The sequence below is a fragment of the Spirillospora sp. NPDC048911 genome, from assembly GCF_043198015.1.
Classification (GTDB): domain Bacteria; phylum Actinomycetota; class Actinomycetes; order Streptosporangiales; family Streptosporangiaceae; genus Spirillospora.
Map to the genome: position 1 here is coordinate 1 of NZ_JBICUD010000009.1, position 56,209 is coordinate 56,209.

48 protein-coding genes and 7 tRNA genes (1 of these 55 cut by a window edge) are annotated in these 56,209 nt (G+C 71.2%); 25 read left to right on the forward strand and 30 right to left on the reverse strand.

All coding sequences use genetic code 11. From position 1 onward, the window contains the following. Window positions 1-165 precede the first annotated feature (165 nt). From ACGFNU_RS34840 to ACGFNU_RS34870, 7 genes are all read right to left on the reverse strand, one after another. Window positions 166-1,143, reverse strand: coding sequence for an FAD-dependent monooxygenase (locus ACGFNU_RS34840; RefSeq protein ID WP_392600706.1), 978 nt, complete (start codon window positions 1,141-1,143; stop codon window positions 166-168). After that, window positions 1,140-1,958: an FAD-dependent monooxygenase gene (locus ACGFNU_RS34845; protein ID WP_392600708.1), complete on the reverse strand. Its 819-nt coding sequence runs from the start codon at window positions 1,956-1,958 to the stop codon at window positions 1,140-1,142. Before ACGFNU_RS34845 ends, ACGFNU_RS34840 begins: the two co-directional genes overlap by 4 nt. Further along, complete coding sequence (locus ACGFNU_RS34850) at window positions 1,955-2,872, reverse strand: amidohydrolase family protein (protein WP_392600710.1); 918 nt, start codon at window positions 2,870-2,872, stop codon at window positions 1,955-1,957. The genes ACGFNU_RS34845 and ACGFNU_RS34850 overlap by 4 nt, the downstream gene beginning before the upstream one ends. Continuing rightward, window positions 2,869-4,521, reverse strand: a complete 1,653-nt coding sequence (locus ACGFNU_RS34855) for an AMP-binding protein (protein WP_392600712.1) — start codon at window positions 4,519-4,521, stop codon at window positions 2,869-2,871. The genes ACGFNU_RS34850 and ACGFNU_RS34855 overlap by 4 nt, the downstream gene beginning before the upstream one ends. After that, window positions 4,518-5,429: a VOC family protein gene (locus ACGFNU_RS34860; RefSeq protein ID WP_392600714.1), complete on the reverse strand. Its 912-nt coding sequence runs from the start codon at window positions 5,427-5,429 to the stop codon at window positions 4,518-4,520. The genes ACGFNU_RS34855 and ACGFNU_RS34860 overlap by 4 nt, the downstream gene beginning before the upstream one ends. Before the next feature lies 1 nt (window position 5,430). Then, the gene (locus tag ACGFNU_RS34865) at window positions 5,431-6,276 is read right to left on the reverse strand and encodes a fumarylacetoacetate hydrolase family protein (RefSeq protein WP_392600716.1); all 846 of its coding nucleotides are present in this window, start codon (window positions 6,274-6,276) and stop codon (window positions 5,431-5,433) included. 200 nt (window positions 6,277-6,476) lie between these two features. Beyond that, window positions 6,477-7,169 carry a hypothetical protein gene (locus tag ACGFNU_RS34870; RefSeq protein WP_392600718.1) on the reverse strand — a complete coding sequence of 231 codons (693 nt, stop codon included), beginning with the start codon at window positions 7,167-7,169 and terminating at the stop codon, window positions 6,477-6,479. Window positions 7,170-8,206: 1,037 nt separating this feature from the next. On the opposite strand from ACGFNU_RS34870, the gene ACGFNU_RS34875 reads away from it, so the two are divergent. Together ACGFNU_RS34875 and ACGFNU_RS34880 are read left to right on the forward strand one after the other, a co-directional pair. Further along, a complete protein-coding gene (locus tag ACGFNU_RS34875) occupies window positions 8,207-8,491 on the forward strand; it encodes a hypothetical protein (protein ID WP_392600720.1) in 285 nt (94 codons plus the stop codon). Window positions 8,492-8,497: 6 nt separating this feature from the next. Beyond that, window positions 8,498-9,220, forward strand: a complete 723-nt coding sequence (locus tag ACGFNU_RS34880) for a hypothetical protein (RefSeq protein ID WP_392600722.1) — start codon at window positions 8,498-8,500, stop codon at window positions 9,218-9,220. 40 nt (window positions 9,221-9,260) lie between these two features. Here the strand turns inward: ACGFNU_RS34880 and ACGFNU_RS34885 are convergent, their stop codons facing one another. The 3 genes from ACGFNU_RS34885 to ACGFNU_RS34895 form a co-directional block, all read right to left on the reverse strand. Then, on the reverse strand, window positions 9,261-10,520 hold the full coding sequence (locus ACGFNU_RS34885) for a PucR family transcriptional regulator (protein ID WP_392600724.1): 1,260 nt from the start codon (window positions 10,518-10,520) through the stop codon (window positions 9,261-9,263). A gap of 14 nt (window positions 10,521-10,534) precedes the next feature. Further along, a complete protein-coding gene (locus ACGFNU_RS34890) occupies window positions 10,535-12,040 on the reverse strand; it encodes a bifunctional 3-(3-hydroxy-phenyl)propionate/3-hydroxycinnamic acid hydroxylase (protein ID WP_392600726.1) in 1,506 nt (501 codons plus the stop codon). Between the two features lie 201 nt (window positions 12,041-12,241). Beyond that, complete coding sequence (locus ACGFNU_RS34895; protein ID WP_392600728.1) at window positions 12,242-12,850, reverse strand: TetR/AcrR family transcriptional regulator; 609 nt, start codon at window positions 12,848-12,850, stop codon at window positions 12,242-12,244. An 83-nt stretch (window positions 12,851-12,933) separates the two neighbouring features. Here ACGFNU_RS34895 and ACGFNU_RS34900 point away from each other — a divergent pair, with 83 nt between their 5' ends. The 5 genes from ACGFNU_RS34900 (at window position 12,934) to ACGFNU_RS34920 (ending at window position 20,907) form a co-directional block, all read left to right on the forward strand. Further along, window positions 12,934-14,847 (forward strand): acyclic terpene utilization AtuA family protein, encoded by a 1,914-nt coding sequence (locus ACGFNU_RS34900; RefSeq protein WP_392600730.1) that lies wholly within the window; start codon window positions 12,934-12,936, stop codon window positions 14,845-14,847. Window positions 14,848-14,903: 56 nt separating this feature from the next. Further along, window positions 14,904-16,436 carry an acyl-CoA carboxylase subunit beta gene (locus tag ACGFNU_RS34905; RefSeq protein WP_392601200.1) on the forward strand — a complete coding sequence of 511 codons (1,533 nt, stop codon included), beginning with the start codon at window positions 14,904-14,906 and terminating at the stop codon, window positions 16,434-16,436. A gap of 11 nt (window positions 16,437-16,447) precedes the next feature. After that, complete coding sequence (locus ACGFNU_RS34910) at window positions 16,448-18,475, forward strand: acetyl/propionyl/methylcrotonyl-CoA carboxylase subunit alpha (protein WP_392600732.1); 2,028 nt, start codon at window positions 16,448-16,450, stop codon at window positions 18,473-18,475. Continuing rightward, window positions 18,472-19,626: an acyl-CoA dehydrogenase family protein gene (locus ACGFNU_RS34915; protein ID WP_392600734.1), complete on the forward strand. Its 1,155-nt coding sequence runs from the start codon at window positions 18,472-18,474 to the stop codon at window positions 19,624-19,626. Before ACGFNU_RS34910 ends, ACGFNU_RS34915 begins: the two co-directional genes overlap by 4 nt. A 99-nt stretch (window positions 19,627-19,725) precedes the next feature. Beyond that, complete coding sequence (locus ACGFNU_RS34920; RefSeq protein ID WP_392600736.1) at window positions 19,726-20,907, forward strand: RDD family protein; 1,182 nt, start codon at window positions 19,726-19,728, stop codon at window positions 20,905-20,907. Here ACGFNU_RS34920 and ACGFNU_RS34925 read toward each other — a convergent pair. The 6 genes from ACGFNU_RS34925 to ACGFNU_RS34950 form a co-directional block, all read right to left on the reverse strand. Further along, window positions 20,904-21,506 carry an AAA family ATPase gene (locus ACGFNU_RS34925; protein ID WP_392600738.1) on the reverse strand — a complete coding sequence of 201 codons (603 nt, stop codon included), beginning with the start codon at window positions 21,504-21,506 and terminating at the stop codon, window positions 20,904-20,906. The two genes, ACGFNU_RS34920 and ACGFNU_RS34925, sit on opposite strands and share 4 nt — an antisense overlap. Then, window positions 21,503-22,567: an enolase C-terminal domain-like protein gene (locus ACGFNU_RS34930; RefSeq protein ID WP_392600740.1), complete on the reverse strand. Its 1,065-nt coding sequence runs from the start codon at window positions 22,565-22,567 to the stop codon at window positions 21,503-21,505. Before ACGFNU_RS34930 ends, ACGFNU_RS34925 begins: the two co-directional genes overlap by 4 nt. A gap of 152 nt (window positions 22,568-22,719) precedes the next feature. Then, the gene (locus ACGFNU_RS34935; protein ID WP_392600741.1) at window positions 22,720-23,022 is read right to left on the reverse strand and encodes a hypothetical protein; all 303 of its coding nucleotides are present in this window, start codon (window positions 23,020-23,022) and stop codon (window positions 22,720-22,722) included. Window positions 23,023-23,115: 93 nt separating this feature from the next. Beyond that, complete coding sequence (locus ACGFNU_RS34940; protein ID WP_392600743.1) at window positions 23,116-23,550, reverse strand: hypothetical protein; 435 nt, start codon at window positions 23,548-23,550, stop codon at window positions 23,116-23,118. Window positions 23,551-23,851: 301 nt separating this feature from the next. Next, on the reverse strand, window positions 23,852-25,345 hold the full coding sequence (locus ACGFNU_RS34945; protein WP_392600744.1) for an LCP family protein: 1,494 nt from the start codon (window positions 25,343-25,345) through the stop codon (window positions 23,852-23,854). Window positions 25,346-25,649: 304 nt separating this feature from the next. Continuing rightward, entirely contained in the window at window positions 25,650-27,086 is a 1,437-nt protein-coding gene (locus tag ACGFNU_RS34950; RefSeq protein WP_392600746.1) for a GuaB1 family IMP dehydrogenase-related protein, read from the reverse strand. 737 nt (window positions 27,087-27,823) lie between these two features. Here ACGFNU_RS34950 and ACGFNU_RS34955 point away from each other — a divergent pair. After that, on the forward strand, window positions 27,824-28,735 hold the full coding sequence (locus ACGFNU_RS34955) for an Lrp/AsnC family transcriptional regulator (RefSeq protein WP_392600748.1): 912 nt from the start codon (window positions 27,824-27,826) through the stop codon (window positions 28,733-28,735). Between the two features lie 151 nt (window positions 28,736-28,886). Here ACGFNU_RS34955 and ACGFNU_RS34960 read toward each other — a convergent pair whose 3' ends face one another. From ACGFNU_RS34960 to ACGFNU_RS34985, 6 genes are all read right to left on the reverse strand, one after another. Further along, entirely contained in the window at window positions 28,887-30,491 is a 1,605-nt protein-coding gene (locus tag ACGFNU_RS34960; RefSeq protein WP_392600750.1) for a Na+/H+ antiporter, read from the reverse strand. A gap of 87 nt (window positions 30,492-30,578) precedes the next feature. Continuing rightward, window positions 30,579-31,445, reverse strand: a complete 867-nt coding sequence (locus ACGFNU_RS34965) for a LysR family transcriptional regulator (RefSeq protein WP_392600752.1) — start codon at window positions 31,443-31,445, stop codon at window positions 30,579-30,581. A gap of 94 nt (window positions 31,446-31,539) precedes the next feature. Next, a complete protein-coding gene (locus tag ACGFNU_RS34970) occupies window positions 31,540-33,084 on the reverse strand; it encodes an MFS transporter (RefSeq protein ID WP_392600754.1) in 1,545 nt (514 codons plus the stop codon). Further along, the gene (locus tag ACGFNU_RS34975; protein ID WP_392600756.1) at window positions 33,084-33,347 is read right to left on the reverse strand and encodes a UBP-type zinc finger domain-containing protein; all 264 of its coding nucleotides are present in this window, start codon (window positions 33,345-33,347) and stop codon (window positions 33,084-33,086) included. The genes ACGFNU_RS34970 and ACGFNU_RS34975 overlap by 1 nt, the downstream gene beginning before the upstream one ends. Before the next feature lie 25 nt (window positions 33,348-33,372). Further along, window positions 33,373-34,407 carry a GDP-mannose 4,6-dehydratase gene (locus ACGFNU_RS34980; RefSeq protein ID WP_392601201.1) on the reverse strand — a complete coding sequence of 345 codons (1,035 nt, stop codon included), beginning with the start codon at window positions 34,405-34,407 and terminating at the stop codon, window positions 33,373-33,375. Window positions 34,408-34,730: 323 nt separating this feature from the next. Next, window positions 34,731-35,291: a CGNR zinc finger domain-containing protein gene (locus ACGFNU_RS34985; protein WP_392600758.1), complete on the reverse strand. Its 561-nt coding sequence runs from the start codon at window positions 35,289-35,291 to the stop codon at window positions 34,731-34,733. A 309-nt stretch (window positions 35,292-35,600) separates the two neighbouring features. On the opposite strand from ACGFNU_RS34985, the gene ACGFNU_RS34990 reads away from it, so the two are divergent. Then, on the forward strand, window positions 35,601-37,175 hold the full coding sequence (locus ACGFNU_RS34990; RefSeq protein WP_392600760.1) for a Na+/H+ antiporter: 1,575 nt from the start codon (window positions 35,601-35,603) through the stop codon (window positions 37,173-37,175). Window positions 37,176-37,178: 3 nt separating this feature from the next. On the opposite strand, the gene ACGFNU_RS34995 is transcribed toward ACGFNU_RS34990, so the two are convergent. After that, a complete protein-coding gene (locus ACGFNU_RS34995) occupies window positions 37,179-37,718 on the reverse strand; it encodes a hypothetical protein (protein ID WP_392600762.1) in 540 nt (179 codons plus the stop codon). 233 nt (window positions 37,719-37,951) lie between these two features. On the opposite strand from ACGFNU_RS34995, the gene ACGFNU_RS35000 reads away from it, so the two are divergent. The 6 genes from ACGFNU_RS35000 to ACGFNU_RS35025 all read left to right on the forward strand — a co-directional run bounded on the left by ACGFNU_RS35000 (window position 37,952) and on the right by ACGFNU_RS35025 (window position 38,921). After that, on the forward strand, window positions 37,952-38,449 hold the full coding sequence (locus ACGFNU_RS35000; protein ID WP_392600764.1) for a PaaI family thioesterase: 498 nt from the start codon (window positions 37,952-37,954) through the stop codon (window positions 38,447-38,449). A 67-nt stretch (window positions 38,450-38,516) separates the two neighbouring features. After that, window positions 38,517-38,588, forward strand: a tRNA-Trp gene (locus tag ACGFNU_RS35005). An 11-nt stretch (window positions 38,589-38,599) separates the two neighbouring features. Beyond that, window positions 38,600-38,670 (forward strand) — tRNA-Ala (locus ACGFNU_RS35010). A 10-nt stretch (window positions 38,671-38,680) separates the two neighbouring features. Then, window positions 38,681-38,752: transfer RNA gene (locus tag ACGFNU_RS35015), tRNA-Gly, on the forward strand. Between the two features lie 6 nt (window positions 38,753-38,758). Next, window positions 38,759-38,831, forward strand: a tRNA-Lys gene (locus tag ACGFNU_RS35020). 5 nt (window positions 38,832-38,836) lie between these two features. Next, a tRNA-Ser gene (locus ACGFNU_RS35025) sits at window positions 38,837-38,921 on the forward strand. An 85-nt stretch (window positions 38,922-39,006) separates the two neighbouring features. On the opposite strand, the gene ACGFNU_RS35030 is transcribed toward ACGFNU_RS35025, so the two are convergent. Continuing rightward, a complete protein-coding gene (locus ACGFNU_RS35030) occupies window positions 39,007-40,359 on the reverse strand; it encodes a pyridoxal phosphate-dependent aminotransferase (RefSeq protein ID WP_392600766.1) in 1,353 nt (450 codons plus the stop codon). Between the two features lie 136 nt (window positions 40,360-40,495). Between ACGFNU_RS35030 and ACGFNU_RS35035 the strand changes: the two genes are divergently transcribed. Further along, window positions 40,496-41,485 (forward strand): LysR family transcriptional regulator, encoded by a 990-nt coding sequence (locus tag ACGFNU_RS35035; RefSeq protein WP_392600768.1) that lies wholly within the window; start codon window positions 40,496-40,498, stop codon window positions 41,483-41,485. 106 nt (window positions 41,486-41,591) lie between these two features. Here the strand turns inward: ACGFNU_RS35035 and ACGFNU_RS35040 are convergent, their stop codons facing one another. After that, window positions 41,592-42,071, reverse strand: a complete 480-nt coding sequence (locus ACGFNU_RS35040) for an SCP2 sterol-binding domain-containing protein (RefSeq protein ID WP_392600769.1) — start codon at window positions 42,069-42,071, stop codon at window positions 41,592-41,594. 409 nt (window positions 42,072-42,480) lie between these two features. Between ACGFNU_RS35040 and ACGFNU_RS35045 the strand changes: the two genes are divergently transcribed. From ACGFNU_RS35045 to ACGFNU_RS35065, 5 genes are all read left to right on the forward strand, one after another. Next, window positions 42,481-43,209 carry a VC0807 family protein gene (locus ACGFNU_RS35045; protein WP_392600771.1) on the forward strand — a complete coding sequence of 243 codons (729 nt, stop codon included), beginning with the start codon at window positions 42,481-42,483 and terminating at the stop codon, window positions 43,207-43,209. Window positions 43,210-43,410: 201 nt separating this feature from the next. Next, window positions 43,411-44,529 (forward strand): Ig-like domain-containing protein, encoded by a 1,119-nt coding sequence (locus tag ACGFNU_RS35050; RefSeq protein WP_392600773.1) that lies wholly within the window; start codon window positions 43,411-43,413, stop codon window positions 44,527-44,529. A 190-nt stretch (window positions 44,530-44,719) separates the two neighbouring features. After that, window positions 44,720-45,961: an Ig-like domain-containing protein gene (locus tag ACGFNU_RS35055; RefSeq protein ID WP_392600775.1), complete on the forward strand. Its 1,242-nt coding sequence runs from the start codon at window positions 44,720-44,722 to the stop codon at window positions 45,959-45,961. A 185-nt stretch (window positions 45,962-46,146) separates the two neighbouring features. Beyond that, a tRNA-Glu gene (locus ACGFNU_RS35060) sits at window positions 46,147-46,218 on the forward strand. A 5-nt stretch (window positions 46,219-46,223) separates the two neighbouring features. Further along, window positions 46,224-46,299: transfer RNA gene (locus tag ACGFNU_RS35065), tRNA-Glu, on the forward strand. Between the two features lie 34 nt (window positions 46,300-46,333). On the opposite strand, the gene ACGFNU_RS35070 is transcribed toward ACGFNU_RS35065, so the two are convergent. Further along, window positions 46,334-46,630, reverse strand: coding sequence for a hypothetical protein (locus ACGFNU_RS35070; protein ID WP_392600777.1), 297 nt, complete (start codon window positions 46,628-46,630; stop codon window positions 46,334-46,336). Between the two features lie 495 nt (window positions 46,631-47,125). Between ACGFNU_RS35070 and ACGFNU_RS35075 the strand changes: the two genes are divergently transcribed. From ACGFNU_RS35075 to ACGFNU_RS35085, 3 genes are all read left to right on the forward strand, one after another. Continuing rightward, window positions 47,126-47,563: a hypothetical protein gene (locus ACGFNU_RS35075; RefSeq protein WP_392600779.1), complete on the forward strand. Its 438-nt coding sequence runs from the start codon at window positions 47,126-47,128 to the stop codon at window positions 47,561-47,563. A gap of 310 nt (window positions 47,564-47,873) precedes the next feature. Then, window positions 47,874-48,479: a hypothetical protein gene (locus tag ACGFNU_RS35080; protein WP_392600780.1), complete on the forward strand. Its 606-nt coding sequence runs from the start codon at window positions 47,874-47,876 to the stop codon at window positions 48,477-48,479. A 9-nt stretch (window positions 48,480-48,488) separates the two neighbouring features. Next, complete coding sequence (locus ACGFNU_RS35085; RefSeq protein WP_392600782.1) at window positions 48,489-48,773, forward strand: hypothetical protein; 285 nt, start codon at window positions 48,489-48,491, stop codon at window positions 48,771-48,773. Between the two features lie 365 nt (window positions 48,774-49,138). Here the strand turns inward: ACGFNU_RS35085 and ACGFNU_RS35090 are convergent, their stop codons facing one another. From ACGFNU_RS35090 to ACGFNU_RS35105, 4 genes are all read right to left on the reverse strand, one after another. After that, on the reverse strand, window positions 49,139-50,353 hold the full coding sequence (locus tag ACGFNU_RS35090) for a HEAT repeat domain-containing protein (protein WP_392600784.1): 1,215 nt from the start codon (window positions 50,351-50,353) through the stop codon (window positions 49,139-49,141). A 360-nt stretch (window positions 50,354-50,713) separates the two neighbouring features. Beyond that, window positions 50,714-51,124: a PaaI family thioesterase gene (locus tag ACGFNU_RS35095; protein WP_392600786.1), complete on the reverse strand. Its 411-nt coding sequence runs from the start codon at window positions 51,122-51,124 to the stop codon at window positions 50,714-50,716. After that, complete coding sequence (locus tag ACGFNU_RS35100) at window positions 51,114-51,707, reverse strand: TetR/AcrR family transcriptional regulator (RefSeq protein WP_392600788.1); 594 nt, start codon at window positions 51,705-51,707, stop codon at window positions 51,114-51,116. The genes ACGFNU_RS35095 and ACGFNU_RS35100 overlap by 11 nt, the downstream gene beginning before the upstream one ends. 124 nt (window positions 51,708-51,831) lie before the next feature. Further along, window positions 51,832-55,626, reverse strand: coding sequence for a hypothetical protein (locus ACGFNU_RS35105; protein ID WP_392600789.1), 3,795 nt, complete (start codon window positions 55,624-55,626; stop codon window positions 51,832-51,834). A 298-nt stretch (window positions 55,627-55,924) separates the two neighbouring features. On the opposite strand from ACGFNU_RS35105, the gene ACGFNU_RS35110 reads away from it, so the two are divergent. Next, window positions 55,925-56,209, forward strand: the 5' portion of a protein-coding gene (locus ACGFNU_RS35110) for a hypothetical protein (RefSeq protein WP_392600790.1). It continues 150 nt past the right edge of the window; 285 of the gene's 435 nt are visible here — the first part of the coding sequence; the start codon lies at window positions 55,925-55,927; the stop codon falls past the right edge of the window.

The window sequence follows — 56,209 nt, forward strand, 5'->3', positions numbered from 1 at the left end:
AGTTAAGCCCCTCAGCGCCGATGGTACTGCACGGGAGACTGTGTGGGAGAGTAGGACACCGCCGGACACCTTTTGGTAGAAAGGCCCCGCCATTACGGCGGGGCCTTTCTCATTTCCGGAGACGGCGACCCGACGGCGTTCCTTTAATGATCGGCGACATGGCGCTCAATCCTGGTCGTCGGCCGGGCCCTTCGACGAGCCGGTGCCGAGGATCTGGTCGAGGGCGGCCGTCAGGTCCTGCTCCGGGGTAGGGGAGGCGGTGTGGGCGCGCCAGGCTATGAAGCGGTCGGGGCGGACGAGTACGGCTCCGCCACGGTCGTGGCCGCGGTTGCGGGTCCAGGCGGAGCGGGGATCCAGGAAGTCGCCGTCCAGGTGGCCCAGGCGTACGGCGTCCACGGGGACGGACGTGGGGAGCGTAGCGGCCGCCTTGCACCACGCTTGACCGTCCTCGCCGGTGATGAGGAGAAAGCATCCGGGCCGGACCAGGTCATGGACGGAGAGACGCCGGCCGTCCGGTGCGTCCAGCCAGGCGTGCGGCAGGGGGTGGCCTGGGCGCGCGGCCGGCTGGTAGATGCGGATGGGGTCCGGGTTGGCCGGGACGGCGGTGCCGTCGGGCACCACAGCCGTCGAGGTGTACGTGTAGCCGTACTCGATGTTGTGCTCGTCGAACTCCATGGACTGGCTCGCGATGAGGCGACGCACCTGGCGTGCGTGTGCTTCGTCCTCCGGCAGGCCGCTCCACAGGCGTCGTATCCGGCGCCAGTTGGCGTCGGCGCCGGCGTCGGGTGTGATTCCCACGGCCTCGCCGGCCACCAGGTGGTTCAGGGCGTTCTCGACGGAACGTTCGACGTTGCGAGCGGTGACCGGGCGGCGCTCCGGCTCGTAGGTGTCGAGCAGACCCTCGGCGGCGTGACCGTGCAGGACGGCGGCGAGCTTCCACGCCAGGTTGGCCGCGTCCTGGATCGCCGAGTTGAGGCCGAGGCCGCCCGTCGGCGGATGGCGGTGCGCGGCGTCGCCCAGCAGGAAGACGCGGCCGTGCCGGAACCGTTCGGCCACGACGCCCTCGATCGACCAGCGGGTGATGACGTGGACGTCCAGGGGGTGGTCGGCCAGGCCGAGGGCGGTGCGGAGGTCGGCGATCACCTGGGCGTCGTCGAGACCGCGCGGGTCGTCGGACGCGTAGTCGAGGTGGACGACCCATTCCTCGGACTCGGGTCCCCAGCGGTCCGGCCCATCGGGACGATCGTGGCGCCGCCGCCGGTATGCGGCAGGAGGAGCCAGCGGATGAGGACCCCCGGGTCACGCGCCCAGGCCGACAGGTCCGCGGACAGATGGACGGACGCGATCCGCATCAGGTCGCGCGGCCCTTCGAGGGAGATCCCGAGGGACGGACCGACGGTGCGGCCGCCGTCACAGGCGAGCAGGTAGCGGGCTCGGACCTGGTAGGTCGTGCCGGAGCCGTGGTCGGTGACGGACGCGACGACGCCCGTGCCGTTCTGCCGGAAGTCCGTCAGTTCGTGGTGGAAGCGCACACGGCCGGGGGCGAGTTCCTCGGCGCGGGCGCGCAGGAGCGGTTCCAGGCGGAGCTGGGGCAGGTTGGCGGGCCGGTACGGGCTCGCCGCGGCCCATTCGTGGGAGAGACCGCCCGCGCCCCACGACTCGATCAGCCCGAAGCGCCTGCCGTGGTCCTCGTCCGGCCCGGCGAGGCCCGCGTACCAGCCGGAGTACCGCATGTTCTCCGGCGGCGTGCTCCGCTCGTAGACGGCGCCGGCCAGGCCCAGGTCGGCGAAGACCTCCATCGTGTGCTGGTGGAGCACGTGCGCCTTGGGCAGGTGGGACGTCCCCGGCCTGGCGTTGATCAGGAGCGTGTCGATGCCCAGGCGCGACAACGACATCGACGCGGTCAGCCCGGCTCCGCCGCCACCGACGATGAGGACGTCGACGTCAAGGTCGATCATGACGAGACCCCTTCGAGACGGCGGAAGAGAACCCGCGCGTTGCGGCCGATGGCCTCGTCCGCCGCGATCGGCTCGTTGAAGTAGGAGACGGCGAGCTCCGGCGCGAACGGCCAGTCGCTCCCGTACACGACATGGCCGGGCGGCGGGAACGACGACAGCGACGGCAGCGCGGCCGGGCTGGACGACAGGGCCGTGTCGAAGTAGAAGCCGGCCAGGCCGGCCAGGATGAGGTCGAGATCGCGGCCCGTCTCGGCGAACAGGGCGATCGCCAGGCGGTGCGCCGCGTACGGAACGAAGCCGCCCGCGTGGGCCAGGATGAAGCGGATGCCCGGGAACCGGCGGGGCACGTCATGGCGCACGAGGTTGTACGCGGCGCGCGTGGTGTCCAGCAGGAAGTCGGCGGCGAACGGCGGGATGCCGGGTGCCGCGGGCCCGGGCAGCTCGGCGGGGTGCACGAACACCACCGCGCCGCGCCGGTCGAGCTCGGCCATGAGCGGGTCGAACGCCGGGTCGCCCAGATAGACGCCACGGCTGTTGGCCAGCAGCACCACTCCGTCGGCCGACAGGTCGTCCAGCGCGTACGCCGCGGCGGCGACGGCGCCGTCCACGTCGGGCAGGGTGAGCGTCGCGAACAGCCCGAAGCGCTCGGGATGGTCCTTGACCAGTTCGGCGCCGTACTCGTTGAACTCCCGTGCCGCCGTGGCGGCCTCGCGGTCGTCGCCCAGATGGACGCCCGGTGTGCTGAGCGAGAGGATCGCGGTGGCGATGCCCTGCCGATCCATGAGCTCCAGTGCCAGGGCCGGGCTCCATTCGGGCAGCTCGCGGCCACCGGGCGCGGTGATCCCGTGGTCGCGCAGCCAGGCGGCGTACGCGGCGGGCACCATGTGCTGATGAACGTCGATCCGGCCGATCATGAGTTCTCCTCCGTCATCCGCCGGACGGCGTCCGCCACCAGCGCGGGCTTGAAGATCTTTCCGATCGAGGTCGTCGGCAGCTCGTCCACCACGTGGACGGCCTTGGGCGCGGCGGCGGGCTCGGGCGCATGCGCACGGGCCCACGACAGCAACTCGTCCTCGGCGATCGGTGCCGAGGTCGTCACGAACGCGACGGGCAGCTCACCGGCGTGGTCGTCGGGCCGCCCGACGACGGCCGCGCCGGTGACGAGCGGGTGGGCCAGCAGCGACTCCTCGACCGGCCTGGGGTCGATGTTGTGGCCGCCGCGGATGATGAGGTCCTTGGCGCGTCCGGTCAGGTAGACATAGCCGTCGGCGTCCACCCGGCCGAGGTCGCCGGTCAGCAGCCAGCCGTCGACGACCTTCCCGCGCGGATCGGGTCCGTCCGGTCCGAGATAACCGGGGAAGACCGCGGGGCCGCTGATGGCGAGCTCGCCCGTCTCGCCCGGGGCGCAGTCACCGGCCGGACGTTCGCCGGCGTCCCTCCGTACCGCCTTGATCCGCTGGTAGGGGAGCCGGAGGCCGGCCGAGCCCGCCCGCGGCGCGAACGCCGGCGTGGCGGCGCTCGCGCACGTCGCCTCGGTCAGCCCGTATCCCTCCAGCATCGGTACCTTGGCGTCCGACTCGAAACCCGAACGCACCCGTTCGGGCAGGGGCGCCGCGCCGACCGCCCCGGCCCGCAGGCTGGAGATGTCCACGCCCTCCGGCACCGGCGGCAGCGCCGCGTACACCGTCGGCACCGCCGAGAACGAGGTGACGCGGAAGCGCTCGACGATCCGCCAGAAGCCGGCCATGAGCGCGCGGTCGCGGTAGCCGAGCGGCCCGAGGCTGACCACCGGCCTGCCGTGCATGAACGGCCCGAGCCCGGTCACGTGCACCGCGTTCACGTGGAACAGCGGCAGGCCCGCGAGCGCCACGGCGTCGCCGAGGAACGCGCCGGTGCAGCCGAGCGCCCACGCCATGTAGACCTCCATGGCGTGGGTGTGCGGGGCCACCTTGGGCGTTCCGGTCGTGCCGCCGGTGTGGAAGTAGGCGGCGAGGTCGCCGGGCCGCGGCCGGCGCGCGGTCAGCAGCCGGTCACCGGGCCGCCCGGCCGCGAGGTCGCCGAGATCGAGGACGGCGCGGACGGCGGGAAGGCGTTCGGCGACGCGCCGCGCCTTGTCCGCCAGTTGCGGGACGGTGACGATGATCCGCGCCTTGGTGAGCGAGAGGATGCCGGTGATGTGGTCTTCGGCGAGCAGCGGATTGACCGGGTTGGCGATCCCGGCCGCCTGGGCGCCGAGCAGCGCCGCGTACGTCCACCCCGTGTTGGGCAGCAGCAGGCCGACGACCTCGCCCGGCCGCAGACCGGCCGCCAGGAAGGCGTTGGCGGCCTGGTGAACGTGGCGCAGCAGATCGCCGAAGGTCCAGGTGTCCGGCTCGGACCAGCCGCGGCCGTTCTCGCCGAGCAGGTGCAGGGCAGGCGAGCCGGAACGGGCGCCGGCCGTACGGAGGAGCAGCTCGTACGTGCTCGCGGGAAGATCGCGGTCGGCGAGCGGAACCCGCTCGACCAGCGGCAGATCCTCGGCGCTGAGCACGAGGGGCCGATCGCCCTCGGTGTGGTGGGTCATCCGCCGTGCGCTCCCGCCATGAGCGCCGCCAGGTCCTCGGGCTCGATGAACGAGGGCGGCACGGGCGGGCCCCAGTCGTAGAGCGCCCGCATGTCCGTGAAGACCTCGGGCTTCCAGATCGCGTCGTCGACGACGCAGTCCAGGTCGCTGTAGTACTCGGAGAAGTTGCCCGCGGGATCCTTCAGGTACCAGAAGAAGTTGGAGCCGATGTGGTGCCTGCCGAGCCCCCAGACGTGCCGTTCGGGATGGCCCTCCAGCATGCGGTGCGCGCCGCGGCCGATCTCGTCGACGTCCTCCACCTCCCAGGACGTGTGGTGCAGGAACGGGACGGGCGCGGGCTGCACCAGCACGTTGTGGTGGTCGGTGGAGCAGCGCAGGAACGCCGCGACGCCCGGCACCTCGTCGCTGACCTTCAACCCGATGCCCTCGGTGAAGAACCGCCGGCTCGCCTCGTGGTCGGTCGAGCCCATGACGACGTGCCCCAGCTTGCGGGGACGCACAGGCGTCTCCCGGAGCACGCCGGGCGCCCGGCCGTTCGCACGGGACACGCGTCCCGGCCCGTTGTAGACCGGCGGGGGCTCCTCGGCGCGGACGATCCGGCCGGCGATCTCCACCCGTACCCGCACCGCCGTGCCCAGGTCGGTGACGGTGCCGCCGGCGTCGAGGGCGAGGTCGAGCCGGGCGAGAGCGGCACGGATCCGGCCCAGGTCGTCGGGGTCGTCCACCCCGATGCCGAGCTCGACCAGCCGTCGCGTGGGGGAGTGGACGAGGCGCAGCTGCTCGCCGCCGTCCACCGTCGCGAAGGTGTCCGCTCCGGCCGGGGCGAGCCCGAACTCGGCGTAGTACGCGGCGGTCTCGGCGACGTTGGGCACCCCGATGGTGATGCCGGTCAACCGGTGCATGGCCATGTCAGCCCTCCACAAAGGTCGTGCGGAGGGCACCGACGCCCTCGACGAAGCTCTCCAGGCGGTCGCCGGGAGCCAGGAACCGCGGGGGAGTGCGCGTGCCGCCGATCCCCGCGGGCGTCCCGGTGAAGATGACATCGCCGGGCAGCAGCGGCGTGATCGCCGACAGCGCCTCGACCAGCTCCGGGACGCTGAAGATCATTTCCTTGGTGCGGGCGGCCTGCATGCGCTCGCCGTTCAGGTCACAGCCGATCTCCAGGTCGTCCGGGTCGGCGAACTCGTCGGGCGTCACCAGGAAGGGCCCCATCGGCCCGAACCCGGGATAGGACTTGCCGAGCGAGAACTGCTGGGGCTGCGGCGGCGCGAGCTGGGTGAGCCGTTCCGACAGGTCCTGGCCCACGGTGAGGCCCGCGACGTGATCCCAGGCGGCCGCGGCCGTCACCCGGCGGGCCGGGCGGCCGATGACCACGACGAGCTCGGCCTCCCAATCGGTGAGACCGTCCTTCGGCAGAGCGACCGTGGCGTCCTGGCCGGTCAGGCATGTCACGAACTTGGTGAACACCGGCGGCCGCGCGGGCCGTCCGGAGACATCGATCCGCGACTCCTCCGCGTGGTCGCGGTAGTTGACCCCGATGGCGAACACCTGCCGCGGAGCGGGCGCAGGAGCTCCGAAGTCGGCGTCCTCGTACGGGACGGCGACCCCCTCGGGGACCCACCCGCGCAGCTCGTCCCAGCACTCGTACAGGGCCTGCGGATCAGACGGGAACCGCCCTCCACCGGCCTCGGCCAGGTCGATCGCTCCACCGTCGACGAGCACCACCGCCCGGCCGGCGAGGTTGGCAACACGCATGATTTCCGCCTCTCAGCTACAGGAACCTCTGAAGCCGATTCAACGACGTAGCGGAGCCCCCGGCTTGTGCTGCCAGCCCAAACCCCACCACCCGCTTGACCCGAAGGCCCGGCGCGGCAGGTTCGGCAGGCCCGCACGGCAGGCACCGCACGGCCCGCACGGCGTCGCGCTCAGGGCGGACGGCGGAGGTTTGGCGCCCTTCAGTCGTCTGTGGCGCCTTGCAGGTCGTTGTCCTCCGGGGGTTCGTCCCCTGGGGTCGTCTGGGCGAGCGCGATGCGTTGCCACGCTTCTTTCCATTCGCCCAGTTCGTCAGGGTGAGCGCCGCATGCGGTGATGAAGGACATGGCGAGTTCCAGCGCGGGCAGGGTGGTACGGGTTTTCAGGCCGGAGAACGTGGTGTGGGCGTATCTGCTGCCGACGGCCGCCGCCATCTTGCGGTACGAGCGATTGCCCTTGAGGACGCGGTATTCGAACATCGCCGCGATGAACTGCGCTGGTGTGGTCGCGTTACGCGGATCGGGGCGCGGCGTGCGGTTGGCGTCGTGGTCGGCGGTGCGTCGCAGAGAGCCGTGCCCTGCGGCGCCGTCAGGATCGCGCGGGCTCTCATCGCCGGCTTTGACGGCTGGCCCGTCAGGCGCGGGCGGCCGGGCTGGGGCGTGGGCCGCGCGGTCCAAGGGCTGTTCGCGGAGTGGGAACTTGGCGAACAGTTCCCCGGCGACCTCGACCGAGACCGCGTCGGCGCCGCAGTCGATGAGCAGGGCCTCGAGGACGTCCCAGCGAAACCCGAACTCCACTTCGCCGCGCAGGAACTCCTTGGCCTTGGCTTCGCTCAGATTGCGGCGGCGAGCCAGTTCGACGACCTCGTCCTGGTCGTGACCGTCCTTCAGCAGCACAGCCAGGATGATCAGCTTGAGCTTGTCCCGGTCACGACCCGGACCGGGGTAGGCGAGTTCCAGACGCCGCCGCAGGCCGGCCTTGGTGGGGCCCGAGCGGCTCTTCCGCCTCCAGAACCACCGCTTGACGCGCTTGAACCCGTCGCGCATGGCAGGCCCGATTCACCTGGTCAGGGAATCGGCGGACCGGGGCGGGCATGGTCGCCCGGGGCGATGCGAGACAGGTGGTGCCGGTGCCGGCGCGATGACTCGCGCGGTTGCGGACCGCTGCCGGGCAGCGGACTGGACCTGGATCAGGTACGCGAAGTAGACGTCACTGTGCATCTGCGATCTGCTTTCTCTTTTGGAAGTGATGTCTCGGGACTCGACCGGGCGGATATGGGGGAACGATGCGCCACTGTCCGGATTGGCGGTCCTTGGGTGGCTTACACGAATCATGACCTATGTGATCCCGAAGGTTAGGGCCTTTCGGTCGGATGCCATGGCCTTTTGGGCAAAACCGAACACCGTGCGGTATCCGGCCGCCCCTCACCAGCCCTTGGCGCCCGCCGCGCCGGCGCCGTTCAGTTCCGTGTACAGCGTTCAGTTCCGTTCAGCCCTGCCGGGCCGGAATTTCGAGTAATAATCAGATGGGGAGGAGCTGTGTCATGTGACACATTTCGCAACTTTTCCCTCGGAAGGGTGGCTCTTCGACCGGGCGGCCCGACTGGCGGCGGCGGCCCCTCGCCGCAACGACCCTGTTTGGCGGCAGGGCGGCGAGGGTCCGCCGTCCCCTCCGCCCGGCCGGTGCCGGCTCGCCTTCGTCCCAGCCGACCCTGTTGCAACAAACCGGGACATTCCGGTCACCGGCGTGGCCTGGTGCCAGTCGATTGGCCGGTGTGACGTGTTCGGCGTCGTACAGATGACCATTCTCTTTGTCCGAATTTGGTGTATCCGGCTCTCGGTAGCCTCTGGTCCTTCAATGATTCTGGCGTGGGCGCTCTTCCGGCCGCCCCTTTGCCCCTCCAGCCAGAAAGCCATTGCCCGACATGCCGATCATGGCTGCTCACTCCACGCCCGCGATCAACGGGCGTCCGAAGTGGTGCCAGAAGCCGGGCGGGCCGATGTCAGGGCGGCGAACCGCGGCCGGATCCCAGCACCCGCCGACCGGCCCCCGGTCCGCGGACGAGGCGATGCTCGCGATGGTCCTCACCGTCACGTGGCGGCTGATCACCGGCCGCCGCCTGACTGACCAGGCCACGCTCCTGCATGACCTGCCCCGCGACCAGCTCATCGACTTCTGGGCCGACGATCACAACGCACCCCATCGTCCAGACAGGTAACCCGTCATGGTCTTGATCAGTACCAGCGACACCATCTGGTCCACGTCCGGTGTCCTGCACCACGCGATGCTCGCTGCCGACATCGTCGGATTCGGCCGCCACGACCCGGCGATCCACTCCTACCTGCACACCGCGCTCTACCGGATCATCACCGAGTCCCTTGCCGAGATCGGCGTCTCCCTGGACGCCTGCCACCGGGAAGACCGCGGCGACGCCGTCCTGGTGATCGCCCCCGCCGACATCAGCGTCGAGCCCCTGCTCGGGCGATGGCCGCACCACCTGCGCGCAGCGCTCCGCCACCACAACCAGATCTCCGCGGCCACCGCGCAACTGCGGCTGCGCATCGCGGTCAACGCCGGCTACGTCCGGTATGACGGCCACGGCGTGGGCGGCCGCGCCGTGCTGCACCTCTTCCGGCTCCTGGACACCGCCGCGTTCAAGACCGCCCTCGACGACCACCGCGCCGACCTCGGATTGATCACCTCGAACTACCTCCACCAGGAGATCATCCGAGACGGCCCCGGCCTGATCGATCCGGCGGCCTTCACCGCGATCACCGTCGACTCCAAGGAGACCCACGGCCTGGCATGGCTCTGCCTGCCCGCCCCAGCCTTCGGCGCCGGCCCGACGCCACTCACCCCGTCCATCGTGTGCGCACAATCTCCCGTCCCGCCGCCCCGTCTCCCGGCCGGCAGGGAAGCGCGCGGCCGCAGACCACACCGGCAGTAAGCGCGGTGCGGGGTGCGAGTGGGGGATGGGAGGCAGGGGGTTAGGGGAGGGTGCGGGCTATTTCTAGGGCCAGGCGCACTTCTAGTAGGTCGCCTGAGAGGGGTTTGCCCAGTAGTTCCTCGGCGCGCTTGACGCGGTATGTGACGGTGTTGCGGGCTATGTGGAGGAGGGCGGCGGCTTCCTGCGGGCTGCGGGCGCAGGCCAGGTAGACGCGCAGGGTCTCGCGCAACTCGCGGGCTCGCTCGTCTGTTCCGTACAGGCCGCCGAGCGTCTCCTCGGCGAACCACCGCGCCTGCTCTTGGTCGGCTGTGAGCAGGGCGGTCACTCGCACGTCGCTGAAGCAGGTCAGGCGGGCCCCTGCGGCGAGTCGTTCGGCTTCCAGCGCGCCGAGGTGGCTGCGGCGGAATCCCGCTACGCCGTGCGCGATCGGGCCGGCGACCAGGCGGAGCCCGTCCGGCACGTCCAGCCGTTCGCGGAGCGATCGTTCGGTCTCGGCGGGGCGGGCCGGCCAGCTGGTCCATGCCCACAATTCGGCCGTCCCGGCGGGGATGATGAGCACGCCGTCGCCGCCCACCGCCCGCGCGGCCTCGACGGCGAGCCGGCGCAGGTCCTCGGCGAGGGTCTCCAGGGCGTCGGCGTTCACCAGGAACGCCTGGTGATGGCGGGTGAGGTCGTACCCGAGCGTCCGGCTCGCCGCCTCGGCCGTCACGCTCCGGGCGGCCACGACGTCCTCGACCACCCGGCGCCGCGCCGCCTCGGTGCTCGACCGCCACCGGTCGCGTTCGGCGATGTACTCCTCGGCCATGCGGCTGGCGTGCACGTCGGCGTAGGCGAACAGCAGGTCGCTGACCCGGTGGTGCTCGGCGAGGCGCACCGGCTCGGGTTCGCCGTCGACGGCGTCGATCAGCGCCCGGTGCAGGAGCGCGTGCCCGAGCCGCACCCCGCGCAGTACCCGGTCGAGCGGCACGCCGCGGCGGACGAGGTCGGCGTTGCCCTGCACGGTCTCCTCGGGCACCATGGCGCCGTCCGGCGTGACGTCGTGGCAGAGCCCGACCAGGGCCGCCAGCACGGCGGCCTCCACCGAGCGGCGGAACGTCTCGAACGGCGACGGCCCGCCGCCGTACTCGGGGATCTGCCGGACGACCTCCTCGGCCATCACGCGGGCGGTCTGCCCCGCCCAGCCGATCGGGCCGTCGCCGAGGCTGTCGCGGGCGATCGCGACGGTCACGGGGGAGGCGACCGGCGGACCCTGCGGTTCGGTGGCGCGCAGCCGCAGCAGCCATCCGGACGTGTCGTTCACCCCGTCACCTCCGGTCACGCGCCGCCGAGCGCGGCGCGCAGGTCGCGGACGAGCCCGCCGAGACCGGCCGGGCCCGCCGCGCCGAACACATGGAAGTCCGGCCGGACCACCATCGCCTCGCGGCCCGCCTGCGCCAGGAACGCCCGGTAGGTGCCGTCGACGTCCGAGGAGTCGTCGAGCCGCATCGTCCTCGCTCCGAGTCTGGCACAAAAGGCCAGCTCATCGGGCTTCAGGAGGCCCCGTGGATCGGCCATGGACAGGAGCGAGAAGCCGGGCCCCACGACCTCGTCGAAGAGCCCGACGCGGCCGTTCCGGGCGACCCGGCCCTGGGGGGACAGCCGCCCGGCGAGTTCGTCGTGGTGCCCTGGTCGGATGAGCCCGGCCGTCAGCGGCAGCCCCGGCAGGTCGGTGATCACCGTGCCGCCGCCGGCGTTCATCTCCTCGTCCCGTACGGCCGCGGCGGCCGCGTCCGGCATGCAAATGATCTTCCCGAGCTCGATGGACGTCTCGATGACCGCTCGGACGTGGGCACCGCGTTCGGCTCCGTAGGTGTCGAGCAGCGCGGAATCGGCGCGCCCGGTGATCACCAGGTCGAGCTTCCAGGCCAGGTTGGCGGCGTCGCGGACGCCCGCGCACAACCCCTGCCCGGCGAACGGCGGCATCCGGTGCGCGGCGTCCCCGGCGATCAGGACGCGGCCGTCTCGCCAGCGATCGGCCCAGGCGGCCTGGAAGGTGTAGACGGCGTGCCGTTCCAGCGTGGCGTCCGCCGGGGTGAGGCCGAACGGGGCGAGCAGCGCCCACGCGGCCTCCGGCCGGTCGAGGTCCTCCTTGCGCTCGCCGGGCAGGCACATGAACTCGAATCTGCGGCGGCCGGGCCCGCCCGAGACGACGGTCGTGGGCCGCGCCGGGTCGCAGATCTGCAGGTTGACCGGCTTCCAGCGGCGTTCGGTGCGCGGGACGAGGTCCACGACCAGCCAGTCGTAGAAGAAGCCCAGGTCGGTGACCGAGGTGTCCATGAACGAGCGGACCGTGCTGCCCGCGCCGTCGCAGCCGACGACGTGGCCGGCGTCGATCGTCTCGCCGGTGCCGAGCGTCAGCGTCACCCGTTCCGGCGTCTGCCGCACGTCGGTCACGCGCGCGCCGCGCCGCACGGTCACGCCCAGCTCGCCGGCCCGCTCGGCGAGCAGATCCTCCAGGGCGGGCTGGCTGAACATGCTGGTCCGCGGCCAGCCGGACGGGCCCGGCGTGTCCCATTCGAAGCGGAGCAGGACCTGGCCGGAGGCGTTCTGCCATTCGTACTCGTCCGCCGGTTCGCTGATGTCGCCGAGCCGGTCGCCCAGGCCCGCCGCGGCCAGCAGCCGCGCCACCTCGTCGTCGAACGTGACGGCCCGCGGCAGTCCGTACGCCGCCGCGTGACGTTCGACGATCACGACCCGGTGCCCGCGCATGGCCAGCGAGACCGCCGTCATCAGCCCCACGGGCCCGCAGCCGACGACGGCGACATCCCAGATTTCACCCATGGGCGCATTGAAATCGGGAGGACGGCGACCCGCTTGGGCCGCCAGCCCAAACGACTGATCGGCTTTGCGTCCCTCGCCTGAACGGCGACTGGAATCGGCACTACACCCCTGACTGAGTCATTGCTCGCCCACGCCCGACTCAGCGGCCCGGTGTCCGGCTCAGCTGGTCCGGCGGCCGCTCTCAGTGGCCTGGTGTCCGGCTCAGCGGCTCAGGGCCATGTCGAGGGTGATCGCCCATTGCTGGAGGAGGCGGGTGCGGCGGGCGGAGTCGTCGGTGAGGAGATCGGCGAGCCCGAGGCCGCGGACGAGGTCGAGGGTGGCCTGGACGGTCTCCCGTACGCCCGGCGTGCTCTCGTCCACGCCCAGTGCCTCCACGGTCAGGCGGTGGGCTTCGCGGCCGAAGCGGGCCTCCATCGGGACGACCTGGGCGCGGAGCTGCTCGTCGGAGCTGGCCGCGACCCACAGCTGGAGCGCGGCGCGGAAGAGCGGGCTGGTGTACATCTCGCCGAGCAGCGTGAGCACCTCCGGGGTGGAGGGCCGTTCGCCGGCGAGCACGTTCAGGCGCTCGCGCATCTGGTCGACGCGCACGTCCGAGCCGTATTCGACGGCGGCGGTGACCAGCTCCTCGCGGGTTCGGAAGTGGTGCTGGGCCGCGCCTCGCGAGACCCCGGCGCGTTCGGCCACCACGGCCACGGTCGTGCCGGTCCAGCCGACCGAGGCCAGGCAGTCGACGGCCGCCTCCAGCAGCCGCCGCCGGGTGGCTCGGCTGCGGTCCTGCCGGGGCTCGCGGGGGATCGCCTGCGTGGTCATCCCGTTCAGTCAACCAAACGTTCGGCCTGGAAAACAATCAAGCGCGATTGATTTTTTTGAGGGAGCCTGGCAGTGTTCGGGTCATGAGTCGACCGTTGCGGATCGGTAACGCCTCGGGCTTCTACGGCGATCGCTTCACCGCGATGCGGGAGATGCTGGAGGGCGGCCGCCTTGACGTCCTGACCGGCGACTATCTCGCCGAGCTGACCATGCTGATCCTCGGGCGGGGCAAGCTGAAGGACCCCGGCGGCGGCTACGCCACCACGTTCCTCCGTCAGATGGAGGACGCGCTGGGGCTCGCCGCCGAGCGCGGCACGAAGATCGTCACGAACGCGGGCGGGCTGAATCCCGGTGCCCTGGCCGCAAAGCTGCGCGAGCTCGCGGACCGCCTCGGTGTCGACGTGAAGATCGCCCACGTCGAGGGTGATGATCTTTTGCCTCGCGCCAAGGAGCTCGGGCTCACCGACTCCCGCTACGGGCAGCCGCTGACCGCGAACGCCTACCTCGGCGCCTGGGGCATCGTCGAATGCCTCAAGGCGGGGGCGGACATCGTCGTCACCGGCCGCGTCACCGACGCCTCGCTGGTCGTCGGCCCGGCGGCCGCCCATCACGGCTGGTCGCGCGACGACTGGGACGCTCTCGCCGGTGCCACGGCGGCCGGGCATGTGCTCGAATGCGGCGCGCAGGCGACGGGCGGCAACTACGCGTTCTTCCAAGAAATCTACAATGTAAAGGCGCCGGGCTTTCCGCTCGCCGAGATCCACGCCGACGGCTCCAGCGTCATCACCAAGCACGAGGGGACCGGCGGCGGCGTCACGACCGAGACGGTCACGGCCCAGCTGCTCTACGAGATCGGCGGCCCCGCCTACCTGGGGCCTGACGTGACGACCCGCTTCGACACGATCGAGCTGAGCCGGGAGGGCCCCGACCGTGTCCGCCTGAGTGGCGCCAAGGGCTCGCCTCCGCCCGCCACCACCAAGGTCTGCCTCAACCACCTCGGCGGCAACCGCAATGAGATGACCTTCGTGCTCACCGGTCTCGACATCGAGGCGAAGGCCGAGTTCGCCAAGGCGCAGCTCGAGGCCGCCTTCGGCGACAGCCGTCCGGCCAGGGTCGAATGGACGCTGATCGGGACCGCCAAGCCCGACCCCGCCACCCAGGGTGAGGCCACCGCACTGCTGCGCTGCGCCGTCGTCGACCCCGATCCCGACAAGGTCGGCCGCACGTTCAGCGGCGCCGTCGTCGAGCTCGCCCTGGCGGGCTACCCCGGCTTCACGATGACGTCCCCACCGGGCAAGGGCAGCCCGTACGGCGTCTACACACCCGCGTTCGTGCCGAACGAGGAAATCGACCACGTGGCCGTCCTGCCCGGCGGTAGTCGCGCCGCCATTTCGCCCGCGGCGGTCACCGCTGCCGCTCCCGCTCCGATCACCTCCGCATCCGATCCAGTGGCCCCCGATTCCATTGTTGAGAGTCCAGACGAGCCGGGGGAAGTAGAGCCGCGTTCTGTGGATAACCTCCCTCATCCCCCGGCCTCTTCGGCGCTCAGCTCTACGCCTGCCTCCGCTGGCACGCCCGCGTCCGCTGTTACGCCCACGCCTGCTGGCACGCCCGCGTCCGCTGGCGCGCTCGCGTCCGGAGTCGCGTCGGCTTCGGCGGGCAGTTCGACCGTGCGGGTGGCACTTGGGCGGGTCGCGGGGGCTCGCAGCGGGGATAAGGGCGGGGACGCCAACATCGGCGTGTGGGCCCGTACGGACGCGCAATGGCGCTGGCTGGAGGGCTTCCTCACCACCGGACGGCTGACCGAGCTGCTGCCTGAGACGCGCGAGCACAACGTCACCCGGCACCTCCTGCCCAACCTCCGGGCGGTCAACTTCGTCGTCGAAGGGCTGCTCCAGGAGGGCGTATCCGCATCGACCCGATTCGACCCGCAGGGCAAGGCGCTCGGGGAGTGGCTGCGATCCCGTCTCGTCGACATCCCGGAGGCAATCCTTTGACCCTCAAGAGCACGCTCGACCCGCGGAGCCCGGAGTACCGCGAGCGCCGCGACGCCATGCTCGCCAAGCTCGCTGACCTGGAGGCCGAGCACGCCAAGGCGCTGGCCGGCGGTGGCGAGAAGTACGTCAGCCGGCATCGCAAGCGCGGCAAGCTGCTGGCCCGCGAGCGCATCGAGCTGCTGCTCGACCCCGACTCGCCGTTCCTGGAGCTCAGCCCGCTGGCGGCGTGGGGGAGCGACTTCCCGGTCGGCGCGAGCGTGGTCACCGGCATCGGCGTCGTCGAGGGCGTCGAGTGCGTGATCGTGGCGAACGACCCGACGGTGCGCGGCGGCTCGTCCAATCCGTGGACGGTCAAGAAGAGCTTCCGGGCGTCCGACATCGCCCTGGAGAACCGGCTTCCGGTGATCAACCTGGTGGAGTCGGGCGGCGCCGACCTGCCCACCCAGAAGGAGATCTTCATTCCGGGCGGGCGGATGTTCCGGGACCTGACGAGGCTCTCGGCGGCCGGGATCCCGACGATCGCGCTGGTGTTCGGCAACTCCACCGCGGGCGGCGCCTACATCCCGGGCATGTGCGACCACGTCGTCATGGTCAAGGAGCGCGCCAAGGTCTTCCTCGGCGGGCCGCCGCTGGTGAAGATGGCCACCGGCGAGGAGGCCGGCGACGAGGAACTGGGCGGCGCCGAGATGCACGCGCGCGCCTCCGGCCTGGCCGACTACATGGCCGTGGACGAGGCGGACGCGCTGCGGCTCGGCCGGCAGATCGTCAAACGGCTCGGCCACCGCAGGCTCGGCCCGGCGCCCGGCCCGGTGAAGGAGCCGCGGTACGACGCGGAGGAGCTCGCGGGGATCGTTCCCGAGGACCTCAAGACCCCGTTCGACCCGCGCGAGGTCATCGCCCGGATCGTGGACGGCTCGGAGTTCGACGAGTTCAAGCCGCTGTACGGAACGAGCCTGGTGACGGGGTGGGCGCGGCTGCACGGCTACCCGGTCGGGATCCTCGCCAACGCGCAGGGCGTGCTGTTCAGCGCGGAGGCGCAGAAGGCCGCGCAGTTCATCCAGCTCGCCAACCAGAGCGACACCCCGCTGCTCTTCCTGCACAACACGACCGGCTACATGGTCGGCAAGGAGTACGAGCAGGCCGGGATCATCAAGCACGGCGCGCTCATGATCAACGCGGTGGCCAACAGCAAAGTGCCGCACCTCTCGCTCGTCATGGGTGCCTCCTACGGCGCGGGCAACTACGGCATGTGCGGCCGCGCGTACGACCCGCGCTTCCTGTTCACCTGGCCGAGCGCGAAGTCCGCCGTCATGGGGCCGCAGCAGCTCGCCGGGGTGCTGTCGATCGTCGCCCGCGCCGCCGCCGAGGCGCGCGGCCAGGTGTACGACGAGGAGGGCGACAGGGCGATGCGCGAGATGGTCGAGTCGCAGATCGAGGCGGAGTCGCTGCCGTACTTCCTGTCCGGCCGGTTGTACGACGACGGTGTGATCGACCCGCGTGACACCCGTACCGTCCTCGGCCTGTGCCTGTCGGTGGTCCACAACGCGCCCGTCTCCGGAGCCGACGGCTTCGGCGTCTTCCGGATGTGAGCGAGCAACCCATGACCGAACAACCCAAGACCGAACAACCCACGACCGGACGGCCCATCGACCGACTGCTGGTGGCCAACCGCGGCGAGATCGCCCGGCGCGTCTTCCGGACCTGCCGCGACCTCGGGATCGGCACGGTCGCGGTGTTCTCCGACGCCGACGAGCGCGCCCCGCACGCCGCCGAGGCGGGCGCCGCCGTGCGGCTCGCGGGCGACGCCCCCGCAGACACCTACCTGCGCGGTGACCTCCTCATCGACGCCGCGAAGGCGGCCGGTGCCGACGCGATCCACCCCGGCTACGGCTTCCTCTCCGAGAACGCGGGGTTCGCGCGTTCGATGATCGAGGCCGGGCTGACCTGGGTCGGCCCGCCGCCCGCCGCCATCGAGGCGATGGGCTCGAAGATCGAGGCCAAGAAGCTGATGGCCGCCGCCGGCGTTCCGGTGCTGCCCGAGCTCGACCCGGACGCCGTGACCGAGACCGAGCTGCCGATCCTGGTGAAAGCCTCGGCGGGCGGCGGCGGACGAGGGATGCGCGTCGTCCGGACGCTCGCGGAGCTGCCGGACGCCGTGGCGGCCGCCCGGCGCGAGGCGCAGTCCGCGTTCGGCGACCCGGCCGTCTTCTGCGAGCCGCTGCTGGAGAACGCGCGGCACATCGAGGTGCAGATCCTCGCCGACCGGCACGGCACGGTGTGGGCGCTCGGCGAGCGCGAGTGCTCCGTCCAGCGCCGCCATCAGAAGATCATCGAGGAGGCGCCGTCTCCGGCGGTGAGCCCTGGCCTGCGCGCCGAGCTGTGCGCGGCCGCCGTGAACGCCGCCCAGGCGATCGGATACGAGGGCGCGGGCACCGTCGAGTTCATGCTCGCCCGCGACGGACGGTTCTTCTTCCTGGAGGTCAACACCCGCCTCCAGGTGGAGCACCCCGTCACCGAGTGCGTCTACGGGCTCGACCTCGTCCGCCTGCAGATCGAGGTCGCCGAGGGCGCGCCGCTGCCCGCCGCCGAGCCGCCGGCACCGCGCGGCCACGCGATCGAGGTACGCCTGTACGCGGAGGACCCGGCGGCCGATTGGAGGCCGGGCAGCGGGACGCTCCACACGTTCGAGGTTCCGGACGTCGACACCGCGTTCACCGTCCCCGCGTCCTACGGCCTGCGGCTCGACAGCGGCGTGGAGAGCGGCAGCGAGGTCGGGGTCCACTACGACCCGATGCTCGCCAAGGTGATCGCGTGGGGCCCGACGCGCACGGCGGCGGCCCGGCGGCTGCGCGCGGCGCTCACCGGCGCGCGCGTGCACGGCGTGACCACCAACCGCGACCTGCTCGCCCGGATCATGGCCGAGCCCGCGTTCCTCAAGGGCGAGACCCATACCGGCTATCTCGACGAGATCGGCCTGGACGTGCTCGCCGCGCCGCTGGCCGGCGAACGTGCCGTCCGGCTGTCCGCGCTGGCCGCCGCGCTCGCCGACGCCGCCGCCAACCGCGCGGCCGCCCGCGTGCAGGGAGGGCTCCCGTCCGGCTGGCGCAACGTGCCGTCCCAGCCGCAGCGCAAGTCGTACGAGGGGCCGGACGGCGCGATCGAGGTGTCCTACCGACTCACCCGCGACGGCCTCGTCGCCGAAGGGCACGACGGCGTGCGCCTGATCTCCGCGACGCCCGCCGAGGTCGCGCTGGACATCGACTGCGTCCGCCACGCGTTCGCGATCAGGGCGACCGGGGACGGGCCGGTGTTCGTCGACTCGGTCCTCGGGCCGGTGACGCTGCGCGGGCTGCCCCGGTTCGCCGATCCGAGCGACCTGGTCGCGCCCGGATCGCTGCTGGCGCCGATGCCCGGGACCGTCATCCGGGTCGAGATCGAGCGGGGCGCCGCCGTGGCCGACGGGCAGACGCTGCTCGTCCTGGAGGCCATGAAGATGGAGCACCGCATCGCCGCGCCGGCCGGTGGCACCGTCGCCGAGCTGAACGTCAGCGCGGGACAGCAGGTCGAGGCCGGAGCGGTCCTCGCCGTCATCGCCGAACCCACGACCGCCGAAGGGAACACCGCGTGAGCTTCATCGAGACCGAGGAACGGCGGGCGTTGCGCGCCGCCGTGGCCGAGCTCGGCGCCAAGTACGGCCCGTCCTACTACGTGGCGAAGGCCAAGAGCGGCGGCAAGACCGACGAGCTGTGGGCCGAGGCGGGCCGGCTCGGCTACCTGGGCGTGAACGTGCCGGAGGAGTACGGCGGCGGGGGCGGTGGCATCGGCGACCTCGCGGCCGTGTGCGAGGAACTCGCCGCCGCCGGCTGCCCACTGCTCCTCATGGTCGTGTCCCCGGCGATCTGCGCGACGATCATCGCCCGGTCCGGCACCGAGGAGCAGAAGAAGCACTGGCTGCCGCGGTTCGCCGACGGCTCGGTCAAGATGGCGTTCGCCATCACCGAGCCCGACGCCGGCTCCAACTCGCACCGCATCACCACCACCGCGCGCCGCGACGGTGACGGCTGGATCCTGAACGGGCAGAAGACGTTCATCTCCGGCGTGGACGAGGCGGACGCGGTGCTGTTCGTCGGCCGCAGCCAGGACCAGAAGGGCTCACTGCGCCCGTCGCTGTTCATCGTGCCGACCGACGCCCCCGGCTTCACGTACACGCCCATCGAGATGGAGATCGTGTCGCCGGAGAAGCAGTTCATCTGCCACCTCGACGACGTGCGGCTGCCGTACGACGCGCTGGTCGGCGACGAGGACGGCGGGCTGCTGCAGCTGTTCGCCGGGCTCAACCCCGAGCGCATCATGGCCACCGCCATGGCCGCCGGCATCGGCCGCTACGCGCTGGACAAGTCGACCTCGTACGCCAAGGAGCGGCAGGTCTTCAATACCCCGATCGGCGCCCACCAGGGCATCGCGCACCCGCTCGCGCAGGCCAAGATCGAGCTGGAGCTGGCGCGGCTGATGGGCCAGAAGGCGGCCTGGCTGTACGACGAGGGCGACGACATGGGCGCGGGGGAGGCCGCCAACATGGCCAAGTACGCCGCCGGTGAGGCCGCCGTCCGGGTGGTCGACCAGGCGATCCAGACGCACGGCGGCAACGGCCTCACCACCGAGTACGGCGTGGGCATGCTCTCCGGGCCCGTCCGCCTCATGCGGATCGCCCCGGTCAGCCGCGAGATGATCCTCAACTTCGTCGCGCAGCACTCGCTGGGGTTGCCCAAGTCGTACTAGGGATCCGGGTGGCCGGACGTGGCGACGGGCTGGCAGGGGTTGCCGGGAAAGCCTAAGATCCTGGGGGTTTCTGCCGTTCTGATCGCGTAAGGGGCACCCTTGCACGGCCCTCCGCCACCCCCGTTTCCCGCGCCGTACAACGCGCCGCCACCCGTCCCGGCGGGCGCTCCCACTCCCACCGCCGCGCCGCGCGGCAGGCGCCTCCTCGCCTGGTCCATCGACACCGGCCTGCTCGTGGTCGTGGCGGTGCTGCTCGGAGGCATGACGTGGGGACGGCTGCACACGTACGTCGTCCAGGACCTGCCGTCCAAGACGTTGTCGGCGACCGGAGCGCTCCTGATGTCGGGCGGGAACGTCGAGAAGGCCGCGACCGAGTTCGGCGCGGGCGTGTGGGACACGTTCGTCAGCAACGTCGAGCAGGCCCTCCTGCTCCTCGTCCTGGCCGAGCTGCTCCATCAAGTCGTCGGCCTCGCGCTGGCCGGGCGGACGATCGGCAAGGCCACGATGGACCTCCGCGTCCGGCACGCCGCCAATGAGGACGCCAAGCCCGGCATGGCACGTTCCTTCAAGCGGGCGCTGGTCACCACCGCGTCGGGCACCGGACTCTATGCGCTCGCCTGGGTGCTGCTCCTGGAAGGGCTGTTCTTCTTCGCTCTCCTGCTGTGGCTGGTCGCGGTGGCGTTCTTCCTGGCCAACAGCGTCCCGGCGCTTCTGGGCTCGCGGCGCCGTACGTTCGCCGACCTGGCCGCCGGCACGGTCGTCCAGCCCGCTCGCAGCTACGAGAGGGCCGTGGCGGCGGCACGCCAGGGCGCCGCGATCGCCTGGGACGGCGCCCAGAACGCCGGCCAGATCGCCCGCGAGAACGCGACCCGGGTCGTCCAAGCCGAACGGGTGCAGCAGGCGCTGGAATCCGAACGCGCCCGCAAGCTCCAGGAGCTCGGACGGCGCGCCGGCCGCCAGTCGGCCGACAAGATGCGCGAAGCCGCGGCGAGCGAACGCGCGCAGCAGGTGCAGGACGCGGGCAAACGCCTCGGAGGCCGCATCAAGAACGCCTACGAGGACCGGCGGGCGGGCAAGTCCCCCGAGCCGGAGCAAGCCGCGGCCCCGCTTCCCGGCGAGCAGCCCGCACTGCCCCCGCCGCAACCGTCCTACGGCCAGCCCGACTGGGCGATACCGGACCTGTCCGACCAACAGTCCTACGCGCAGCAGCCCTACACTCAGCAGCCCTACACTCAGCAGCCGTACACACCGCCGCCTGAGCCGCCCTCGCAGGCGTCCTAGAGGTCTGCGAGCTGGGCTTCCAGTGAAGTGGCTGCGGTCAGGCGGTTGTCGATCGCGCTGTGGGGGACCGGCGGCGCCTGGCCTGGCCGCATTCGTTCGATGAACGAGCCGAAGGCCGCGAGCTTGCCCGTGTCGCGCGGGAGGCCGCGTTCGGTGAGCCGGTGCCTGAGCGTCGCGGGATCGGTGCGGATCCAGACCAGCCGGACCGGGTCGCCGCCCAGCGCCGCGGCCCATTCCCGCCACCGCCCGGCGGAGTGGATCTGACCCGTGAACGGGCCGCTGAGCATCACCGGGCAGCCGTGGGAGCGGATCTCGCGCGCCGTGGCGGTCAGGCCCTCGTACTCGTGCCGCTTGACGTGCTCGTCGTACCACGGCCCCTCGCGTTCGCCCGGAGCGCGCCCGTACGCCGCCAGCGTCGCGGCGACGAACGGGCCGTAGAGGGTGTCCTTGTCGAGCAGCGCGGGGACGGGGCGCAGCCGGGCCAGCAGCAGCCGGCAGACCGTCGACTTGCCCGAGCCCGGCGGCCCGGCGACCACCCACGCCGTGCCGGGCTCCACCGGCCCGGACGGCGGCGGACCGGACGGCGGCGGACCGCTCACGCGTGGATGCGGACCTTGCGGCTCGCCAGCCGGACGATCCGTTCCTCGTCGATCTCGTGGCCGAGCCCCGGCTGCGTCAGCGGCACCCCCACCACGCCGCCGGACGAGCGGACCGGCGGGGTGACGAAGGCGGGCCCGCCCGCCGGATCGGAGACGTCGCTCGGCAGGTCGCAGCCGGGCAGCGCGGCGAGCGCCACCGCCGCGGCCTGGCCGATGCCGAACGGGCCGGAGCCGGTGCACCAGACCGCCCAGCCCGCTGCGTACGCCCGGTCGTGGGCGGCCCGCGCCGCCGTCAGCCCGCCCAGCCGGCCGATCCGCAGATTCAATGCGCGGCCCGCCTCCAGCGAGATCGCGGCGTCGAGGGTCTCGATGTCACCGATGTCGGGCGCGACCGCGGTGCGGATCAGGCGTTGCAGCCGGGCGTGCGGCACCAGATCGGCGGCGGGGAAGGGACGTTCGATCGCCAGCACGTCGTAGGCGTCCAGGCCCTCCAGCACCGCCATGTGCTCGGCGGACTCGCGGTAGGCGTGCCCGGCGTCGACGATCAGGGCCAGCGCCGGGTAGGCCTCGCGGATCAGCCGTACCGGCTCGATGTCCCAGCCGGGCCGGATGCTCACGGTGACGCGGGTGTGCCCGGCGCCGACGGCGCGGTTGACGCGGGAGACCACGGTCTCCAGCACGGGTTCGGGGCTGATCCGGGCGCCCGTCACGATCGAGGTGCGGGTGCCGCCCAGCGCGTGGGCCAGCGGCAGGCCCCGGGCCCGGCACCACAGGTCCCAGCAGGCGACGTCTATCGCGGCCGCGGCCGGGCGGTCGCCCAGCTCGGCGGCCGCCGAGACGTCCTCGGGCCGTTCCCACTCCAGGCCGATCAGCGCCGGCCCCATGCGCTCGGCGATGTCGGACCAGATCGAACCGGACGTCCCGGAGTCACCGCCGGCCAGCGCCGCCTCGCCCCAGCCCACCGCGCCGTCGTCGGCGGTGAGCCGCACGAGAATGCTCTCCGGCCGCTGCCCGCGCGGCATCGCCGCCCGGAAGGCATCGCAGCCCTGGATCTGAGGCACCCGAGCCCCGCCCTTCACGTCAGAGAAGTCGTCCCTCCCATGATCCCCCCTCCGGGGACCTGCGAAGACATCTCGGGTGTGAGAGCGGATCGGGCGGGCTCCCCTCGACGTTCCGCAAGCGGCGCTCAAGCGTGATGGACTCGCGCCGCTTGTCAGGCGGCGCCGGGGGCCTGGCGCAGGCTCCGGTCGACCAGGACGGCGGCCTGTTCGAGCTCGCGTGCGGGCGCGATGCGGTCGGCCCACGTCCACCAGAACCAGGCTTCGCCGTCGGTGTCCCGCTCGCAGACGATCGTGCCCGACCGGCCCGGCTCGGTGCGGTGGAGGACCTCCAGCCGCGGCCGGCCCCCGGCGGTGACCATCATCGTGAGGTGGCCGCGGCGGGTCAGCGCCTGGCTCAGGTCTTCCAGAGCCGCGAGCCCGGTGTCGGTGTCGGTGTCCTCGATCGTCTGCGTCATTTCCCGCCCCTGCGTCCTCGGTGTCAAGAGATGGGATGCGGGAAAACCGGCTCAGGTTTGCCGCGCGGCGGTGACGCTGATCTGACCACTGGGTCAGGCGCGCCGCCGGAACGTGCGCGACGGCCGCCGTTCGTAGCCGCCGTCGGCCAGCCCGGCCAGCCGTTCGAACGGGTTGTAGGAGGAGTGGTCGCCGCACACCGCCATGGACACGCCCGCGCAGGCCAGATAGGCGACGATCATGAACGGGCCGAGGCAGAACGCGTACTGGGTGGCGTGCCGTCCCTCGTGCCGGAGCAGCCGGGGACGGTCGAGGAGCTCGGCCGCCTCGCTCCGGACGAGGATCACGTTCCCGCACGTGAAGGCGGCCGCGTCGGGCAGCGGCAGCCGGTAGCCGCCCGCGACCAGCAGGCCGTCCGGCCCGCGCCGCACGCCCGGCCGCCGCGTTCCGGCCGCGATGAGGAGCAGCCCGAGCGGCGTCGACAGGTTCACGATGTTGACGACCTGGCGGACGCGGTGTGCCGGTCTCACACCGGATTCCTTCTCACACGGGATTTCTTCCCGCCTCGCACGGGATTCCCTCCCGCGCGGCCAGCGCCGCCCCTGTCCGATCCAGGCCACCCACGCCTAGGCCCCAGGCCACCCACGTCTAGGCGGGCCACCCCACGCCTAGCCACCCACGCCTAAGCCACCCACGCCTAAGCCACCCACGCCTAAGCCACCCATGTCTGGGCAGGCCGCGTCTGGGCAGGCCGCGTCTGGGCAGGCCGCGTCTGGGCAGGCCGCGTCTAGGCCAGCTGTGCTGTGTGCGCTGCGGGCGTGCCTGGGGCGTCTAGGAGGGGCAGGTTGCTTCTAGGGAGACCGGCTTGGACTGGGGGGCCTTGGTGGTGCGCGGGGAGGCCTGGCCGGACTTGCCCGAGGGCGTGTCCGGTGAGTCGGTCGCCGTGGCCGAGGGGGTGGCGCTCGGGCCGGCCTGGCCGCCTTCGACGGCCTTGGCCGCCAGCTTGCGGATGAGGGCGAAGTCCGGGTTGCCGGTGCTGATGAGCGGCGGGACGAACTGCAGGCTGTCGATCTTCGCCCCGCCCTTCACCTTGCCGGACAGCGAGATGAAGGCGGGCAGGAGCTCCTGCGGGATGTCCGTGGAGATCGCCCGCTTGGTGGCGGCGGCCAGCTTGTCGAACTTCAGCAGGACGGTCTGCGGGTCGGCCTGCTGGGCGATCGCCCGCATCAGGCACTTCTGGCGGCCCATCCGGGTGTAGTCGTCGCTGTTGGTGCGCGAGCGGCCGTACCAGAGGGCCTCCGCGCCCGACAGGGTGCGGTAGCCGGCCTTCAGGACGCGGTTCTCTCGGCTGTAGACGATGTCCTCGGGGATGCGGAACTTGATGCCGCCGACGGCGTCGACGATGTCGGCGAAGCCGCGCATGTCGACCAGCACGTAGTAGTCGACGCGCTGGTGGAGGATCCCGCTGATCGTCGCCTTGAGCAGCTCGGGACCGCGGTGGTTCTTGGTCACGCCGGGCACGATGTCGGGGTGCTCCTCGGCGTACTGGTACACCTCGTTGAGCAGGCCGGGGGTGCCGGGGCCGTCGCCGGTGAAGCCGTAGGGGAAGCGGTCGCGGGCGGGGCCCGGCGGGAGCTGGAAGCTCTCCAGGTTGCGGGGGAGGCCGAGCAGGACGGTGTCGCCGGTCTTGGTGTCGACGCTCGCGAGGGTCATGCTGTCGGTGCGCACGCCCACGCGGTTGGCGGCCGCGTCGCCGCCCAGGAGCAGCACGTTGACGCGGGACTGCCCGTTCCATGGGTCGTCGGTGTTGACGGGGCGGCCGTTGCTGTCGCCGGTGCGGAAGATGCTCGTCAGCGCGTCCTTGTAGACGTAGGTGCTGTGCGCGGCCCACGTCACGGGCACGGCGACGGCGAAGCAGAGCACCGTGACCGTCATGGTGGCCGTCGTCCGCGCGCCGATCGACAGCCCGTCGGGCCGGACCACCTGGTACGAGCGGATCACGATGGTCACCCAGACCAGGCCGAGCGCCAGGATGCCGATGGTGAACGTGTTGAGCCAGGTGGGCTGTACCGCCAGCCGGACCAGGTCGGGCTGGAAGACGATCGCCGTCACCGCGCCGGCGATGGCCAGCAGGGCGAAGACGCTGAGCAGGATCGTGCCCGCCACACGGCGGCCGGCCCATAGGTGGGCCACCCCCCAGACGAGTGCGGAGGCCAGCGTGAGCCCCAGGGCGCGCGGCAGCCCGCGGGCGGCGACGGGGTCGCCGGCCTCGGCGGGGGCGTCATCGTCCCGCTGGGCACGCCTGCCGGCCAATCGACTCGCCATGTACGCTCCGATCCCCCACCAGCGGTGAAATTAGGCTCCGTCCTACATTATGGACGCGTAAAACCGGACCGGGTTTACGTGGTAGTCGACCTAATGCTCGCTGTGCTGCTGTTATGCGCGACTTTTGACTAGAATATGCAATTCGGCGCCGGTTGGGGAGGCGGATTCGGAGCTCCGCATCGGTTTCGCACGGTGCGGACGGTGCGGACGGGGTAACCGGGCCTGCCGGTCCCCGAGGGCCCGCTGTAAACGCCGTGGGGTGTTACGGACACCGCTGGTGGCCGGATTCGGCTGTTACCGGGCGTCACCAGCTGCTGGAGAGCGGCATGCCCTCGGCGTAGCCCGAGGAGCTCTGGATGCCGACCGTGGCGCGGTCGTGGAACTCCTCCAGCGAACGGGCGCCCGCGTAGGTGCACGAGCTGCGCAGCCCGGCGACGATCGAGTCGATCAGGTCCTCGACGCCGGGACGCTGCGGGTCGAGGAACATCCGCGAGGTCGAGATCCCCTCCTCGAACAGCGCCTTGCGGGCACGGTCGAACGGGGAGTCGTCGGCGGTGCGCAGCCGCACGGCCCGCGCCGAGGCCATGCCGAAGCTCTCCTTGTAGAGGCGCCCGTCGGCGGCCCGCTGCAGGTCGCCCGGCGACTCGTACGTCCCGGCGAACCAGGAGCCCACCATCACGTTGGCCGCCCCGGCGGCCAGTGCCAGCGCCACGTCGCGCGGGTGCCGCACGCCGCCGTCGGCCCAGATCTGCTTGCCGAGCCGGCGTGCCTCGGCGGCGCACTCCAGGACGGCGGAGAACTGCGGCCGGCCCACGCCGGTCATCATCCGCGTCGTGCACATGGCGCCCGGGCCCACGCCGACCTTGACGATGTCGGCGCCGGCCTCGATGAGGTCGCGGGTGCCCTCGGCGGTCACGACGTTGCCGGCCACGATCGGGACCTGCGGGTCGAGGCCGCGGACGGCCGCCAGCGCGCCGATCATCTTCTCCTGGTGGCCGTGCGCCGTGTCGACCACGATGAGGTCGGCGCCGGCCTCCAGCAGGGCCTTGGTCTTGCGGGCCACGTCGCCGTTCACGCCCACGGCGGCGGCGACGCGCAGCCGCCCGGCGCCGTCGACGGCGGGCTTGTAGAGGGTGGCGCGCAGGGCGCCGGTGCGGGTCAGGACGCCGGTCAGGCGGCCCGTGCCGTCGACGACGGGCGCGAGGCGGTGGCCGCGCTCGTGGAGCCGGTTGAACGCCTCCTGCGGGTCGACGGTGTCCGGGAGCGTGACCAGGTCGCGGGACATGATGTCGCGAAGCTGGGCGAACCGGTCGACGCCGTGGCAGTCGGCGTCGGTCACCACGCCGACGGGCCGGTCGTCCTCGACCACGATCACGGCGTTGTGGGCGCGCTTGGGCAGCAGCGCGAGCGCCTCGCCCGCGGTGGCGCCCGGCGTGAGGGTGATGGGGGTGTCGTAGACCAGGTGCCGGTCCTTCACCCAGCCGATCACGTCGGACACGACCTCGACCGGGATGTCCTGCGGGATGACGGCGAGGCCGCCGCGCCGGGCGATCGTCTCGGCCATGCGGCGGCCGGAGACCGCGGTCATGTTGGCGACGACGAGCGGGATCGTCGTGCCGCTGCCGTCCACCGTGGCGAGGTCGACCTCGAGCCGGGACCCGACCGGCGAGCGGCGGGGGACCATGAAGACGTCGTTGTAGGTGAGGTCGTGAGCGGAATGCTCACCGTTCAACAGGCGCACGGCTCTTCTACACACCAATCGCGGATGAAAGTGGCTGGGCCACCGTACATTGTGAGCCATACCCGGCCGTGCTCGGACCAAGCGCCCGCCCCGCCGGCCGCCCGGCGCCCGGAAACAGGACAAGTCGGGCTTGACCCTCTCCCTGAACGGATCGTACTCACGGGTGACTCCTGTCTGACCATCGCGTGCCCACCCTCTGACCTGCTTCTCCGCCATTCACCGGACGCCCGTGACGAGTGGGATTCGGTGGACTCTGTGGAATGAGGTGCAACGTGAGGTTTCGCTCTCTGTAAAGTTACCTCTTGACGATGGTGCGGCGTGGATGCACTTTTTTTACATGTGCCTCACACGGACGGCCGTCCCCCCGTAGAGGCGTCACACAGCAGAACACCGGGAGAGGCGCATGCACTTCACGCTCTGGGCCCCGGTGTGCCGTGCCCGATCCCGTGCCCATCGCGGCCGTCCCGCCCGTTCCCCGCGTGATCATCGTGACGCGGGGCGGCGCGCGTGCGGCCCCGGGTGCGCCCGGCCTCGCGGAGGGAGCCGGGCGTCGATGCGTTGCCGCACCGGTTTAGCGGCGTCACTTTCGTCGCTGGAGAGGCCGATCACCGACGCTTCGACGGTGACCGGACGTGACGAACACGAGCAAGATCAATATTTGACGTCATACCGTCCTGAAATGGAATGATCTTGCAGTTGCTGGCGAAACGATTCATTGCATGTCGAGGAGGAGAGCCGTGCTGGATGCGGTCGACGCCGTGCTCGTCCGCGAGCTCCAGCGGGATGGCAGGGCGACCTTCCAGGCGCTCGCCGACCGCGTCGGGCTTTCCCGCACGGCAGTGCGGGCACGCGTGCAGAACCTTCTCGAGACCGAGGTCGTCCGCGTTGTCGGCATCGTGCACGCCGCCGTCGTGGGGGCGGAGGCGATCGGGCACGTCTCGGTCACCGTCGACGGATCCGCCCGGGAGGTGGCGGCGGCCATAGCCGAACGGCCCGCCGTCAGCTTCACCGCGCTGACCGCCGGGCCGTACGACCTGGTGGCGCAGGTGCGCACGCGGGACGACGCGGCGCTGGCCGCCGAGGTCGACCACATCCGCGCGGTGCCCGGCGTCCGCTCGGCGGAGGTGTTCCGCTCGGTCTCCACCGTGCGCGACTCGCACGCCGTGGTGCGCGAGCTCGGCGACATCACGCTCGACGACATCGACTGGCGGCTGCTCCAGGAGCTGCAGCGCGACGGCCGTGCGCCCTACACCCGGCTCGCCCACATCATCGGGCTCTCCCAGGCCGCGACGCGGGCCCGGGTGGTCCGGCTGATGCGCTCGGGAGTGATCCAGGTGACCGGCCTGGCCGATCCCCTGGCGCTGGGCGCGGCCGAGCTGGGCGGCTTCGGGCTCACGGTGACGGGCGGGCTCCGCCGGGTCGCCGAGGCGGTGGCCGAGAAGGACGGCGTGCGCTACCTGGCGACGGGCTTCGGCCGCTACGACATCGTCGGCCAGGCCGAGGCCGCCTCGCGCGGTGAGCTCGTCGCCGTCATGGACGCGATCCGCGCCGTGCCCGGCGCGACCGTCCGGGAGTCCTGGCACCACCTCGACGTGGTCAAGGAGTCCTACGCCGTGGAGCTTCCCGACAAGCCGCTCAACGGTTCGTGAGGCCGAGGGCGCCCGCGTTCGCACGCTGAACGCGGTCGCCCTCGGCGACCGCCGGCCCGGCCGCACCGCGTGACGAGCTCTGCACGCGTGCGCGGAATGCTTGTGCGTGGGCAGTTTGTGCGGGCGGCTCGTGTGTGCGCGGGCGGGCGGGTCAGTCGCGGTGGAGGGCCGCCTCTTCGAGGTCGAGGTCGTGCAGTACGCGGTCGAGCACCTCGTCGTCGATGCGGCGCTCGTCGCGCATCTGGATGAACACCTGCCGTTCGGCGGCCAGCATCTCGCGGCGGAGCCGCCGGTAGGTGATCGTCGGCACCTCCTCGCCCTCGGGCCCCGTGCCGCCGCCGAGCCGTTCCCAGGCGCGGAGCTGCCGGTACTCGGCGAGCTGCCGCAGCCGTTCCGCGACCGTCTCGTCGATGGGGGCGGCCTCGGTGGCGACGAGCTCCTCCAGCCGGTCCAGTGCCGCCTTCGCCGCGGCGTGCTGGGCGCCGGCCTCGGCGACCCTGTCGGTGTACTCCTCGCGCGTGCTCGCGATGCCCAGCAGCCGGATCAGCATGGGGAACGTCATGCCCTGGACGAGCAGCGTCGCCAGAACGGTCGTGAACGTCAGGAAGAGGATCAGGTCACGCCCCGGGAAGGGCTCGTGGGACGAGGTGAGGAGGGGGATCGCGAACGCGGCCGCCAGCGAGACCACGCCGCGCATGCCCGCCCAGGACACCACGACCGGGCCCTGCCATCCGTTCCACGACTCCCTTTCGCGGACCCGCGCCGAGAGCATGCGGGGCAGATAGCCCGCGGGGAACACCCACACGAACCGGGCGAGGACGGTCACGGCGAAGATCGCGAACGCCCACCACGCGAGGCTCGCCCAGCCGTACCCGGACACGCCGTCCAGCACCGCGGGCAGCTGGAGCCCGATGATCAGGAAGACCACCGACTCCAGGATGAAGATGACGATCTTCCAGAACGAGTGGCCGATGATCCGCGTCACGGCGGCCGACTCGGTGAAGCGGTAGCCGAGGTACAGGCCGCTGACGACGACCGCGATCACACCGGAGGCGTGCAGCGCCTCGGCGATCAGATAGGCGGCGAACGGCGTCAGCACCGACACCCCGTTCTCCACCAGCGGGTCGTTCAGGCGCGTCCGCAGCCAGTGCAGCGGCGGCCCGAGCACCAGCCCGATCGCGGCGCCGGCCACCGCCGCGAACAGGAACCGGCCGACACCGTCCACCAGCGTGAAGCCCGCGCCCGCCGCCGCGGCCACCGCCACCCGGAACGCGGTGAGCGCGGTCGCGTCGTTGAACAGGCTCTCGCCCACGAGGATCGTCACCGTGCGGCGGGGCAGCCCCAGCCGCTGCGCGACGCTCACCGCCGCGACCGCGTCCGGCGGCGCGACGATCGCGCCGAGCACGAACGCCGCGGCCAGCGGCAGCCCCGGCACGAGCCAGTACGCCGCGTAGCCCACGACGAACGTGGTGAACAGGACCAGGCCCACCGACAGCAGGCCGATGGGCCGGACGTTCTCGCGCAGGTTGTAGTACGAGCTCTTCCAGGCCGCCGAGAACAGCAGCGGCGGCAGGAACACGTACAGCACGAACTCGGGGTCGAGCTCGAAGCCGGGCACGCCGGGCACGAACGAGACGAGCAGGCCCGTGATCACCAGGACGAGCGGCGCCGAGAATCCCAGCCGCCGGGACAGCCCCGCGACGGCGACCGCCGCCACCGGCACGGCCAGCAGCCATAGTGCATGAGTCGCCTCCACGCCCAGATCATGACACGCGCGGCGCCGGCGGAGGAGGCGAGGCCCTGGTCGAAGCCCACGGGCGCCGGCTTCGGGACGTGCTCCCGGTCAGCCGCGCGAGGCCTCCTTGGCGAAGGCGAGGAAGTCGCGCGCCACCGGGGAGAGCTGCCGGTGCGCGTGCACGAGGCCGATCAGCCTGGTGAGCGGCGGCATGAACGAGCGCACCACCAGGCCCTCGGTGTCGTCGATCTGATTGCGGTACCAGAGCAGCGAGCCCTTGCCAGACCGCACGCACCCGAGCCAGGCGCCGCGTTCGTCGGACTCCACAGCCGCCACCGGCGTGGCGCCGATACGTTCCAGCATCGAGTCGAGCTCGGCGCGGCGCGCGCTGCCGCGGCTCGGCAGCACCAGCCGCATGCCGTCCAGCGCGCTGAGCGGCACCGGGTCGCGGACCTTCAGCGCGGGCGGGGAGATCAGCACCACCTCGCGCTGCTCGAACGGGTGGGCCGCCAGGTCGCCGGGGACGGGCAGGTCGGTGAGGGCCAGGTCGGCCCGGCCGGACCGGATGGCCCCGGCGACCTGCTCGCGGCCCTCGCAGCGGATGACCCGGACCCGGACCGCCGGCTGGTCGCGGGCGAACCGGGGGATCAGCCGCCCGGTCAGCTCCGGCTCCAGCGACGACGTGGAGGCGATGCGCAGCTCGGATCCGCGCCCGTTGGCGCGTGACACCGAGAGCCCCTCGATCGCGTCGATGGCGTCCAGGGCGACGCGCGCCTGCCGGACCACCTGTTCGCCGACCGCGGTGAGCACCACGCCCCGCCCGGAACGGGCGAACAGCTCAACGCCGAGCTCGCGTTCGAGCTCGCGGACGGCGCGGGACAACGCGGGCTGGGCGACGTAGAGCGCCTGAGCCGCCGACGTCATCGTGCCGTGGTCGGCGGTCGCCACGACATAGCGCAGCTGCCGCAGATTCATTCCCCGACCGTATGACAACGAACCGATCCGGTCCTGGACATAGCCGGAATCGGACCCGAGATTTGCGCGGCCCCGGGATCGCCGGCGGGGACGGTCAGCTCGCGGTGGCTTGGGGGAGTGTGTCCTCGCGTTCGGGCTCCAGCATCGGGGCCCCCACGCAGCAGTGGTGCTTGCACTGCGGCTCGGCCGCGGCGGGCGCGGCCTTGAGCGTGTCGTCGCGCACGGTGAAGAAGGTCAGCACGGCTCCGGCCGCCATGAGGGTGGCGGACACCATCATCGCGTTGCGGAAACCGTCGGAGAACGCGGCCGCGTCGTTGTAGGCGTCCCCCGTCAGCCCGGCCAGCGGCGGGATCGCGGCGACCGACAGCAGCCCGGCCGCCCGCGCCACCGCGTTGTTGGTCCCGCTCGCCACCCCCGCGTGCCGGACGTCCGCGCTCGCGAGGACGGTCGCGGTCAGCGGCGCGACCATCCCCGCCAGCCCGAGGCCGAACACCACCACGGCGGGCAGGACGTCGCGCAGGTACGACGCGTCCTTGCCCACGCGCGAGGCCATCAGCATGCCGGCCGCGGCGACGATGAGCCCGGCCGTCATCGGCAGGCGCGGCCCGACGCGCTGGGCCAGGCCGCCCGCGCGCGACGACAGCAGCAGCATCAGCGCCGTGATCGGCAGCAGGGCCGTGCCGGCGGCCATCGGGCTGAAGCCCGAGACCACCTGCAGATTGAGGACGAAGAGGAAGAACATCACGCCCATCCCGCCGTACACCACGAACGTGACGAGGTTGACCGCGGTGAACTGGCGCGAGGCGAAGATCGTCAACGGCAGCATGGGCTGGGGCACCGGCCGGTCCGCGCGTCGTCCGAGCAGGTACCGGCCGCGCCCGCGCGCCCGTTCGACGAACACGAACGCCGCCGCGGCGCCCAGCCCCAGCGCGGCGGCACCGCCGATGACGGCGGCCCCCGCGTTCCCCTCGGGGGCCTCGGTCAGCGCGTACGTCGTCCCGGCCAGGGCCAGCGCGGCCAGCACCGCGCCCAGGATGTCGAAGCCGCCGTGCGCGTCGGGATCGACGCTCTCCGGCACGTGCCGCACCGTCACGAGCACCACGACCGCGGCGAACGGCAGGTTGAGCAGGAACACCCAGCGCCAGCCCGCGGCCTCCACCAGCCAGCCGCCCAGGAACGGCCCGACCGCGCCCGCGACACCGCCGAAGCCGGACCACGCGCCGACCGCCCGCGGCCGGTCGTCGGAGCTGAACGACGCCTGGATGATCGCCAGCGCGCCCGGCGTGAGCAGCGCGCCGCCGACGCCCTGCAGCGCCCGCGCGGCCACCAGCATGGTGATGTCCTGCGCCGCGCCGCACAGCAGCGAGGCCAGCGCGAACCACACCACGCCGATCACGAACACCTTCCGGCGCCCGTAACGGTCGCCCAGCGAGCCGCCGAGCAGGATGAACCCGGCCAGCGTCAGGGTGTAGGCGTTCACCGTCCACTGCAGCCCGGCCATGCTCGCGTCGAGCTCCCGGGCCAGCCGCGGCAGCGCCACGTTGACGATCGTGGCGTCCAGCATCGCCACGCTGGATCCCAGCACCGTGGCCAGCAGGATCCAGCGTCCCGGCGCGCTCGCCAGCCGGACGTCGGGCATCAGACGATCTGCTCGTCCACGAAGCACCAGCGCCAGTCCTCGCCCGGCTCGAACGAGCGGACGATCGGGTGCGCCTCCTTGTTGAAGTGCGCCGTGGCGTGCCGTCCCGGCGACGAGTCACAGCACCCGACATGCCCGCAGGCGAGACAGAGCCGCAGGTGAACCCACCGGTGCCCCTCCGCGAGGCACTCCTCACAGCCCTGAGGCGTCACCGGGGCCGGATCGACGTCCGGCACGGTCTGCACATGCTCGCAAATAGCCATACGTGCATGGTCGCACGCCTGCGGCTCACCAGTGATCTGGGCTGAACGGCTCGTCCTCGGGGCGGGCCGACTCCGACAGCAGCCGGAGGTCGGACTCGACCATCATCGAGACGAGCTCCTCGAAGGTGACCTGCGGCTCCCAGCCGAGGTGCATGCGCGCCTTCTTGGGATCGGCGCAGAGCAGGTCGACCTCGGCGGGGCGGGTGTAACGCTCGTCGAGGACGACGTGGTCTTCCCAGTTGAGGCCGACGCTGGTGAACGCGAACTCCACCAGGTCGCGCACCGACTGCGTCTTGCCCGTCCCGATGACGTAGTCCTCGGGGGCGTCCTGCGCCAGCATCATCCGCATCGCGCGGGCGTAGTCGCCGGCGAAACCCCAGTCGCGCCGGGCCTCCATGTTGCCGAGCCGCAGCTCCGACGCCAGGCCCAGCTTGATGCGGGCGGCGCCCAGCGTGACCTTGCGCGTCACGAACTCCGCGCCCCGGCGCGGCGACTCGTGGTTGAACAGGATCCCGCTCACCGCGAACATCCCGTACGACTCGCGGTAGTTCTGGGTGATGTAGTGCCCGTAGGTCTTGGCGACGCCGTACGGGCTGCGGGGATGGAACGGGGTCTTCTCGTTCTGCGGCGTCTCCCGGACCATGCCGAACATCTCCGAGGACGACGCCTGGTAGAAGCGGATCTGCTCGTCGCCCGGCGTGCGGGACGGGCTGATGCCCGAGACCACGCGGATCGCCTCCAGCGTGCGCAGCACGCCCATGCCGGTGACCTCGGCCGTGAGCTCCGCCTGCTGCCAGGACATCGGGACGTAGGAGATCGCGCCCAGGTTGTAGACCTCGTCCGGGCGGACCCGTTCGACCGCCGAGATGAGGCTGCCCTGGTCGAGCAGGTCGCCGGTGGTGATCTGGACGTCGCCGATGTGCTTGCGCAGCCGCGACACGTGCGGATTGGCCTGACCCCGTACCAGGCCCCAGACCTCATACCCCTGCTGGAGCAGATGCTCGGCGAGGTACGAGCCGTCCTGCCCGGTGATGCCGGTGATGAGTGCTCGCCTGGTCAGCGGATCCTCCATGGCTGGTGAGGTCGGACGGCTGAGGACGTCGGACGCCGCAGCCCCCTGCGAGGTGGAAACCCGCAAAGGGTGTGAAAGACGAGGTTAGCGACCTCATGGGGATGCTGACGAGCGAGGGCACCGTTTAAACCGAATTTGCTTCAAGTTCCGTGGGTGCCGGTTGCGGCCGCGAGCGAGAGAGGTTCGCTGGAGACCCGGCCGGGGCCTGCCCGGAGCCCCAGGTCAGGGGAGGCAGCGCGACTCGGGGCGGCGGCGGTCAGGGGCGGCGGCTGGAGGCGCCGGCGGTCGGGGGAGGCGGTGCCCGGGGGCGGTCAGGGGGAGGAGGCCTCGCGCTGGCGGGCCCGGTAGGCGGCGACGTGCATCCGGTTGCCGCACGTGCGGCTGTCGCAGTAACGACGGCACCGGTTGCGGGAGAGGTCGACCAGTACCCGGGCGCAGTCGGGCGCCTCGCACGTCCGCAGCCGGTCGAGCTCCCCCGCCGCGACCACGTAGGCCAGGGCCATGCCGCAGTCGGCCGCCAGGTGCTCGCCCATCGGGGCGCCGGGGGCGAAGAAGTGCACGTGCCAGTCGTGCCCGTCGTGATCGGTCAGGTGCGGGGTCGTCCGGACGCCGCCGACGATGTCGTTGATCAGCGTCACCGCCGCGGGCACCTCGGTGGCGCCGAAGACCGCGTGGAAGCGCGTCCGCAGGCTGCGCACCTGGGACAGATCCCGGCCGGTGAGCTCGCGGATGTCGCTGAAGGCGTTGCGGTCCACGAACGCGCGCAGGCCGTCGAGATCGCCGAGCCGCTCCTCGCCGGCCGCTTCGGGCGCGGTGTTGATCAGGTCGACGACGGTGGCGAGCGCGTGCTCGGCGTCGTGAGTGAAGATCACTATGACTCCAGTCTCAGGGGACCGGGACGGTCGCGGGACAGGGGGGCCTCGCCGAGGGGAGCGGCTCGAGGCTCGGCCCGTTCTCCACCATATGACGCAGATCTAGATCGTCCACGCAACCCGGCTCCACGGTGGCCGCCATGTGGGCGACATTCAGCTGTCCGTATCCCGCCGTACCGGTCCGACCGCATGATCACGACGCCGGGCGGCCCGGTGGGCGCCGCCCGCCGGGAGCGCGGGGTGGAAAGAGTTGACGATCTCACGTGCCGCCGGAGGGTCGGGCCGCGGCGGGCGGGGCAGGATCCCGCCGTGGAGGAGGAACGGATCTTCGTTGTCTTTCTGGTCGTCGCGGTGGTGGTGCTGCTGGCCAGGGCCCTGTCCGCGCGGCTCGGGGTACCCGACGCGATCTTGCTGGTGGTGCTGGGGATCGGGGCCGGGTTCGTGCCCGGCCTGCCCACGGTGGCGGTGTCCCCCGAGGTGGTGCTGATGGGGTTCCTGCCGCCCCTCGTCTACCATGCCGCCTTCTTCACCGCGCCGAGGGAGGCGCGGGCCGACGCCCTGCCGATCTGCACCCTCGCGTTCGGCCTGACCACCGTCACCACGGTGGCCGTCGCCGGGACCGCGTACGCACTGCTGCCCGGCGTGGGCTGGGCCGCGGCCCTGGCCTTCGGGGCGGCGGTGGCCCCGACCGACGCCGTCGCCGCCACCTCGGTGCTCCAGCGGCTCGGCGCGCCGCCCCGGCTGGTGACGATCCTCGAAGGCGAGAGCCTCATCAACGACGGCGTGGCCCTCACCATCTTCGGCCTCGCCGTGGAATCCCTCAGCACCCCCTTCACGCTCGGGCACGGGGCGGCGCGGCTCGCCCAGGTCGTCATCGGCGGCGTCGCGTACGGGCTGCTCGTCGGCTACGTGATCCGCAGGGTCAGGCGCCGGATCCAGGACCCGAGCAGCCAGATCATCGGGCTCCTGGTCACCCCGTACCTGGCCTACATCCCGGCCGAGACCCTCGGCGTGTCCGGCGTCCTCGCCACCGTGACGGCCGGGTTCTACCTCGGCACCCACGGCGAGGGCATCCTGCAGCCCGCGTCCCGCCTGGCCGGGAGCATGTTCTGGCGGATCCTGATCTTCCTGCTGGAGTCGACGCTCTTCGTCCTGCTCGGCCTGGAGATCCGCGAGGTGCTCAAGGACCAGGGCGGCCACTCGTGGACGGAGATCATGGTGGTCGCGCTCGCCGTGTCGGCCGTCGTCGTCCTCGTCCGGCTGCTCTGGGAGCTGTTCAACGGGCCGCTGGCCAACCTCCTGCCCGGCGGCCGCCGCACCCAGCGGGGCCTGGGCCGGCGCCAGCGCGCCGTCATCGGCCTGGCCGGGATGCGCGGGGCGATCTCCCTCGCCCTCGCCCTCTCGCTGCCCCTGGCGGTCGGCGGCGACCGCGGCACGCTGATCCTGCTGACCGCCCTCGTCGTCGTGGTCACCCTCATCGGGCAGGCCCCGCTGCTCCCGTTCCTCCTGCGCAGGCTCGGCCTGATCGAGTCCGACCGGCGGCTGCTGGAGAAGATGGCGGCCCGCAAGGCGGGCCTCCAGGCCGCCCTCACCCGGCTGGAGGAGCTCGCCGACGACGACGAGGTCGACGAGACCACCGCCGACGCCTACCGGCAGATGCTGGAGCTGCGGATCGAACGCCTCCAGCACAAGCTGGACGAGGAGGACGGCGCGCGCCGGGCACCGCCGCCCAGCCGCGCGCGGATCAAGGGCGAACTGGTCAAGGCCCAGCGGGCCAAGCTGAACACCCTCTACCGCAAGGGCAAGATCGGCGCCGACACGCTCCGCGAGATCGGCCGCGAGCTCGACTTCGAGGACCCCGTCGTCACCAAGGCCGCGAAGTGACGCTCAGCGCGAGTAGATCGGGTCGACGACCACCGGGTAGAACGACCCCGCGTGCTGGATCCGCATCGTCACGGTCGAGCCCTCAAGCGAGTAGTCGGCCTTCACCGGCCGGTACATCGAGTCGCAGGCCCACGGGTTGTAGAGGCGTCCCACGGTGGCGCCGTAACGCAGATGGACGACGTCGTACCCGCCCGAGGGCATCGCCTCCAGCGCCAGCCCGTCCGCCAGCGACACCGGGAAGCGGAACTCGCTCGGCGCGTCCGGCCCGTGGATCACCGTCAGCAGCCGGATCCCGCTCGACGTCGTCTGCGCCACGATGTCGGTGTCGACCTCGATGCCCACGAACACCCGGAGGCTGGGCCGGAGCACCTGCGCGACCGTGTCGGCGGCCGGCACGTCGATCCCGATGTGGATGCGCTGCCCGTCCTTGGTCGGCACCCAGACCCCGTCACGAGCTCGCTGGCCCCACGCGACATCGGGGTTCTCCAACTCCTGCGGTTCGTTCTTCCCCCGGGCGACGAGAACCCGTGAAGCGGCGTTCATCGCCGCGGCAGCCCCATCCCGTGCATGCCTCATGGCGGGCCCCCTCGCCTTCTTTAGACACAACTGTGACGCTGCTTTGGGTTTACCACGGGGGAGTACGCCATACCGCGCCTTGACCGGCACTCGATGGTTTGTGACGTTCGCCCGTGCGACGACGCACCATACACCACCCCTGATCGCCCCGGTCAGGGGCGTAACTAGGATGAGCGGGTTCGTGACTGAGGAGTGAACCCATGAGCACCATCCGCGTCGCCGACCTGCCCGCGGCCGAGCAGGACTTCATCCGGACCACCCTGCGGGAGTCCACGCCGCTGCACGAGCTGCTGGGGCTGGAGATCGTCGAGATCGGCGACGGCCACGCGCTCCTCTCGATGCCCGTCCGCGAGGCGGCGTTCAACAGCACCGGCAACCTGCACGGCGGTGCCATCGCCACCCTCATCGACGTCGCGGCGGGCACCGCGGCCGCACGCGGCAGCGGGTTCGAGCCCGGCAAGAACAGCCTGGTCACCGCCGACCTGCACGTCCGCTACCTCGGCCGGCCCCACGGCGACACGGTGTACGCCCGCGCGGAGGTGCTCAAGTCCGGCCGGCAGCTGGTCATCGTCGAATGCCGCGTGACCGACAACGAAGAGCGCATCATCGCCGCCGCGGACTTCTCCATGATGCTGGTGCCCCTCCGCCGCCCGCTGCGCCCCGTCGCCACCGCCAAGGACACCGACCCCGACCTCTGAGAAAACCAATTGCCGTGGATCATGAACCACCCCATCATTGAGTGCATCGAAGAAAACGAAAGCACGAAGGGGTGAGCCAGCAGATAGGCGACCGGACTCCAACTCCGGTGAAATGTGGGTGCGACTCCTACCACCCCTGCTGGGATCAATGGGCTTGTGGTGTAACGGGAACACGTCTCTCTTGCACAGAGGTGATCGGGGTTCGACTCCCCGCTGGTCCACGCAGTACCCGCCGTAGAAGCCTTGGCGGTGAGGCACCAGGTTTCCACCCTGGCAAACGGAGTTCGACTCTCCGCTACGGCTCGACGAGCGTCGCGAGCATGACTGGAAATGCAGCAGACTCTTAATCTGCGTTATCGGGGTTCGAGTCCCCGGCGGCGTACGCACGGAGGACTGGCCGAGCGGCAAGGCACCCGTTTCGAAAACGGAGATCAGGGTGATACCTGCGGGAGTTCGATTCTCTCGTCCTCCGCCCATCGGGGAAATCGGGGAAAGCGCCGCGGTCCGGCGACATCGATCGGGAGATCGATGCGCCGGACCGCGGCGTTTCCGCGTTTTCAGGCGGCGGAGGCTTTGGTGCGGCGGAGGCCGGGGCCGGTCACTCCGGTGAGGTCGGTGAGGATTCCGGAGAGGCGGTCGAGGGAGTCGGCGACCCAGGGGAGGGCCGTCGGGTCGAGGGCGGCGAGGGCGGTCAGGCGCTGGTCGTCGGTGTCGCCGTAGAGGCGGGTCGGGGCGACGCGGACGCGGAGGGCGTCGGCGGGCTCGCCGAAGGCGCTGCCGGGCAGGACGCACATTCCGTAACGTTCCAAAAGGTGGCCGCAGAGGTCGGAGGCGGTGCGGATGCCGTGGGCCTCGCGGAGGACCTCGCGGTGGGGGTTGAGGTCGGGGTAGACGTAGAAGCCTGCCTCGGGCGGGCGGACGCGGGCGCCGGCGTCGGTGAAGCGGGCGGCCACGGCCCGGGCCATGGCGGCGTGGAGGCGGCGGCTGCGGTCGACGTGGGTGACGAGCTCGGGCGGCTCGGAGAAGGCGTACGCGGCGGCGTGCTGGATCGGGGCCGGGGCGCTGGACCACATCTCGCTCGCCACGCCGAGGAGGCTGGCGCGCAGGGCGTGGCCGAACGGGCCGTCGGGCAGGCGGGCCACGCCGAGGCGCCAGCCGCCGGCGGCGAGGTGCTTGCTGAGCGCCGTGGTGACGACGGTGCGTTCCGGGGCGTAGGCGGCCGGGCTGGGCACCTTGCGGGCCGGATCGTGCACCAGGTCGCGGTAGATCTCATCGGAGATGATCAAGAGGTCGTGCTCGCGGGCGACGGCGCAGAGTTTGCGGACCGTGGCCTCGGAGGCGAGGGTCCCGGTGGGGTTGTCCGGCAACGTGACGACGACGGCGCGGATCGAGCGGCCCTCGGAGCGGGCGCGGACGATCGCGTCGGCGAGCAGGGCGGGGCTCGGCACACCGCCCTCGCCGAGAGGCGTGGCGATGTGGACCGGCCTCGCGCCGGTGAGCGTCGCCTGCGCCGCGTACGACACCCAGCTCGGTGCCGAGATGGCCACGTCCCCGTCGGTCAGGGACAGCAGGAGGCCGAAGAGCAGCGCCTTGCTGCCCGGGCCGCAGACCACCAGGCCCGGATCGGTCGGCAGGCCGCGGCGGCTCCAGTAGCCCGCGGCGGCCGCGCGGAGCGGCGCCGAGCCCGCGACCGGGCCGTACGCCCCGCGGCCCGCGGCCGATGCCAGCTCGCGTGCCAGGGCCGGGTGGATGGGGATCCCGGCCTCGCCGAAACCGAGGGGGAGGACGGGCAGACCCTCTCGGCGTCTTCGGGCGAGGGTCTCGTCGGCGGCCAAAGTGGGGGAGACCGGCAGGTCGCGTAGGGGAGGGTGGAGCGGCCGGGACGGTCTGGGCGTGTTCTGGGCAAGCATGGGTGCTCCAAGGCATGAGAGTAACGGTGCGTGACGCAGGAATCCCCGTAAGTGACCCGGCCGGGCTAGTTAATGCTTTCCCTGATCTAGCATCATCACAAGCGAGTCTCGTCGATGCTGACCGTAAGGTGAACTTATGCTTGAGGTGCGCAGGCTTCGATTGCTCTCCGAGTTCGCCCGGCGGGGAAGCATCGCGGCGACCGCGGCGGCCTTGGGATACACGCCGTCCGCGGTCTCACAGCAACTGGCCGCGCTCGAACGCGAGGCACGGGTCGCCCTGCTGGACCGGACCGCGCGGAGCGCCGAGCTGACCGATGCCGGACGCCGGCTCGCCGAACGCGCCGACCAGATCCTCACCCTGGTGGAGACGGCGGAGGCGGAGCTCTCCGCCCACGCGGACACCCCGATGGGCCGGGTGGTCGTCACGTCGTTCCCGACCGCGGCGGTGGCGTTCGCGCCCGCGCTGGCGCGCAGCCTGGCCGACCATCCGAGCCTCACGTTCGTGCTGCGGCAGACGCGCCCGGGGGACGGCATCCGGCAGGTCCAGAGCGGCGAGGTCGACATCGCCCTGGTCGACGACTGGACCGGCAAGATCGCGGGCCAGGCGCCCGCGACGCTGGAGTTCTTCCATCTGCGGCGCGATCCGCTGGTGCTGGCGCTGCCCGCGGGGCATCCGCTGTCGGATCCCGAGCGGCCGATCGACCTGCAGGCGTTGCGGGAGGAGCCGTGGATGGCGGCGCCGCCCGGCGAACCCTCGCGCCAGGCGGTCGACCGTCTGCTGGACGCGGTGGGCGGGGCGCGTCCGGTGCCATGGGAGTTCGAGGGCCTGCACACCATCCTGAGCCTGGTGGCGAGGGGGCTCGGCATCACGGCCATTCCCGCGCTGGCGCTGGCCGCGGGGGACCAGGGCGTGGCGGTGCGGAGCCTGCCCGATCGTTCGCTGGCCCGCGAGGTGTACGCCGTCACCCGTTCGGCCAGCGTCCGCCGCCCGTCCGTGGCGGTGACCCTCCGCGCGATCTACGCCGCGGCCCAGGACGTCCAGCCGCCGCCGGTGTCCGACGGCCAGGACGTTCCGGAGGCCGAGCCGCCGTCGCGGTCTGATGGGCAGGACGTCGCGGACGGCTAGCCATCGTCGTCGTCCGCCGCCCAGGACGTTCAGCCGCCGTCTTCGTTCGGCGGGCGGGACGTTCGGCCGCCGTCGGTGGCCGGCGACGGGGCCGCGGCGTGAGCCGTCAGCTGTAGTCGAACCAGCCCTGCATCTTGGCGCCGAACATCATGTCGCCGGAGATCTTGATCTTGCCGGTCATCACGCCCGTGACGCCGTTGAGACGGCCGGCGCACAGACGGAGGAGGTTCTGCAGGGACATCCCGAGGGTGACCTTGGTCTTGTCCGGGGCGCCGCGCCCGCCGTCGGCCCTGCCGCCGGCGATCACCAGGTGGTACGTCCGGACGCCGTCGGGCGTGTCGATGTTCCAGCGGGCGGCGCCGCCGTCCTTGCCCGCCCGCTCGGGCACGAACCGCGTGCCCATCAGGCCGAACACCCGGTCCAGGAGGTTGTCGACGCCGACCGCCTGGGCGAACTGCGCGATCACCGCGTCGTCCACGCCGGGCGTCTCGAGGAGCTGCCGCAACTCGTCGGGTGTGCCGACCGCCTGGAGCATGCCGCGCAGTTGCTCGGAGTTGCCGTCGCCGGGTTCGAGTGCCTCGCCCATCCGCGCCTCCTCATCGGGAACGTGTGCCAGAACTATTAACGAATCGTCCAATACGGTCAAGAGGCCCGGACGGGTGGTATTTGTCCCTCTCTACGTCCATGGCGCGCGAAACGGCTCGGGTGCGCGGAGAGATGACCGGGCGTACCAGGAGTATTCGAGTGTGCCCTTGCGGTGACGATAGCGCTCGGAAGGGCCGGGTCGCCGGGAAGTCGCCCGAACGCGCGCACTACCGTCCGGGATGCAATGAAGGTTCGATTTTGGCCGGATCCGGCCGCGACCCGCACTTCACCCGCCGCGCATCCGAACTAACACCCGAGCCGGTCCGGGACGCGGACCGCGGTCGAGGGGGGCGCCGAACGTGCCGAACCGTACGGCGAGCGGTCGATCATCACGTACCGTGGGGCGGATCGTGACCACTTCTTCAGCGGCCCGCCGGGCCGATCCGGGGGCACCGCGCTTGATGGAACGACCCACGACGCTGATCGCCGAGCCGCCCGCTCCGGCGGCGGACGGACACCACGGCTTCGAGCTGCCGAGGCTCGCGTCCATGCTCCGGCACGCCCTGCCGCGCTTCGTCGAAGGCGTCATCGCTCCCGTCGTCGTCTTCTATGCAGCGTTCGCCCTCCTCGGCCTGAACGGCGCGCTCATCGCCGCCGTCGTCTGGGTGTACGGGGGCATCGCCTGGCGTTACGCGCGCGGCCACGGAGTCTCGGGCATGCTCCTGCTCGCCGCCGTCGGCGTCACCGTCCGCGCGGCCCTCGCCGCCGCCACTCACAGCGCCGTCGTCTACTTCCTTCAGCCGACCCTCGGCACGCTCCTGGTGGCCATGGCGTTCCTCGCCTCCGTCCCGCTGCGCCGTCCCCTCGCGCAGAAACTGGCGACCGACATGGTCCCCATGCCCGAGGCGTTCCTCAAGCACGCCCGCGTCCGCCAGTTCTTCCTGCGCATCTCCCTGCTGTGGTCGCTGGTGTTCTTCTTCAACGCGGTCATCAGCCTCTGGATGCTCTTCAACGAGTCCATCAGCATGTACCTCTGGGTGCGCACGAGCCTGGTGGCCGTCCTCGGCGCGGCCGCCGTGGCGGTCTCGATCCTCGGTTTCCGCCGCTGCCTCTCCCACGTGAACACCACCACCGCCTGATCCCACCCCTGCGCCGGTTGTGGCAGTGGGTGATGATGAAGCTACAGGTTGTGTGATTTCTGGGGAGATCGAACTTTTCGGTCGTTCGGCTTGTCTCCTAATCTCGGATACCTTTCCCCCTCTACGGGGAAATCTGATGATTTAGGAGAGATTGTGGCTGTACGGGGTCGTTTGGGGCTTGTGGTGGCCGGTGGGGCGAGCGTGGCGTTGCTCGCGTCCGGTTGCAGCGGGGACGACGGCTCGGGAGAGCTGGCCTCGAACGAGACCGGGTCGGTCACCATCACGCCGGGGAACGGCAGCGCGTCGGTGAAGCCGGACAGCCCCATCGAGGTGAAGGCCTCGAACGCCACGCTGGAGAACGTCACCGTTCAGGGCGAGGGTGTGACCGTCACCGGGAAGCTGGCGGCCGACCGCAAGTCGTGGCGATCGGACCGCACGCTGACGCCGGGCGCCGCGTACACCGTGACGGCCCAGTCCAAGCACGACGACAAGGTCAGCACGGCGACGAGCAGGTTCTCCACGCTGAAGCCGTCCAAGACGCTGTCGGTCATCGACGTCACCCCGAACCTGAAGGGCGAGAAGGTCGGCGTCGGCATGCCGATCATGGTGCGGTTCAACCGTCCCGTGACCGACAAGGCCGCCGTCGAGCGGGCGCTCGTGGTCACGTCCGAGAAGCCGGCCGAGGGCGCGTGGCGCTGGATCGGCTCCGACCAGGTGATCTACCGGACGAAGAATTACTGGGCGGCGCACCAGAAGGTGCGGTTCAACGCACGGCTCGCCGGCGTGCCCGCGGGCAAGGGCGTCTACGGTGCCAAGGACATCGACCAGACCATCAGCATCGGCGCCGCGCAGATCGCGACCGGGAACATCGGCAAGCACAAGATGACGGTCAAGCGTGACGGCAAGAAGCTGCGCACCCTTCCGTTCAGCGCGGGCAACGGCCAGACCCGGGAGTTCACCACCACGAGCGGCGTGCATCTCCTGATGGAGAAGGACAACCCGGTGACGATGGTCTCGCCGGGACGCAAGGAGGGCGACCCGGGCTACTACAAGACCGTCGTCAACTACGCGGTGCGGTTCTCCAACAGCGGCGAGTACACGCACTCGGCACCGTGGTCGGTGGGTTCGCAGGGGTCGGCCAACGTCAGCCACGGCTGTCTCAACCTCAGCCCGTCCAACGCCAAGTGGTACTACGACATCATGCAGCGCGGCGACGTGCTCAAGCTCACCGGCAGCGACCGAGAGGTCGAGTGGGACAACGGCTGGAGCTTCTGGCAGCAGTCGTTCGACGACTGGAAGCAGGGCAGCGCGCTCAGCTGAGCCGGCATCGAAGGTCCGCCGTGGTCAGCGGCGGGCCTTCACGCTGTGTGAGCACCTCAGTGCCCGGCCGGTTGGTTTGGTGGATCTTGCAACGCTTTGGTCTCGGAGATCGGCCAAAACCCGTGGTTGTGGCATCATCGTCGATTTTTGTCGCTAATGTCTCCCTCGTAACAGCGGGGTCGGGAGGTTGATGGTGCAGCGAGGGCTGACCGCAGGGGTGCGCGCGGGCACGGGGCTGGCGGGGGCCGTGCTGCTCTTCGCGACCGCCTGTTCGGGGGGCGGCGACGACGGTGGTGGCGGCACCACGACCGCCGGCAAGAACGAGCCGAGCGCACCGCAGGTGACGATCACGCCGGGTAACGGCAGCGGCAAGGCCAAGCCCGAGGACGGCGTCCAGGTCAAGGTCAGCAACGGCGCCCTCGAACAGGTCACGGTCACCCGCAAGGGCAGGCCGGTCGAAGGCCGGCTGTCGCCCGACAAGACCAGCTGGAAGTCGCGCACGCTGCGTCCGGACTCCGACTACGAGGTCTCCGTCGTCGCGAAGAACCCGCAGGGCAAGTCGACCGCGGCGACGAGCAAGTTCTCCACGCTCAAGCCCGCGAACGAGCTGGCCGTCGCCGACGTCACGCCGAGCAAGGGCGAGAAGGTCGGCGTGGGGATGCCGATCATCGTGACGTTCAACCGCGGCGTCGACGACCGCAAGGCCGTCGAGCAGGCGCTGGTGGTCAAGTCCACCAAGCCCGCGGTCGGCGCCTGGTACTGGGTGAGCGACAGCCAGGTGATCTTCCGTACGAAGAACGGCCGCTACTGGAAGCCGAACCAGAAGGTCACGTTCACCGCGAAGCTGGCCGGGGTCAAGGCGGGCAAGAAGACGTACGGCGTCAGCGACGTCTCCCGCAGCTTCCGCATCGGCAACGAGCACATCACCACGGTGAGCACCAAGACCAAGAAGGCCACCTTCAAGGTCAACGGGAAGGTCGTCAAGCGGACCGGCGTCAGCGCCGGCAAGGGCGGCCGCGTCCGCAACGGCGTCGACACGTACCTGACCACCAGCGGCGTCCACCTGACCATGAGCAAGCATCTGGTCGAGCGCATGACGTCGGCCTGGATGGGCGTCACGGACAAGAAGGACCCCGAGTACTACGACCTGAAGCTGCCGCACGCGGTCCGCATCTCCAACTCGGGCGAGTACCTGCACGCGAGCCCCGACCGCTACTGGGCGTTCGGCCGGACGAACGCGAGCCACGGCTGCGTGAACCTGCCGCCGCCCGTCGCCAACTTCTTCTACAACCTGTCCTACCGCGGCGACCCGGTCATCATCACCGGCAGCAAGCGCGGCCTCGACCCGTTCAACGGCTGGAGCTTCTACGAGATGTCGTGGAGCCGCTGGGTGAAGGGCAGCGCCCTCGACCGCACCGTCACCACCGGCTGACGGGGCCGGACGCCGAAGAAATGCGTTGCGGACCTGCCCGGGACCGGGCATCGTGGAGATCAACGGACCAGAAGGGAGCGGCCACCATGAACGAAGAGCGCGAACGCCGCTCCGGAGAACGCCCGTAGGCTCGCACGCCCGACGGCCGCCCTCCGGTTTCGGAGCGGCGGCCTTCCTCATTTCCAGGCGCGTTCGTCCAGTGGCCAGGACACCAGGCTCTCACCTTGGAAACACGAGTTCGATCCTCGTACGCGCTGCACAAGGCCGGGTCGACTAATTGGCAGGTCCCCTCACTTTCAATGAGGGCGGTGCGGGTTCGAATCCCGTCCCGGCTACCAGAACCCCCAGCGCACAGCCCTAAAAGTAGATCAATTAGATCCATCCATGATCGTTTTTCATCAAGATGTCATCAGGACCCTGCGGCCGCGGGTGACATCCTCCGGCGATGGGCGACCCCTCGTGGCTGTGCCCTGTCGCATTCGGAGATGATGAGGCGCCGACTCCAGCGCGCATCAGTCGATCGGTTTCCGGGGCGGCGCTGTCGTCTTCGTCGGCCTTGCCCAGGCCGCAGACGAGGCCGACGAGGTTGGAACCGCGCTTGAGGAGACCAGTGGCATCGCTGGTGGGGCTGTCGTCCTCCTTGGCCGTGCCGCAGAGGCAGGCGAGCATGGGAACGCGTTTGGGGAGGTCAGTGGCATCGCTCGGCAGCGATCCCCGCGCTTTCGCCTCCTTTAGGTGAGACCCGGGCTGGCGAGCGGGCGATTACGGCCAGCGTGGCAGCGGCCGTCGTGGTGGCCAGATTACGGATGATCGTGCGGGGGGTGCACATAGGCAGCTCCAATCACGGTATGCGTGCACATGGTTACTAGCTGCCCATGGGGGTGATGAAATCAGCATCTGACTTGCGGCGCCGTTCCTGGTGTGCAGGCTGCCGGTCGGATTATTCGGCTGTGGCGGCGCGAACCGTGCTGGTCTTATCCCGCCGTGCCCGGACCGGAACCCTCCTGCGTCCGGGCGCCGACCGTGGATCCGGGCCGACAGGGCCGCGACCTGTGGCGCATGGCACGTCGGTTAACGTCACCCTGTCCCGGGCGGGGGCCGCCTTGTGATGGGGATGTTCGTGAACCTCCCGAACCGCTCCAGGGCCGGTGACAGTATCTGATCATGAGCGTCCTGAGCGATTACTTCTCAGCCCCCTCCGACGAGGAGGCCGCCCACGCGATCACTGAGAGCTTGTCCTCGTTGTTTGACGACGTGCTCCAGATGAACAACCTCTTCCCGGACTACCACTTGGTGCCGCTGGAGGCATTTCTCACCGGCCGCAGCACCGAGGAAATCGAGAAAGGGCCCCGCCATGGCAAACTGCTGGCGTCGGTCGACGACCATCAGGTCATGGTGGTGACGGTGTCCGACGAGCTCATGGTCAGTCTCGCGGCGGCCAGCCCTCAGCGGCTCGTTGAGGCGGCCGAATCATGGTCGCGGTTCGAGGACTTCCAGGGATCGGATACGTCCGGGTTGGTCGACTTTCTCAGGGAACTCGCCGACCTCGCTCGCCGGGCCATGACCGACGAAGAGCACCTTTACTGCAAGATGTCCTGCTGACGGACGCGCCACCCCAGCGAGCTCGCCTGGCAGCGTGGCCCGGGCGATGACTGTTACGTCGGGTTCGATGAAGCCAGGACCTTCCGGGAACGAGGCGATCCATCTGGCCGCCGTCGGCGGCGAAGGGACCAGGCGGCCGGGCATCAGCAGCGGTTCGTCGTGCCCGATGTCGGTGCCGCTTCCGGCGCAGGTCCAGCCGGTGTCGGGGGCCGTCGCTGGCCTGCCTTAGCTGCCCCATGAACATTGATCGGAAGATGCTGCCCCGGTTCGATGAGATTGAGGCCGACCTCCTGGGCCCGGTTGGCTCGGCGTGATCGAAGGCATCCACCTCGCCCTCACCTTTCTGCGCCGGAGACGAGAGCAGACCCGCCGACTCGCCCCGGTCGATCCGGTGTGCCTGGCGTTCCGTTGCTGCCGGCGACCCCGCGAGAATGAAGGCATGTATTGCCTACAGGCGGTCGTAGCCACTGAACCCGTGCTCCTTGAGTTGGCCGTCGCCGGCGCGGAGGCGCGCATTGTTCCCCTCGGCCAACATCTGTCGCTCTTGCCGATGACCGACGCGTTGTTCGATGCGGTCACGGTCGCCGGAGCAGCTGAACTCGCCGGGTTCTGTAAGGCGCCCGCAGGCTTGGGTCGTGTGCTGGCCGCCTGTTCGGCGACGGGACCGGTGGCCTACATCGAGGCCGACTACTTCGGCGGGACGGGGACACAGTCCGCGCAGGTCTGGGATGAGGGAAGGGTGGTCCTCGGCCCCGTGCATCTGGCCGAGGGAGAGCCGTGGCCGGCAATCGGCACTCCGATCTCCCAGGCGCTCCGGCGACTCGGGGCTGCCAAAGGCGCTCACGTTGACGAGTTCGACGCGGTCGGACTCGGCCGTCATCGCAACACAGATCGCTGGCTTTCGCCCACGAGCTGATCAACGCTGATGAGCGGACGCCGTTTGACTTGGTGCAGACGAGCTCCAGGAACAGCAAGCAGGTGTCGATCTTCTGCGCTCTGCTTCCTCGGCATCAACTGGATCGTCGGCTCCCACTGGCTCGCGGCGGTCGCCGACCTCTCCGGCGAGAGCGGTACCGACCTCGTCCGTTCCGGCTCGATCAGGACGGTCGGCTGGATCTTGTCCTTCACCGTCTTTCTCATCTCGCTGCCGGCCAGGATCGTCTTCTTCCCGTTCTTCCTCTGGAAATGGAACCTCAACTACATCTCCTGAGTGGGCGTACCGCATGTCGTCCGCCGTCGTGCGGGAGGAGGCAGACCGGACAGGGGCATCACCTACCCCGGCCAAGCCTGCGCCGTTTTCTTCAGCCTCTCCGGCAAGAACGGCCACGTCGCAAACCGTGACAGCTGGTACCTCGGTGTGCTTCACAAGCGCACGGCTTGACGCGCGACCACTGGTTCCCCATGCTCGGCCGCCTTTGTGATGCCTTGCAGTGGCCAGGGATGATCATGCGATGAGTTCGGATCCCTCGGCGTCGCAGCTGCTGGGCCATGCTGCTCGTGAGGTGCTCGGGCCGTTGGGGTTGAGGAACCCGTGCCGATGGTCCAAGCATTGGAACGGTCAGGTTGGCCGATTGTTTAGAGTCGGGCGTAGGTGCGGAATTCGTCGCGGTCGCGGGGGAGGCCCCAGGCCTCGATGATCTCGATGAAGTTGACCCACTGCCAGGTCTTGGTGTCGAGGTCGGCCAGCACCTGGACGGTCTGCCGCTGGGCTTTCGTCAGCTCCGCGAAGGACGGGGCTCGGGCCGCCGGCGACTGGGCGGGTCCGAATGCCATCTGTAGGGCGGCTGCGGTCATCGGGAACGCGGCGATCTCAGAGGTTCGAGCGAGGCCGTCGAGGACGTGGGAGAGCGTGCCGGACGGTGGATCGATCATGGCCGCCAGCGTCCGTGCGGCGTATCCGCGAAGGTCGCCTTCGCAGTAGGCGACTTGCAGGGTGCCTTGCTCCGGGGGAGAGGCGGCGGCCGTGGCCAGCTCGCCGATCACGTCTTGGTCGGTCGAGCCGATGCGGGCCAGGGCGATGGCGGCGGCCCAGCGCAGCAACGGGTCCTCGCCTGCCAGTTGTTCTCGAAGCAGTGGGGCTGCTTCGTGGTCGGCGAGCAGTCCCAGCGCCACCAAGGCGTTCGCGGCGATGGGGGCTACTGTCTCGGCCGCCAGCAGTGACCGGAGCGCCGGGATCGACGTCGCCGCCTCTTCGGGGAACCAGGCCAGCAGGTAGGCGCCGCTGGCCCGCAGCCCCGGGTCGTCCTGGACGAGCAACTCGCGGAACACCGAGGTGCCGGCTCGAACGGCGTCGTAGGCGGCGAGCTCGGCCTCCGCGAACATCAGGTTGTCACGGAAGTCCATGAGGGACCGCCGCCATTCCCGGGACCGGCGTTCGGCCTCGTCGGCGGCCTCTGCCACCCACGCGTCCAGTTTGCGCTCCTCCTCGGCGGGATCGGCGGCGCGCATCCGGTCCACTTCTGCGCGCCACCCGGCGATGTCCACTCCGGCCGGCAGGAACGACTCGTCGAAGCCGATCGCGATGCCCACCAGCAGGTAGGTCAGGTCGCCACGGTCGGGGGTGGCGGGATCGGCCAGCAATGCCAGCAGGAAGGGCACCGCGGGCGCCGTGGCCTCGTAGCGGCTGCCCTGATGGAAGATGTTGCCGTAGAGGTCGCCAAGGGCTCGCTCGCGTTCGGCGGGCGACCCGCGCAGACCGCGCAACTGGCCGGGCACGTCCGCCGCGGAGCCGTAGGCATGCCGCAGCCTCGCCCAGTCGATGTCGTCCAGCCCCGCCAGTGGATCGTTCACGCCACGATCTTGCCAGACGGCCAGGACAGTCTGAGGCGTCCAAGGGCACATGAGCATGGGGTCGCCCCGCAGCGGCGTGAAGGTCTCAGGATCAGTGACGCCGTCTCAGGAGGAAACATCGCGCAGCCGCAGCAGTTGGCGGCACCGTAATTGAGATCATGCTCGCGGCGGGTGCCGTCGGCTTTCTCGCACAATTCCTGCCGGTGCAGGCCAGGCTCGCAAGCAGTTTGTGAGGTAAGTGAACGGAATGCCACTCACCCTCGCCGGCGCCGAGTCCAGAGCGAGGGTGTGGAGTTGGCAGATCTCGGCAGTTGATTCCATGAGCGCACCATCTGGATGGTGACCTGGCGTGATTGCTGGCTACCGTGCCGGTTTCGGTTCGCTGGCAGGCATGAAGAGCGCTGTGACGGTGGCGACGACGTGGCCGGTGGAGAACCTCGCCGTTCCGGCCGCGAGCCTGCGGCCGACGCGGGTCGGGGAAATGGCGATCTCGACCCACTCTCCCTCGCGAGCGGTGCCGAGGATGTCGCACGAGAGATTGACGGTGACCAGCGGCGTCGGCGGGTCGGATTGAACGGCGAGGGCGTGCCCGATCGCCACGTCGCCGATCGTGGCGATCACGCCTCCGTGGAGGAGCCCCCGCGCGTTCATCTTGGGACCCGCGACGGTGAATCCGGCCCGCAACGGGTCGGTCGGGTGTCGCTGGAATCCGCCGAGCGCGGTCAGCAACGGGCTGGGCCGGTGCCAGGGAATGAAGTCCTCAGTGCTCATGTCGCCTCCCGGCGAATCCGTTCAGTGTCGCGGTCACCGTCAAGCGGAAGCGCAGATCGATCGATCGGGGGGTGCTGCCCAGGAGTCCGGACGATTCGAGGCCGACCAGTCCCTGGACGGTGGCGAACAGTCCGATGGCGGCGTCGCGGGCCAGCCCGCGACCCACCACGGCCGCCACCCGCACGACCACGACCTGGTAGATCGCTTCTGCGGCTCTGGTGTCTTCCGCGTCCGGCCGGAACTCGGCGAACGGGCGCGAGAACATCACCTCGTACAAGTGCGGATGGCGGTGTGCGAACGAACGGATGGTCAGCGCCAGCGCGAGAACGTCCGTCTCGGGGTCGTCACCGGTCTCCAGGGCGGCCAACTCCTGCGCCAACCGAGCGAATCCCTCAGCGAAGATGGCGCGTACCAGCCCGGCTTTGCCGCCGAACAGTTCGTTCACCGCCGCCAAGGATGAGTCGGCGCCCGCCGCGACCGCGCGGGTCGTCACCGCGGCACTGCCTCCGGCGTCCAGAAGCCCTGTCGCGACCGTCAGCAGTTCGTCCCGCAACGCGTCTGTGCGCACCTTGCGTCGCCCCATACGCCAAACAATATCGGATCAACGATCTGATATATAGCGCCGAAAGCCAGCGGCACCTGCCCGAGCGGGTGGGAGACGCGGGCATCTCACATCGTCGGGCTGGAGGAGACGGCCTTGGTCCAGGTCATTTGCAGGGTGGCTCGTAGGGGCGCTGGGGGATGTGGCGGCGCCATTCCCGGGCGGTGAGAACGCCTCGGGTGGTGTCGCAGATCCGCTGGACGGCATGGTCGATGTCCAGGTCCCACAACCGTACGGTGCCGTCGGTGCTCGCCGTCGCGAGCCCGCCGCGGTCGAACGCGACCGACCGGACCGCGGCGGTGTGGCCGGTCAGCGCCTCGCCGATCGGCGCGGCGGGCGCGACGTTCCACAAGCGGACGGCCCTGTCGTAGCCGGCGGTCGCGAGCAGGTCGCCGGCCGGGCTGAAGGCCAGCGAGGTCACCGCCTCCGTGTGCCCGGTCAGCGGCCGTCCCAGCGCGGCCGGGTGGACGGGGTCGCGGACGTCCCACAGCCGGACCGTCGTGTCGTCACCCGCGGTGGCGAGCATCCGGCCGTCGGGGCTGAAGACCGCCTGCTGGACGGGTCCGCCGTGGCCGCCGAGCGTGGCCAGGAGGCGGTGGCTCACGGGGTCCCAGAGCCGGGTGGTGTGGTCGCTGCTGGCAGTCGCCAGCAGGTTCCCGGACGGACTGAACGCGACGGAGTTGACGTACCCGGAGTGACCGGTCAGCGGTGGCCCGGTCGCGGCGGGGCGTGCGGGGTCGCGGATGTCCCATAGCCGGATGGTCTTGTCGTCGTCGGCGGTGGCGAGCAGGCGCCCGTCCGGGCCGAAGGCGACCGGCGCCGCGTACCGGTGGCGGGTGATGATCGGCCGGCCGATCGGCCGCGGCGCGGCGGGGTCGCCGACGTCCCACAGCCGGGTGGTCCGGTCGCCGCCGCTGGTGGCGAGGACGCGCCCGTCGGGGCTGAACGCCACCCAGTAGGTGAGGCCGGTGTGCGCGGTGATCCGCCGTCCCGCCGGGCGGCCGGAGCCCGCGGCGTCCCAGAGACCGATCGTCTGGTCGTCGCTGGCGGTGGCGAGCAGGCGGCCGCCGGGGCTGACGGCCAGCCGCACGACGCTGGCGGAATGTCCGGTGAGGACTCCGGCGGGCAGGGACCAGAGCCGGACCGAGCCGTCGGCGTTGCCGGTGGCGAGGGCGCGGCCGCCGGGCCTGAAGTCGACCGCGAAGACGATGCCGGTCCGTGCGGTGAGCGGTTCGCCGAGCTGGGTCGCGGTCGCGGGGTCGGCGAGGTTCCACAGCCGGGTGGTGCTGTCCACGCTCGCGGAGGCGAGCATGCGCCCGTCGGGGCTGAACTTGACCGACCACACGGGGCCGCCGTGGCCGGTGAGGGGCGGTCCCAGGGGCGCGGGGCGGGCCGGGTCCGCGACGTTCCACAGCCGGATGGTCTTGTCCTTTCCGGCGCTGGCGAGGACGCGGCCGTCGGGGCTCAGCGCCACCGAGTGGACGAGCCCGTGGTGGCCGGTGAGCGGCGCGGCGAGGGGACGGGGCGGGCCGGGGCCGGTGACGTCCCACAGCCGGACGGTCTTGTCGTCGCCCCCGCTGGCCAGCAGCCGTCCATCGCCGCTGAACGCGACGGAACGGACGGCCGCGGTGTGGCCGGTGAGGGGCCGGCCGAGCCGAACCGGACGGGCAGGGTCGCGCACGTCCCACAGGCGGACCGTGTGATTCTCGTTCGCGGTGGCGAGCATCCGTCCGTCCGGGCTGAACGCCACCAGGTAGACGGTGCCGTCCCCGCCGTTGAGGGGACGGCCGAGCGGTACCGGACGGGCCGGATCGCGCACGTCCCACAGCCGGACGGTCTTGTCGTCGCCCGCGGTGGCCAGCAGCCGTCCGTCCGGACCGAACACCGCGGACGTCACCCAGCTGGTGTGACCCGTGAGCGGACCGCCCAGCGGCTTGGGCCGTGTCGGATCGGCGACGTCCCACAGCCGCGCGGTGTTGTCGTAGCCCGCGGTCGCCAGGACACGCCCGTCGGGCCGGTGGGAGGTCAGGTAGACGGCGCCGGTGTGGCCGCGGAGCGGCGTCTGCAAAGGCGTGTGCTGGGTGGAGATCAGCCTGGTGCGGACGGCCGGATCGGCGGGCCGCAGCCGGCGGGCGACCAGGGTCAGCTGGGCACCCAGGGACGGGTCGGTCGTCCGCATCCGGTCCGCTTCGGCCAGGACCTGCCTGAAGATCGCCTCGTCCCGCTGGCGCACGGCCAGCCCGGCGGTCCCGCCCGCGACGACGGCCAGCACGGCCACCAGGGCCACCACCAGGCGGCGGGCGTACCGGGCGCGGCGCCGGTGCCGGGCCGAGGCGGTGACGAACGCGCGGGCCACCGGGGTCAGGCCGGGGCCGTGCGGGGTGAGCGGGCGACCCGTCTCCAGGCGGGCCGTCTCCAAGCGGGCCCCGCGGTACAGCAGTGAGGAGTCGCGGCCTTGGCGGTCCCAGATCCCGGCGTCCTCCTCCAGCCGCTGCCGCGCCAGATTGCCCGCACGATCGTCGTCGATCCACGTCCGCAGCCGCGGCCAGGCCCACAACAACGCCTCGTGCGTGATCTCAGCCCAGCCCGCGTCCACGGTGACCAGCCGCTGCCGGGCCAGGACCTCGAGCGCCCGCTCGGCGGTGGCGGTCGAGGTCAGCTCCGCGTGCGGCACCCTCCGGCGGGTGTCGTGCGCGTCGTCGCCGATCCGGACGAGCCGGAGCAGCAGGCGGCGCACGGCGTCCCGCTCGCCGGGGGTCAGCCCGGCCCAGGCCCGCTCGGCCGTCGCGGCCACCGAGCCCTGGATGCCGCCCGCCGCGCGGTACCCGCCGACGCTGAGCCTGCCGGATCGGCGACGCTGCCAGGTGGCCCGCAGCGCGTGGGAGAGCAGCGGCAGCGCCCCCGGCTCGTGGGGGCCCTCCCCGGAGACGTGGCGTTCGCCCAGGTCCCGCAGCATCAGGTCCACCAGGCCCGGCTCCACGCGCAGGCCGACCGCCTTGGCCGGAGCGCAGATCGCCTCCCGGAGCCCGGCGGCGGTCATGGGCTCCAGCGCCAGCTGCCGGTCGCGCATCGCCGCCGCCAGCTCCGGATACCGCAGGCAGTGACCATAGAAGTCCGCGCGGACGCCGAGGACCACCGCCTGGGCGGTACGGGCGGCGGCGTGCAGCCCGGCCACGAACGTCCGCCGCCGCTCCTCGTCGCGGCACAGCGTGAACGTCTCCTCGAACTGGTCGACGATCAGCACGCATGGCTCGTCGGGCCCGATCCGGGCGGACGCCTCGGCGAGCTCACCGACCGGGTCGGCCCCCGGAACCATCAGCCGGGCAGAGGCGCCCGGCGGCAACGCCGGGACGAGACCGGCCCGCAGCAGCGACGACTTGCCCGACCCCGAGGCACCGACCAGGGTCACGATGCCGCCCGTCCGCCGGCCTTCGTCGAGGAGCTCCAGCAGCGTTGCGGTCGATCGCCGCCGGCCGAAGAACCACGGTGCGTCTCCCTGGCCGAAGGGCGCAAGCCCCGGGTACGGGCAGATGCCGAGATCCTCGGTGCGTTCGGCGACGGGCGCGTCTTCGACCCGCTTCGCCAGCGCCGCCTGCCACCAGCCCCTCCAGGCGGCGACGTCGTACAGTCCCGGCGCCAGCGGACGCGGCCGCCGCTTCCGGGCCTGCCCGATGAGCACCTCCAGCACCACGGCGAGCGCGGGGAACCGGGCCGGCACGTTGCGGCCGAGCCGCCAGTCACTGACCCGCTGGACCGAGACCCGGACCGGCCGGCCCCGGTCGTCCACGCGCCTGGTCCGCTCGACCGACGCGACGACCTGCTTCAGGGGCGGGTCCCCTGCCTCGGCGTAGAGCAACGCGAAGCGCTCGGCGAAGTCCGCGCGTGGCCCTGTCCCGGCCATGCCGACACCTCCGGTTCCGGTCCGGAAAACCCGCGACCGTGCCCTGACCAGGCGATGCCTCGCGAGCCCGAGCACGCCGCCCCTTGTGAACGCCTGCCGCGGACGAACAATGACCAGGAAATCATGACCGCCCCCGGCCGGGACGACTGCGTCCTAGGACCCAGGTTCGACGACACCGCATGACCACTTCGGGCCGGGCGCACGAGCCGAGGCGGACCCGCCTCATCCAGTCCCATGAAAGGAGACTCCCATGGCGCAGCTCGGCAGAACGAGGCCCGATATCGGAAGGGCACGGACCATGAGACGGCCCCTGGCGCGCGCACTGATGGTCCTCACCCCGTTCGTGCTGGTGGCCGGTCTCGCCGCCCCCGCGTCAGCCGACACGCGTACCTTCCGGTATCCCAAGCAGCGGGTGAGCGAGCAGTTCCGGTTCGGCAACGCGTGCCCGTACAAGATCTTCTACGGCCAGTTCAACACGGCGGCCTTCGCGGAGGTGCGCGTCTACACCGGCTGCGGCGGGGTCTACACCAGCATGGGCCTGTACTACACCGGGAACGGCCGGCGGCTGCCCGACAACACCGGC

Coding starts and splice junctions, on each gene's coding strand:
- ACGFNU_RS34845 (WP_392600708.1), bottom strand. CDS start 1,958: ATGATCGACCTTGACGTCGACGTCCTCATCGTCGGTGGCGGCGGAGCC.
- ACGFNU_RS34850 (WP_392600710.1), bottom strand. CDS start 2,872: ATGATCGGCCGGATCGACGTTCATCAGCACATGGTGCCCGCCGCGTAC.
- ACGFNU_RS34855 (WP_392600712.1), bottom strand. CDS start 4,521: ATGACCCACCACACCGAGGGCGATCGGCCCCTCGTGCTCAGCGCCGAG.
- ACGFNU_RS34860 (WP_392600714.1), bottom strand. CDS start 5,429: ATGGCCATGCACCGGTTGACCGGCATCACCATCGGGGTGCCCAACGTC.
- ACGFNU_RS34865 (WP_392600716.1), bottom strand. CDS start 6,276: ATGCGTGTTGCCAACCTCGCCGGCCGGGCGGTGGTGCTCGTCGACGGT.
- ACGFNU_RS34875 (WP_392600720.1), top strand. CDS start 8,207: ATGGCTGCTCACTCCACGCCCGCGATCAACGGGCGTCCGAAGTGGTGC.
- ACGFNU_RS34880 (WP_392600722.1), top strand. CDS start 8,498: ATGGTCTTGATCAGTACCAGCGACACCATCTGGTCCACGTCCGGTGTC.
- ACGFNU_RS34890 (WP_392600726.1), bottom strand. CDS start 12,040: ATGGGTGAAATCTGGGATGTCGCCGTCGTCGGCTGCGGGCCCGTGGGG.
- ACGFNU_RS34895 (WP_392600728.1), bottom strand. CDS start 12,850: ATGACCACGCAGGCGATCCCCCGCGAGCCCCGGCAGGACCGCAGCCGA.
- ACGFNU_RS34900 (WP_392600730.1), top strand. CDS start 12,934: ATGAGTCGACCGTTGCGGATCGGTAACGCCTCGGGCTTCTACGGCGAT.
- ACGFNU_RS34905 (WP_392601200.1), top strand. CDS start 14,904: ATGCTCGCCAAGCTCGCTGACCTGGAGGCCGAGCACGCCAAGGCGCTG.
- ACGFNU_RS34910 (WP_392600732.1), top strand. CDS start 16,448: ATGACCGAACAACCCAAGACCGAACAACCCACGACCGGACGGCCCATC.
- ACGFNU_RS34935 (WP_392600741.1), bottom strand. CDS start 23,022: ATGACGCAGACGATCGAGGACACCGACACCGACACCGGGCTCGCGGCT.
- ACGFNU_RS34945 (WP_392600744.1), bottom strand. CDS start 25,345: ATGGCGAGTCGATTGGCCGGCAGGCGTGCCCAGCGGGACGATGACGCC.
- ACGFNU_RS34965 (WP_392600752.1), bottom strand. CDS start 31,445: ATGAATCTGCGGCAGCTGCGCTATGTCGTGGCGACCGCCGACCACGGC.
- ACGFNU_RS34970 (WP_392600754.1), bottom strand. CDS start 33,084: ATGCCCGACGTCCGGCTGGCGAGCGCGCCGGGACGCTGGATCCTGCTG.
- ACGFNU_RS34975 (WP_392600756.1), bottom strand. CDS start 33,347: ATGGCTATTTGCGAGCATGTGCAGACCGTGCCGGACGTCGATCCGGCC.
- ACGFNU_RS34995 (WP_392600762.1), bottom strand. CDS start 37,718: ATGAACGCCGCTTCACGGGTTCTCGTCGCCCGGGGGAAGAACGAACCG.
- ACGFNU_RS35000 (WP_392600764.1), top strand. CDS start 37,952: ATGAGCACCATCCGCGTCGCCGACCTGCCCGCGGCCGAGCAGGACTTC.
- ACGFNU_RS35030 (WP_392600766.1), bottom strand. CDS start 40,359: ATGCTTGCCCAGAACACGCCCAGACCGTCCCGGCCGCTCCACCCTCCC.
- ACGFNU_RS35035 (WP_392600768.1), top strand. CDS start 40,496: ATGCTTGAGGTGCGCAGGCTTCGATTGCTCTCCGAGTTCGCCCGGCGG.
- ACGFNU_RS35040 (WP_392600769.1), bottom strand. CDS start 42,071: ATGGGCGAGGCACTCGAACCCGGCGACGGCAACTCCGAGCAACTGCGC.
- ACGFNU_RS35055 (WP_392600775.1), top strand. CDS start 44,720: ATGGTGCAGCGAGGGCTGACCGCAGGGGTGCGCGCGGGCACGGGGCTG.
- ACGFNU_RS35070 (WP_392600777.1), bottom strand. CDS start 46,630: ATGCTCGCCTGCCTCTGCGGCACGGCCAAGGAGGACGACAGCCCCACC.
- ACGFNU_RS35075 (WP_392600779.1), top strand. CDS start 47,126: ATGAGCGTCCTGAGCGATTACTTCTCAGCCCCCTCCGACGAGGAGGCC.
- ACGFNU_RS35085 (WP_392600782.1), top strand. CDS start 48,489: ATGAGCGGACGCCGTTTGACTTGGTGCAGACGAGCTCCAGGAACAGCA.
- ACGFNU_RS35095 (WP_392600786.1), bottom strand. CDS start 51,124: ATGAGCACTGAGGACTTCATTCCCTGGCACCGGCCCAGCCCGTTGCTG.
- ACGFNU_RS35100 (WP_392600788.1), bottom strand. CDS start 51,707: ATGGGGCGACGCAAGGTGCGCACAGACGCGTTGCGGGACGAACTGCTG.
- ACGFNU_RS35105 (WP_392600789.1), bottom strand. CDS start 55,626: ATGGCCGGGACAGGGCCACGCGCGGACTTCGCCGAGCGCTTCGCGTTG.